The sequence below is a fragment of the Lutibacter sp. genome (genome assembly GCF_030692605.1).
Taxonomy (GTDB): domain Bacteria; phylum Bacteroidota; class Bacteroidia; order Flavobacteriales; family Flavobacteriaceae; genus Lutibacter.
Window position 1 is genome coordinate 1 of the sequence record NZ_JAUYUD010000119.1, and the last position, 45459, is coordinate 45459.

The window sequence follows — 45459 nt, forward strand, 5'->3', positions numbered from 1 at the left end:
TTTCACATAATAGATATTTAGAAAAAATGGAAGATAGATTAACGAAATTCAATGAATTAATGAATACATTCAAGTCTGAAAACCAATTAGGGAAAAATCTATCCAATTTAATTGTAAATATTTAATAGACTTTATATAATGATGCTTGAAACGATTATCAAGCTGTTTATTATGCAAATTGCTTATGCTACAGAAGAAGAAACAGATCCAAGAAGTTGCTTCTCGGAACAAGAAATCGAATGCTTAGAAATTCAAATCAAACAATTAGAAGGAAAAACCGAAAAATTGAAAAACCCATATAAATCGTCTGATTTAAAACGATATATATGGGTTATTGCCAGATTAGGCGGTTGGAAGGGGTATCTTTCTGAAAGAAAACCCGGCATAACAACCTTTTGGATTGGTCTTCAAAAATTTACAGCAATTATGCAAGGTTGGATACTCTTTAAAGATGTGTCCAGACGGTAGCGCCAATGGCGTGGTTTTTTTTAAATAAAATCAATCTAATTACTCCATTTTATTCTCTAATAATTTAAAAAACTGGTCTAATTTAGGCATTAAAACAATTCTAGTTCTTCTATTTTTAGATCTACCTTCAACAGTTTCATTAGTAGCAAGAGGCTTGTATTCACCCCTTCCTGCAGCAACTAAACGTGCTGGAGCAATTTTGAAATCGTCTTGTAAAACTCTAACAACAGATGTTGAACGTTTAACACTTAAATCCCAATTGTCTTTCATGTCTACAGTACTAATTGGATTATTGTCTGTATAACCTTCAACCATAACTTCTAAATCTGGTTGTGCAGCAATTACATCAGCAACTTTTTTAAGAACTCTTTTCGCTTCCGAAGAAATTACGTGACTTCCACTTTTAAATAATAGTCTGTCTGCAATATTAATAAACACAACTGTTTTTTCAACACTCACTTCAATGTCTTCATCGTTAAATCCATCTTTTAACACTTTTTTCAATTGGAAACCAAGCGCTAAATTAATAGAATCCTTTTTATTCATTGCTTTTTGGATGTGTTTAATGTACTCATCCTTTTTACTCATTTGAGCTAACGTTTCTTTAATATTATCTGAAGCAGATCTTGATAGAACCGTTAAATTATCAACGTATTCTAATGTTTTAGATTTATCCTTTTTTAAATCCTCAACTTGTTGAGTTAAAGAAGCTATACGCCCTTCATTCTCAATTTTACATTTCATTAAATCAGCTTTAGCATCTACTAACTCTTGATTTTTTTTGCTAAAATTTCCTTCCAATTCTGTATATTTCTTCTTAGAAACACAAGAACTTAATACTACCGAGGCAGTAATCATCAATACAATGAGTTTTTTCATAATTTAATTGTTATTTATACGCACAAAAATAACTATTGAGTAAGCACGTTGTTAGTAATATAGTTAATTTTAAGAATAATTTATGAGTTTTAATATTTCTTATATTTACCGTATAATAATCTTAATAACTTAGAACTACAAAAGTATGAAAATAATAGGATATTTTATAATCTTTCTTTTAGCAATCTCCTGTAAATCAGATAAAAGTAATTTAAACGTTATAGAAGGTGCCGCCATTGGCACAACCTACTCAATTAAATACATTTCAAACGACACTATTAACTTTACTTATAAAATAGATAGTATTGTAATGGCAGTTAACAAATCACTTTCAACCTATATTCCAACATCAGATATTTCTAAAATAAATGATGGCGATACCTCCATAGTAGTTGATCATCTATTTGTGGCTGTTTTTAATAAATCGAAGAAAATATTTGATGAAACTTCGGGGGAATTTGATCCAACTGTCGGAATTCTAGTAAACGCTTGGGGATTTGGTCCAGAAAATGAAATTCCAAATTTAGAAGATACCAAAGTGAAGGAATTAATGCAATTTGTTGGTTATAACAAGGTTCAACTAATAAATGGAAAAATTTATAAAGAATCTCCTCAAATTTATTTCGATTTCAACGCCATTGCAAAAGGGTATTTAGTCGATTTAGTTGGTGAACTTCTTGAAAAACATACTATCTCAAATTATTTGGTTGAAATTGGCGGTGAAATTCGTGCACGAGGAACTAATCAAAATGGTGAGGCGTGGAGAATTGCTATTGAAGATCCAAATACAGATGGATCAAGATCTTTTGCTACAACACTACAGCTTAAAAATGAAGCTATGGCAACATCTGGTAATTACCGCAAATTTAAAATTGCTGAAGATGGAAAAAAATATGTGCATACCATAAATGCACTCACAGGTTTTGCAACAGAGAGCAATTTATTAAGTGCCTCTGTAATTACACTTGATGAATGCGCTTTTGCAGATGGTTATGCAACTGCCTTTATGGCAATGGGACTTGAAAAAACAAAAACATTTTTAGAATTGCACCCAGAAATAAAGGTGTATTTGATTTATAGTAATTCTAAAGGAGAAATTGAAACTTTTAAAACAGGAAATTTTAATAATTAATTATTTGGTACAAAACGGTATTATTTCTCCTTTAACCAAACAATATTTTTCTATTTCATTTGTAGAAAGTGTTGCAGAGTAGTTTACCTCTTCAACAATAAAACCAACCGAACGAAGTCGTTCAAAATAATCCTTCCCATAAATTCGAACATGGTCGTATTGCCCAAAATGTTTGGCACGTTCATTTGAAGAAGTTATAGAAAAATCTTCGTAGGTATTTTCTAAAGATAAATCTTGAGGGATTTGAAAAATTCCCATTCCTCCAGGTTTCAGAACTCTGTATAATTCCGACATTGCTTTTGCGTCATCATTAATATGTTCTAAAACATGGTTGCAAAAAATTACATCAAACTCGTTTTCTTTAAACGGTAAATTACATATATCTGCTTTTACATCTGCTAATGGTGAATATAAATCGGCTGTAACATATTTTAAGTTTTTTTGCTTTCGAAATAAGTCTAAAAAACACTGTTCAGGTGCCATATGTAACACGTTTTTGGGTGCAGTAAAAAAATCAGTTTTGTTTTTTAAAAACAACCATAACAATCGGTGACGTTCTAAAGAAAAAGTACCAGGAGCCAATACATTTGACCTTTGATTTTGGTAACCATACGGTAAAAATTTGCTGTAACTTTTCCCATCTATTGGATCTGTAAAAGCTTTTCCTTTTAAAACCCATGCGATTAATGGTCGAATCCAAAAACTAACTTTTAAAAGTATTGGCCTTGGTATGGTGTTTAAAATAAATTTAAATAAGTTCTTCAAAAAGGTAAAATTTAGGCTTTATTTATAATCTTCTCTAACTGGGCAAAATGTATCTGTCAATTTACAATTGGTGATTGCTTTACCACTATGTATAATATTGGGAAGAATATGAGCAATCATTCCTTCTTCTAGTAAAAATGATTCTCCATTGATTGTCATTTCTAAAATCCCTTCAACAACTTGTGTAGTTTGTTCGTGAAAATGTTCATGTTCTGGTAATATAGACCCTTTTTTAATTTCCCAAAAAGCAATTGTATATGATTCAGTATGAAAAAACCTTCCATTAAAACCATCAAATAGTTCCTTTTGAGGAATATCAGTTATTAATTTTTTCATAATCATTACAACTTAAATTTATCTTCCTCATTACTAACAATACCCAATGCTTCATTAATATATTGAAAGGTGGATAAAAGCACTGGTTTTCCATTAATAATAGCCACATTATGTTCAAAATGAGCACTAGGTTTTCCGTCTTTTGTTAAAATAGTCCAACCATCTTCTAATTGTACAATGCTATGTGTTCCCATATTTACCATTGGTTCAATAGCTACTACCATACCGTCCACAAATTTTTTACCCCTGCCTCTTTTTCCATAATTTGGCATTTCGGGATCTTCATGCATTTTTTTCCCAAGTCCGTGACCTACAAGTTCTCTTACTATTCCATACCCATGTTTTTCACAATAATCTTGAATTGCAAAACCAACATCCCCAACTCTATTTCCAACCTTTAATTCTTTTATACCTTCATATAAGCTTTGTTTGGTAACATCAAGCAACTTTTTTGTTTCTTCTTTTACATTTCCAACCTCAAAAGTATAGGCGTGATCTCCATAAAATCCATTTTTCAAAACTCCACAATCTATTGAAATTATATCTCCATCTAGTAGCGGCTTTTTATTAGGAATACCATGTACAATTTGAGCATTTGGGCTCATACACAATGTATTTGGAAAATCATATAAACCTAAAAACCCAGGTATTCCATTATGGTCTCTAATAAAAGTTTCTGCTAATTTATCTAAATACAGGGTTGTAACTCCTGGTTTAACTTCTCTAGCCAACATCCCTAATGTTTTAGAAACAATTAAGGCACTTTCCCTTATTAATTCAATTTCTTCAAGCGTTTTAATTACAATCATGCGCAAAAATTATTTGTGCAAAGGTACTTTAAAAAAGAGAAAAATTCAAAATGATAAAAAGTTACAAAAACCATAATAAAAAGTATAAAAAAATGATTTTAAACAGGTTTTTAAAGTTTTTTTACCCGTAAATTTACATATAATTTATTAATCACTAATTATGTACAAGTCAATATCCGCCGAGGAAGCGGTAAAAGTAATAAAATCGAATGATAGAATTTATGTTCAAGCGGCTGCAGCAGCACCGACAGAATTATTAATAGCAATGACCGCAAGACATGAAGAACTTAGAAATGTTGAAGTATGTCATTTACATACTGAAGGCCCAGCTCCATATGCCGATCCTATCTATAAAGATAGTTTTCATGTAAACTCTTTTTTTATTGGAGCAAATGTTAGACATACTTTAAAGGCCGGAAATGGTTCTTATACTCCTGTATTTTTAAGTGAAGTGCCATTATTATTTAAACGAAATATATTGCCTGTAGATGTCGCCTTAATCCAAGTTTCTACGCCTGACAGACACGGATATTGCTCTTTAGGAGTTTCTGTGGAAGCTTCTTTAGCTGCAATTGCAAATGCTAAACATGTGATTGCATTAATAAATTATCAAATGCCACGTGTACATGGAGAAGGAATTATTCATATTTCAGAATTGAACACTTTTGTTGAAGTTAACAGACCTATTCCTGAAGGACACATGGAACCTCCCACTGAAATAGAAAATAAAATAGGAGATTTTATTGCTGGATTAATTGAAGATAGAAGTACCTTACAAATGGGTATTGGATCTATTCCAAATGCGGTTTTATCTCGCTTAGGAAATCACAAAGATTTAGGGTTACATACCGAAATGTTCTCTGATGGGGTTATCGATTTAATTTTGAAAGATGTTATAAATGGTAATTATAAAGGTGTTGGTCCAGGAAGAGCATTAACTACTTTTTTAATGGGGTCTAAACGTTTGTATGATTATGTAGACGACAATCCATTTGTTGAAATGAGATCTTGCGATTATGTGAACGATGTAAGTAATATTAGCAAAAATCCAAGAATGGTTGCTATAAATTCTGCAATTCAGGTCGATTTATCAGGGCAAGTTTGTGCTGATTCTATAGGAACAAGAATGTACTCTGGTGTTGGCGGTCAAATGGACTTTATTAGAGGTGCATCTTTAAGTGAAGGTGGAAAAGCCATTATTGCCATTCCTTCTACAACGGCAAAAGGAATAAGTAGAATTGTGCCATTTTTAAATACTGGAGCAGGAGTTGTAACTACAAGAGCTCACGTACACTATATTGTAACTGAATATGGCGTTGCAAATTTATTTGGAAAAACCATTAAACAACGTGTTAATGCATTAGCTAAAATTGCACATCCAGATCATAGTGAAGCTATTGTTAAGGAATACTTTGACACAACAAGAAATTAAGAATTTGATTAACTTATTTAGGAGTATTGATTGAACTTCTAAAGAAAAAAATGGGGCATTTGCCTCATTTTTTTTAAAAATCAAAATACCAATTAAAAACATCTGTTTTTAATCCGAAAGTAAGCCAAGTGCTATTTCTTTTATCAAAAGTTGAAGTTGAACTATCTGGTGTAAAATTTCTTACTGTAAGTCCACCAAATAATTTTAAATTAGTTGTAGGGTTTACAAGATAACCTAGCTGAAAATCACCTACAAAAATGCTAGTTTTATTTCCTTGTCCTATTTCATTCCCATATTCAGCCCATCTTTCATCATTATCTCTATACACATTTCCTCCGTAACTAAAAGTGTCTGTTGTATTGAAATCAAATCCTTTTTCACCTAAAACCAATTTCGCATTTGCGAACCATCTGTCTTTTGTATAATTAACAATGGCAATTGCTTCTCTAAAGTTTGAACCCCATAAATGCGCTAATGGCTGGTTGTTATGTCCAAAATTATAATTCAACTCGTCATGTGAATATGTAAATGGCCTAACTGCATTAAACTCCGCTTGTAATGTTAAATTTTCAATATTAAAGGCATTGTGATATTTTAAACCAAACTGAATCCCGTTTTTATTTCCCCACCAACCTTCGTCACTTCCAATTTCTGAAACCCTAAACTCGTCGATTAAAATTTGCGAATACAACGAAATGTTTTTCATTTTATATTTTAAACTCAATCCTAATAATGAATTTCCTGCTCGCGAACCTGTTGAAAACTCAACGGCAGTATAAAAAATTAACGGATTTAAATAATTTACATCGAATCCTCTATTATTAACATCGTCCCAAACAACAGCTTCAAATAATCCTACATTCAGTTTTTTGGTAACATTTAAACTTAAATAATGAATGGCCATAAATTTTTGTTTATAAGCTCCATCTTCTGTTAATTCTGGTCTAACATCTTGCATAGTCATCCATAAATTGGTGTACTTAATTTTCCAAAATGAAGTGTTCATTTTAAAATAAGGATATTGTGACGCAACATCAGATAAAAATAACGAACGATAACCGTCGCCTATAAAGTTTTTTCCATGTCCAAATTGAAAGTTGAAAAACTTATTTGGAGTATAGGAAATATAGCCATCTGCCACTGGATAATCAAATGCATCTGATTTAAACTCTTTGGCAATTCCTCTGCCAGGTATTATTGCCGGATTACCTCCATCGGGCTTTAAGGATCTAGCATAATCATTAAAATATCCTGCAAAACGACCTTGACTTTCATAAAAGCTAGCGGAAAAACTTAATCTGCTTCCTAAACCTCCTTGAAAAATTACAGCTCGTGTATTATTAAAGGTTTTTAAGTCTTCACTATCTTTTCCTATTTGAATATCTACTGCAGGGTCAAGGGTAAACCAGTAATCTTTTCCTTGCACATTAACCATGTGCTCATTGAAGAGTTTTTTGCCAAACCAAGATGATTTAGGAATATGAAGTTTGCCTTTTTCGGCATCTAAATCTACATACTTACTAACTTCTGAAAATAAATAAGGCTTCATTGAAGTATGGGTATTTTCAGCGCTATTCAAGTTTTTTTCAATTGAATTATAATACAAATGGGTAAAAGGAATATTCAGTTCACTTTTATGCTCAGGATACAACGTGTTTTTTGAAACAACATTAACAAAATCTTCCTTAATTTCAATAGGTTTTAACGTTTCTTTCTTAACAATAGATTCTTCAAATGTAGATGAAATTGGAATCTTTAATGGAAATACAAATTGCATTTCAATTGCATGATTATTATAACTAGCAGGTGTAACTTGAGGCAATGCATTAAATACTCTCTCTATTTCACTTTTTAGTACTTTATAGGGCGAATTAACATAAATCACCTTAAATTTTCCATCATTGCTAACGGTTAAAACAACATTTGTAGTTCCTTCAAATTTTTCTTGAACCAGTTGTACTGGGATTTTAAATTCTTCAAAAAACTTTGAATTTAGCTTTGCTTTAAAACAACTAGGAAGTTCTTCAATTGTAAATGATTCACATTCCTTAAAAATAGGAAATTTTTCAATTTGAGCAAAACCTGAAATTGTGGCTAGTGCAAGAAAAAAACTTAAAACTACTTTCTTCATTTCAATTTATTAAGATGTTTTTTTAACGCAATTATGTGCTATTTTGTATTTTTCTTTGCTTTCTGAACAAATTGCAATCCCCTTTTCATCGAAATTTAATCGATGTCCAAATTCACTTATCCAACCAATTTGTTTTGAAGGATTCCCAACCACTAAAGCATAAGGTAAAACTTCTTTTGTAACCACTGCCCCTGCGCCAATAAAGGCATATTCACCAATATTATTACCACAAACAATGGTTGCATTAGCACCAATACTTGCGCCTTTTTTCACGACCGTTTTTAAATATTCATCTTTTCTAATAATTGCACTTCTAGGATTTATAACATTGGTAAAAACCATTGACGGTCCTAAAAAAACATCATCTTCACAAATAACACCGGTATATATTGAAACATTGTTTTGCACTTTTACATTTTTACCCAAAATAACTTGGGGAGAAATCACCACATTCTGACCAATATTACAATTTTCTCCAATTTTTGAATTTGACATAATATGACTAAAATGCCAAATTTTGGTTCCTTTTCCAATAGCACAACCTTCATCTATAAAGGCTGATTCATGTGCAAAATAATTTTTATTATTCATTCCGTAAAAATAAAGTTACTATGTAAACAACGACTTCTTTTTCAAAAAAGTGCATTTATTAAAATAATAATTACACTTCTGTCGGGTGCCAAGTTGTTTTTAATTCTTGCATTTTTTCAATAAAATATGGCGATTCACTGTTACTACTAGTCCAATCTCCTTTTTTATAAAAAATGGTTCTTTTTAGATTGTTACTAGCCAATTCGTTTATATTTTTAATTTGGTTTTCATCCTTTCCACAATATATAATTGCATTTACGTCCATATGTGATGCCATATGACTCAGTAACTCTTCTTTTTTACCCGTTAAGATATTTACTACACCCCCAGGAACATCAGAAGAATTCAACACTTCAGCAAATGAAATAGCTGTTAACGGTTTGGTTTCTGATGCTAAAACAATAACTGTATTTCCTCCTACAATAGCAGGAGCAATTAAAGATACTATACCTAATAAACTCTGATTTTCAGGGGCAATTATAGAAACTACTCCAACAGGCTCTACATTTGAAAAATTAAAATGAGAACTCGCAACAGGATTAACAGAACTAAATATTTGTTGGTATTTATCACTCCACCCTGCGTAATAAACTAACCTATCAATAGCACAATTCACTTCCAATTCAGCATTTTTATTGGTTTCGCCTTGTACCATTAATTCTGCAACAAATTGTTCTTTTCTTCCTTCCAGCATTTCTGCAATTCGGTATAAAACCTGACCTTTATTTAAAGCTGTTGCATTTGCCCAAGAACCCTGAGCTTTTCTAGCAATTACAACTGCATTCCTAAAATCTTTTCTTGAAGATAAACACATATTCGCAATTAAATTTCCTTTGTTATTAGTAACAGCATAATACCTGCCCGATTCAGTTCTTGGAAATTTACCACCAATATATAATTTGTATGTTTTTTGTATATCTAATCTGCTCATAATTTTTAATTAAAAATAATTATTCAAATTTCAAATAGGGTTTCAGTCCATGCAAACCCCCTTCTCTTCCAAAACCACTTTCTTTATAACCTCCAAATGGTGATGCCGGATCAAATTTGTTAAACGTATTTGCCCAAATTACACCTGCTTCTAATTTTTGTGTTAAATGAAATATTTTTGCTCCATTTTGAGTCCACACACCAGCCGATAATCCATAAGGAGTATTGTTCGCTTTTTCAATAACTTCATCAATTGTTCTAAATGTTTGAATTGCTAATACCGGACCAAATATTTCTTCTTGAACAATTCTATGTGATTGTGATACATTTATAAACAATGTTGGAGCGCACCAGTTTCCTTCTTTTGGAAGCTTACATTTAGGTTGATAAATTTCTCCACCTTCGTTAATCCCAATTTTGATATAATTTTCAATAGTTTGCAACTGTTTTTTGGAATTTATAGCTCCAATATCTGTATTCTTATCTAATGGATTCCCAACAATTAAAGTTTCCATTCTGTTTTTTAATTTTTGAATTACCAAATCGGCAACCGACTCCTGAACAAATAAACGTGAACCTGCACAACATACATGACCTTGATTAAAGAAAATAGCATTTACAATACCTTCAACTGCTTGATCTATGGCTGCATCTTCAAATATGATATTAGCTCCTTTTCCTCCTAATTCTAATGTTAATTTCTTATTTGTTCCTGCAATTGCTTTTTGAATGTATTTCCCAACTCCCGTTGAACCTGTAAATGCAATTTTATTGATGTCTGGGTGGTTCACAATACTCGCACCTGTTTCTCCTGCTCCGGTAACAATGTTCACTACTCCTTTCGGCAATCCACTTTCCTGGATAATTTCCGCTAATTTTAATGCAGTTAAAGGGGTCGTTTCAGCAGGTTTTAACACCACCGTATTTCCCGTTGCTAAAGCTGGTGCTATTTTCCAAGCAGCCATTAATAATGGAAAATTCCAAGGGATTATTTGTCCTGCAACACCTAAAGGTTTTGGAGTTCTATTAGGGAAAGCATATTCTAATTTATCGGCCCAACCAGCATAATAAAAAAAGTGATTTGCAGCTAAAGGAATATCAATATCTCTAGATTCTCTTATTGGTTTTCCGCCATCTAAACTTTCAATAACTGCAAATTCACGGGCGCGCTCCTGAATTAAACGAGCTATTCTAAATATATACTTCCCACGTTCCTTGCCTGATAATTTAGACCAACTTCCAAAAGCTTTTCTAGCTGCTTTTACAGCAACATCAACATCTTCAGTTGTTGCTTCCGCAACACTTGCTATTACTTTGTTTGTAGCCGGATTTATAGTGTCGAAATAATTTCCTTTTATAGGTTTGGTAAATTTTCCATCTATGAACAATTCATATATTTTTTTAATTTGAATATGATCTGTACTTTCTGGTGCTTCATCGTACGTCCAGGCAGCTTTAAATATATTAGTATCTTGTTTATTCATAATTAATCTTTTGAAAAATAATTAATTGATTGGTAAATACCTGTTTCGGCTTTGACTAACTGCATTAAAATATCATTTGTCAAACTACTTGCGCCAAATCTAAAATATTTTTTATTCATCCATTTCTCACCTAAAACTTCATTGAGCATTACCAAATATTGTAAGGCAATTTTTGAAGTGGAAATTCCTCCAGCCGGTTTCATCCCAATCATTTTTCCTGTTTTAAGATAATAATCTTTAATGGCATCAAACATCACATAAGTAACTGGTAATGTTGCTGCAGGTTGAATTTTACCTGTTGAAGTTTTTATAAAATCTGCACCGGCATACATCGCAATTTCACTTGCTTTTCTAACATTATCAAGTGTTTCTAACTCTCCAGTTTCTAAAATCACTTTTAAATGTGCTTTTCCGCAAGCTTCCTTAATTGCAGCTATTTCATCGAAAACAAATTGGTAATTTCCTGCTAAAAACTCTCCTCGTGAAATAACCATATCAATTTCATCTGCTCCTTGGTCAACAGCAAATTTTGTGTCGCTTAATTTTACTTCTAACGTTGATTGACCACTTGGAAAAGCTGTAGCAACTGAAGCCACTTGAATATCACTACCTTCCAATGCTTTTTTTGCTATTCCAACATAAGAAGGATATACACAAATTGCAGCAACAGTAGGGATGTTTTTCAACGAATCATGTGGATGCATTGCTTTATAACAAAGTTGTTGAACTTTACCTTTAGTGTCTTTGCCTTCAAGAGTTGTAAGGTCAATCATGCTTAAAGCCATTTTTAAACCTTCATTTTTTGAAGAGGCTTTAATACTACGAGTACAAAATCTGGCAATACGTTCATTCACCCCGGTGGTGTCATAAACTGGTAGATTATTTAAATTTGGAAACATTTATTTTGTTTATATTTTCAAAAATACAAATTAAAATACTTTTTTAAGTAAGGAAATTTGTCGATTTTAATGATTGCAAATTTAAACAAATAAACTAATCGACTCGAACTATTGAACTTTAAAAACAATTGGTAATCCATAATTTACATTTACTGGTTTCCCTCTTTGTTTTCCAGGTGTCATTTTTGGTATAAGGTTTATAACTCTAATTGCTTCTTCTTGTAATTGCTTATGAGGGGCTCTTGCTTGTATATCTGTGACTTCACCAAATTTATTCACTTTAAATGTTACATATATTTTTTGAATGCTGCCCGATGCTAACCCTAAATCTGATGCTAATCCAGAATTAAATTTTTCAGAAACAAATTTTGAAATTTGTTTAGAGAAACACGCTCTTAATTCATCATTATTTCCAAAACAACCAGGGTAAACTGGCACATTTTCGATAACCATAAATGGCACATCCTCAACAACAACTTCCTCTTCGACAACCGCACTTAATTGTTTTTTAATATCTGAAATCACTACTGCTTGATACTGATCGGACTCAGTTGATTCTAAAATAAATTCTTTAATTTCAATTGCATCTTCCACTTTTATAATTCTGTCGGGAACAACAGCTACGGCAGGTGTTTTGATTTCAGGCTCAACAATTTTTATTTCAATTGTTTTATTGGTGTCATCTTTAGAAACAACAGTCCCAATAAGTTCTTTAAATTCACTTGGGTATGATTTCATTTTCATAAATTCATACACAACAAACAACGAAAAGACAAAACCTAATTGCAAAAAAATTAAACTATAATTTTCAAGCATAGCATTGGGATATTTTTTAATTTGCATGACAACTTATTTTAAGTTAAACATCAAACCGGCACTTTAGAAAAATTTATTACTTATATTGTGGTAAGAATTGCAATGGTGTAACTGCAATCTTGCAACATATCCATCACCTTAAATTTACGGAATATCTGATTAATTCACAACCTTTTAACATAAATTTAAAAATATTTTTTTTGTCTTTCTCCAGTTCTAAAATAGGACTAAAATTATTTTTTTTAATTTATATCTAAATCACTTTTAAACTTTGAAGTACTTTTGTTAAATGATACTAACAGACACCCACACTCATTTATATAGTGAGCAATTTAAAGCTGATCGGAACGAAATAATCCAAAGAGCCTTTGACGCAGGTGTTTCTCGATTTTTTATTCCAGCAATTGATTCTACTTATTTTGATGCTATGTTAGATTTAGAAAAAGCATTTCCAACTAATGTCTTTTTAATGATGGGATTGCACCCAACGCACGTTCAAGATAATTTTGAAGAAGAATTAGCCTTTGTAAAAAAACAATTAGATGAACGGAATTTTTATGCTGTAGGTGAAATCGGAATTGATTTGTATTGGGATAAAAGCACGCTAAAAAATCAACAAATAGCGTTTGAAACACAAATTAAATGGGCTAAAGAAAAAAAACTCCCTATCGTTATTCATTGCAGAGATTCTTTTGATGAAATATTTGAAATCTTAGAAGAAGAAAAAGGGGATGATTTATTTGGAATTTTTCATTGTTTTACAGGATCAAAAGAACAGGCTCTTAGAGCAATTTCTTATAATATGAAGTTAGGTATTGGAGGTGTTGTTACATTTAAAAATGGAAGAATTGATCAATTTCTTAATGAAATTCCGTTATCAAATTTGGTGTTAGAAACAGACGCTCCCTATTTAGCCCCTAATCCCTTTCGAGGAAAAAGAAACGAAAGTTCCTATTTGATTCATGTTGCTACTAAATTAGCTTCCATTTATAACACAAACGTTGAAGAAATTGCAGCAATAACAACTCAAAACTCAAAAGAAGTTTTTGGAATTTAATGGATTGTAAAATTATAAAAGAAACCAATATTTATTTTGGAATGTATTCCCGTAAAATAATTTTTATTTACTAAAATAACCACTATTTTATATTTACTTTTGATAAAACAAAACTTGATTATGAAAAAAATTTTATTTATTACTTTTATTATCCTCTGCCTAAAGGTCAACGCACAGGAAACAAACTCTCCTAATAATAATGAACTCAAAATAAATATGTCAAATTTAATTGGCTTTAAATGGGTTGATTTCAGTTATGAAAATCTGTTAAATGAAGAATCTTCTATTGGTGTTGGACTTCTGTTTTCATTAGATTCGGATATTGGTAGTATTGACGAGTATAGAAATTTTTCTTTAACTCCTTATTACCGATTCTTTTTTTCTAACAAATACGCTCAAGGCTTTTTTGTAGAGGCCTTTGGGATGTTGCATACCGGGAAAAATGATTTTTATTATGATGATGACTTTAACAGCACCCGAGTAGATGAAAAATATACTGATTTTGCAGCAGGGATTTCTGTTGGTGCAAAATTTGTGACTAAAAGAGGTTTTGTTGCAGAAATTTATGCTGGTATCGGTAGGGATTTATTGGGGCAAAGTGAAATAGAAGTTGTTGGTAGAGGTGGTGTTTCTATTGGCAAAAGGTTTTAAACAATAATTGATATAACAATAAAAGGACGATTTAACTTAATTAAATCGTCCTTTTAAATTATAATTTAGAGTTTTAGCAACCAATTTCTAATATCTACTTCCTTTGCAATAATCGATCTAAGATCTTCTATTTTAACGCGTTGCTGTTCCATAGAATCTCTAAATCTAATAGTTACCGATTTATCTACCAACGTTTCGTGATCAACCGTAATACAAAGTGGAGTTCCTACAGCATCTTGTCTTCTATAACGTCTACCAACCGCATCTTTTTCATCATATACTACATTAAAATCCCATTTTAATTCATCTACAATTTCTTTTGCAATTTCTGGTAACCCATCCTTTTTAACAAGTGGTAAAACAGCTGCTTTGGTTGGTGCCAACACTGCTGGCAATTTTAAAACTGTTCGAGTGGTTCCATTCTCCAATTCTTCTTCAACCAAAGAATTTGAAAAAACTGCTAAAAACATTCTGTCTAAACCAATACTTGTTTCAACCACGAAAGGCACATAATGTTCGTTAATTTCAGGGTCAAAATAATTTAATTTTTTACCCGAAAATTTTTCGTGACTTTTTAAATCAAAATCAGTTCTAGAATGAATTCCTTCCAATTCTTTAAATCCAAACGGAAATTTAAATTCAATATCAGCAGCAGCATCAGCATAATGTGCTAATTTTTCATGGTCATGAAAACGATAATTTTCTGCTCCCATCCCCAAAGAAAGATGCCAGTTCAAACGTGTTTTTTTCCACGATTCATACCATTCTTTTTGAGTTCCAGGCCTTACAAAAAATTGCATTTCCATTTGTTCAAACTCGCGCATTCTAAAAATAAATTGCCTTGCAACAATTTCATTTCTAAATGCTTTTCCTGTTTGGGCTATACCAAAAGGAATTTTCATTCTTCCTGATTTTTGAACATTTGAAAAGTTTACAAATATACCTTGTGCAGTTTCTGGACGTAAATATAAGTCCATCGCATTTTCAGCAGAGGCACCTAATTTTGTTCCAAACATTAAATTAAATTGTTTTACTTCTGTCCAATTTTTCGAACCGGAAATCGGACAAACAATTTCTAATTCTTCTATCAATGCTTTTACATCTGCTAAATCTTCTTTTTCTAAAGATTTTGCCATTCTGTGTAAAATTGCTGCACCTTTTTGATTGTATTCTAAAACACGTGGATTGGTAGTTAAAAATTGCTCTTTATCAAACGAATCTCCAAACCTTTTAGCCGCTTTTTCAACTTCCTTTTCTACTTTGGCTTCTAATTTTGCAACATGTTCTTCTATTAACACATCGGCTCTATAGCGTTTTTTTGAATCTTTATTATCTATTAAAGGATCGTTAAAGGCATCTACATGCCCTGAAGCTTTCCACGTAGTTGGATGCATTAAAATTGCAGCATCTAAACCAACTATGTTTTCGTTCATTTGTACCATTGAACGCCACCAATAATCTCTAATATTCTTTTTTAATTCTACTCCGTTTTGCGCATAGTCGTATACTGCGCTTAAACCATCGTAAATTTCACTAGATTGAAATACAAAACCGTATTCTTTTGCATGTGAAACTACTTTTTTAAATTGATCTTCTTGATTTGCCATGGTGCAAAAATAGTAAAGGTTTTAATTTTAAAAAATAAAAAAGTGGAAATAGCTTTCAACTATTTCCACTTTAAAGTTTATTGATCTTTTGTTAAATTTTTTATTTCAAAATAATTTGTGTTGTTCCTGCCAATCTTTTCTCAACAAAAACATTAACCACATACAGTCCAGCATTAAGAGACCCTTCTGCAACTTCTACTAAAGAAATAACGTCTATGGCTTCATTTAAATAATTTACTGAGGTTTTATCACTATAACCAACAGTTTTAGAATCAAATAATGAAATTTCTCCTTTATTTGCAATTGTTTTTCCAGAAGCATCAACTACTTGAATGTAAATTTGACGCTCACCTTTCTCAGATATTTCATTTTTTGAAACCGTGAAATTAATTCTAAAAGCATCTGCACTTTTAGCTCTAGAAGTTTCGACCATTTTACCACTACTACGTTCTTTCATTGCCAACACCTTAACAGTATTAACTTTGATAATTGAACCAATTGCTACCTTTTCAGAAAGCCCTTGATTTTGAACGGTTAAATTTTCATTTTTAGAAACTTCTTTCGAAATTTTAACATTTGCACTATCTAAATTTGTGGTTAATGTTTTATTTTTTTGCGTTAAATTTTCAGTTTCTGCAACTAAATTTTTATTAGTTAACTCCATTTGAGCTAACTGCTTTCTAAACTTACTGATTAAACCAGAATTAATTGATTTTAAACCTCTTACAGAATCTCTTAATGCAATAATTTTATCTCTTTCAATTGCTAACTCACCAGACATTGATGTTTTTAGTGCAATTGCTTCTTCATATCTCACAATCATACTATCCAAATTTTGCTCAATTTCTAGCTTTTCATTTTGTATAGTTGTTGTTTCTTCTTTATGTTCGCTACTAGAATAAAAAGTATACCCTAATGCCCCAGCTAATAACACAGCTAAACCTATAATTATTGCTTTGCTATTTGATTGTTTATTTTGTTCCATGATTATTTAATTAAAGATTATTATTATTTTGCAAAAATACGTAATATATTAAACATTTGTTTGATTTAAATAATTTAAATAGTTGCATTTCAACAAGTAAACAACGTGATTTTTAACTCTTTATTGAGTTGGCTGTTAAATATTATTTGATTTAAAATTGTATTTTTAAAAAAATATTATGCTATGACGTTTATAAAAAACATAGTAAATCTCTTTTTCCCAGAGGTTTGCGTTGGCTGCAACAGCCATTTAATTGCTGAAGATTTAATTTTATGCTTAAATTGTAGACACGATTTGCCTTTAACAAAGTTTAGCTTTGAACCTAATAATAAGGTAGAAAAAATATTCTATGGAAGAGTTCCTATACAAAATGCTACAGCATTACTTTATTTTTCGAAAAAAGGAATTGTACAAGAAATGATGCATAACCTAAAATATCGAAATCAACAAAAAATTGGAGCATTATTAGGAAATTTATTGGGTGAAGAAATGGTTTTATCTAAAAGATTTTCGAATATTGATTTTATTATTCCGGTTCCACTTCATCAAAAAAAATTAAAAAAAAGAGGTTATAACCAAGTAACATCTTTCGGTCAAAGTGTTGCTAATCAATTTGAAATTCCATTTAAAGAAGATATTTTATATAAAATTTCAAACACCAAAACACAAACTAACAAACTACGTTTAGATCGCTGGATAAATGCAGAAGAATTGTTTATTGTTAAACAGCCAAAAGAACTTGAAAACAAACATATTTTAATAGTAGATGATATTGTTACAACTGGCGCAACACTAGAAGCGTGTGCAAAGGCTTTTGAAAAAATTAACAACTTGCAAATAAGTATTGCTTGCATTTCATATACGCAATAAGCCATTGAAGCATCAATTAAAAATGATTATTTGATAAAATAATTGTTATTTTGTATTTTAAAATTCAATTTATGCAGAATTCAGTCTTTAGGTTGTTGATTTTTTTAATGACCTTAACTTTTTTCTTTAACTGTGCCCGCAGAGGAACTCCTACTGGTGGAGATAAAGACACTATTCCTCCAGTTTTAATTAAAGCAATTCCTTCGGTAGAAACAATTAATTTTAAGGACGATAAAATTAAAATATTTTTTGACGAGTATATAAAATTGAAAGATGTAAAACAGCAACTTGTAATCTCACCTCCACCTAAAAATCCACCAATTATAGGTCCAATGGGAACGGCTAGTAAGTATGTTTCAATTAAAATACTGGATACTTTAAAACCGAATACTACATACCTTTATAGTTTTGGCAAGAGCATTGTTGATAATAATGAAGAAAATGTACTGCCTAACTTTAAATATGTATTTTCTACAGGTACTTACATAGATTCATTAAAACTAGCTGGAGAAATTTCAGAACTGAAGGTTACAAAACCAGTTAAAAATATTGATATTTTATTGTACGAGTATAACACAACCTACACAGATTCAATTATTTTTAAAGAAAAACCCAATTACGTTGCAAATACAATAGATAGCACTCTTTTTGAGTTCACTAATTTAAAAGCGGGTAAATACTTAATGATTGCTTTAAAAGATGCCAATTTTAATAAAATCTACAATCCTGAAATAGATAAAATTGGTTTTGTTTTAGATACCATAATTATCCCAACCGAAAAAAAATATAATTTTCCTCTTTTTAAAGAAATTCCAAAATTAAAATTTATAAGTCCTAAAGAAGTAAATAAAGGTCATTTATTCTTCGGTTTTGAAGGAAAAGCAACAGATGTTTCTATAAAATTATTAACAGAAACAACTCCCGATTTTAAATCGGTTGTTAATATCGAAGAAGGAAAAGACACCCTTAACTATTGGTTTACACCTTTTGAGGTAGACTCATTAAATTTTTCAGTTTCATCAGGAAATTACCAAGAAAATTTTACAGTAAAATTACGAAGCACAAAATTAGACACCCTGAATATTAAAAATACGACTGGAGGGATTCTACATTTAAATGATACGTTAACCATTAAAAGTGTTACACCCATTCTAACTTTAGATCCATCACTATTTCAATTAATTGAAAAGGACAGTATTTCTGTTCCATTCAAAGCTATTTTGGCTCCAACAAAAAACAAAATAAGTATAGATTTTGAGAAGAAACACAATACTGATTATATTTTGAAGTTATTACCTAAAGCAGTTTTAGATATTTTTGAAAATTCGAACGATAGCATTCAATATAAAATTAAAACAAAAAATCCCGAGGACTATGGTATTATTAGTATTGCTATAGAAAGCTCAAAAAAAAATGCTTTTATTGTTGAATTATTAACTGATAAAAATGTTGTGGTTCGAAAAGAGGCTGTAAAGGAACCTAAAATTATAAGTTTTCAATTTTTAGATTCCGGTAACTACTTGGTTCGGGTAACTATAGATGATAATGGAAATGGAATTTGGGATACTGGTAATTTTTTGGAAAAACGACAACCAGAAACTATAAAATATTTTGATAAAACAATTGAGTTGCGTGCTAATTGGGATATTAATGAAGTTTTTAACCTCGATTAAAAATATATGTTTTTGTTAAGTGCTATTTTTTTTAATACTTTTGATAATACCTAAAACATCCTCTTTTGAATATTTTTATAAAAATAGCAACCTCAATTTTAATTTTAATTTTCACATCAGACCTTGTCGCACAAGATGAAACCAGTCATGAAGTAGGTTTCATTTCTGGTTCTGCTTCGTTTACTACAGATTATGGACAACGAGACCATTTTATGAGTAATGTGGGTGGAAATGTTGGTATTGGTGTAGGTGTTATTTATTATTTGAATTTTACAGATTATAGATACCGTTGGAATCAAAGAACAGGATATTTCGCAGAACATTTTAGAATTAGAGCCGAATTATCTTATATGGCTGCTGAATTAGATCATTTTGGTAAATGGGTAGAAAAAGAAAGTGTATTAGCAGATAAATTAAAAGCACATCACGGAAAAACATATTTGGTAAATTTAGGAGCTCAATTAGAATTTCATATAGTAGATATTGTTGATTTTGGATCTAGAAGAATCCCTGATTTGCAGTGGTCTCCTTATATAAGTGCAGGTGCTATGGTTGATTTTTATAATCCATCAATAAGTTCTGATGCAGGAGATTGGAGAGACCCCGGTGTTTTATATCCAAAATGGGATATTAACCAAGTTGCAAATTCAGCTCGAGATACAGCAGGTATTACCATGTCAGCCACACTAGGTATTGGAACCAGGTATAAAGTTGGTGAATATGCCGATTTATTAATTGAGTCGCGCTGGCAGTATTTCTTTTCCAACTATGTAGATGGCCTAAATTCAAGACCCGATCCAGCAAATAAATTCAACGATTGGTTGCTGTGGGTTCACGTTGGATATGTGTATTACCTAAATTAATTTTAGAGCATTTTCCAAATCCTCAATTAAATCGTTTATATCTTCAATTCCTACACTTAATCTAATTAAAGAATCAACAACCCCAGTTTTTTCACGTTCAACTTTTGGTATTGATGCATGTGTCATACTAGCTGGATGCCCCGATAAAGATTCTACTCCACCCAAGGATTCTGCCAATGTGAATATTTTTAAATTTTCAACTATTTTAAATGCATCTTCAATTTTGTTCCCTTTGGTAACAAAAGAAACCATGCCACCAAAATCTTTCATTTGTTTTTTGGCAATCTCATGATTTGGATGAGATTCAAACCCGGGCCAATATACAAGTGCTATTTTAGGGTGCTTTGCCAAATATTCAGCCACTGCTTTTCCGTTTTCGCAGTGTCGTTGCATACGTACGTGCAATGTTTTTATTCCCCTTAACACTAAAAAACTATCCATTGGCCCACAAACTGCACCACAGGCATTTTGAATAAAATACAATTTATCAGCTAATTCCTTATCATTTACTATTAAAGCTCCCATTACAACATCTGAATGACCTCCAAGGTATTTTGTAGCAGAATGCATCACAATATCGGCTCCTAAATCAAGTGGTGTTTGTAAATATGGTGTTGCAAATGTATTATCTATCGCCAATAATAGTTTATGCTTTTTGGCAACTTTAGAAACGGCTTCAATATCAATAATATTCATCATTGGGTTTGTTGGAGTTTCAACCCAAATTAATTTTGTTTTTTCGGTTACAAACTGTTCAATTCTCTCAGCATTTTCCATTCCAACAAAATGAAATTTAATCCCAAAATTTTCAAACACTTTAGTAAATATTCGGTAAGAGCCTCCATATAAATCGTTGGTAGAAATAACCTCATCTCCCGGGCTTAATAGTTTTATAACACAGTCAATGGCAGCTAATCCTGAACCAAATGCCAATCCAAATTTTCCGTTTTCTATACTTGCAAATGAATTTTCTAAAGCTGTTCTGGTCGGATTTGCAGTTCTAGAATATTCATACCCTTTATGATCACCAGGTGAAGTCTGAGCGTATGTTGAAGTTTGGTATATGGGAGGCATAACCGCACCAGTAGAAGGATCGTGCTTTTGATTTCCGTGGATTGTTTTTGTATTAAATTTCATAAATTATATTATTTACTGTAACTCGGTAGCAAAAATACGTTTTCTTTTTTAATGAAGAATTTAAAAAAATTAAACAAATTTTACCAATTGTAAAATAATTCCTAGATGAATTCCTTCATGATAATTATTAAAAGAAATCCCTTCTTCAATCGAGTTTAGGGTAATATTTACGCTCGTGGTATACTTATTATATTCTTTAAAAATACCCTCAACATAGTCGATTTCCAATTTATCTGGTAAGTTTAAGAATAATTCTTTAATGGTATTAAACTCATCTATAGAAATAGTTTTATTTGGAGCGGTTCCTTTCTGATATTTTTGTATCATTTCATCTGAAATAAGACAAGGCAAACCCGATAATTTATAACATAATAGTTGTTGAGTAACCATTAAATGAGCTATATTCCAAGCAATATTATTTTTAAACCCTGTAGGAATATTATTTAATTGTTCTATTGAAAAATTTTCAATTAATTTTGAAATTAATTTTCGAGATTGCTTTAACGTAATAAACTGATGTTGCATTAAAATATTTTTTAAAATTTAGAAATCAAATTTAGACTAAAAATATTCCATTCTTATAAAACAACTATGAAAAAAATATACTACCTAAAAACTTGTGATACGTGTAGACGCATCTTAAAAGAAATGGACAAAACTGATTTTGTGCTTCAAGAAATTAAGTCAAACCCAATTACTGTAAAGCAATTAGAAGAACTTGCTCAACTAACCAATAATTATGAAGTTTTATTTAGCAAACGTTCCAAAAAATACACACAAATGGACTTAAAAAGTCAGATTTTAACAGAAAGAGACTACAAACAACTAATTTTAGAAGAATATACGTTTTTAAAGCGTCCTATAATTGTGAATGAAAACACTATTTTAGTTGGAAATACTTTAAAAAATGTAACCTTTATTGAATAGTTCCTATTTCAATTCCTCATTATTTCTGGTAAAAACATTGTTTCAAATTAATGTAAATATGAATCTTTTTTTATTCAAAAAATATCGTTTTGAATAAACTTTGGTATCACTTATACTTTTTTAAAAAAGTAACAAGAAGATCTAAAAAAATTAAAATAAAAAAGCGGTTTGAAATATGTATTTCAAACCGTTTTTTTCTCATTATTATAAATTCAATTACTCGTAATTTTAATATTCGATTTCTTTACGATTTTATTAAAATCACTTTCAGAAATATTTGTTTTTAAGCCTAAAACAACAAATTCGTTATCACTTTTTACTTTTAGTAAAATTTCTTTAATTCTATCCTTACTTTCTAAAAAATACAATTGAACTTTATCTCCATTTTGACTTATTTTAAAAATTGAAGAATAATTTTTACGCTTTACAAACCGGTCAAACTTTTTATCTAATGAAATTGAACCTTCTGAAAACACCATCACTTTATAGTGTTTTACTTTTTTAAATATATCTTTATACTCCTCAATATCATCTTTTGGAATAAATAAATTTGCGAAAAATGCTGGAGTACTTATTGAGAATGTACAATCTTCTTTGTTTTCTGAATAAAAAGAATTAAATGAAGCCTTTGACGCACATGAACTGAGCAACAACGAGGTTACTATAATTAAAAATATGTTTTTCATAAAAAAAGGTATTTAACCATTGACGATTAAATACCTTTTTTGTAACCTTTAAAGTGTTTATTTTTTTGAGTACAACATAGGATTTGTATCCTCGTCGTTATACATTTTCATTTGTTTATATACTTTCATAACCTTTTCACCTGAAGAATAGTCACTCAATAAATCGTCAATAGCAGTAGATAAGTCAATACGTTGTTCTAAAAGTACATTTAATTTTTCTTGACATTTTGCTCTATGTTCATCAGAAGCCGATTCGCGAGTTGCTTCTTCATTCATATGATATATTTTTAAGGCTAAAATCGACAATCGATCTATTGCCCATGCAGGAGTTTCCGAATTTAATAAAGCGCCTTGTTTTACAGTAACATCTTTAAATTTATTCAAAAAATAGCTGTCAATAAATTCAACCATATCGGTTCTATCTTGATTAGAAGCATCAATTTTTCGTTTTAAAACAATAGCTTCAATTGGGTCGATATCTGGCAAACGAATAATATCTTCATAATGCCATTGTACAGTATCAATCCAATTTTTTCTATACAACAAATGTTCAAAAGTATTTTTGTCGTAAGGATTTTCGAATGATTGGTCAACATTATCAATAATATGATATTTTGAAATTACTTGGTCAAATAGTTGGTTAAATTGTGCTGCTTTCATCTATGTATATTTATTCGTTTTATGCGTATTTTTCTAGAATATGTAAATATTCAAAAGTGGACGTTGCTTTATGATTCCTGTTTTCCGTTTTATCAGCTTTAAAGCGCTGGTATTTTTTTGTTTTTATACTGTATTTTCCATATTTTTGCATAATGGTTTTTACCTCATTTTCAGTCATTAGGCCTTCATTATTGTAGCTTAAAAAAATGTGCTTAAAGTTAGCATTTTTAATTAATTCTTCGAAAGATTTTGCAACTTCATTTTTTTTACAATAATCCGATTTATAATAATTTCTCAATCCTGTTTTTCCTTTTGGTTCAAAAGAATCATACAAGGCAATCGTATTTAATAAATGGTAATTTGCACCGTATTGCCTTGCGTTATAAGGCGGATCAAGGTATAAAATATCTCCTTCTATTTTTTTTATTAGAGTATTACTATCTTCATTATAAACAACATGTTTATTAGTTGTTGTTTCAAAATAAGCAGGCTTAATAATTAATGTTTTTTGAGCAGATTTTTTTATTTTTTTAAGATAAGCGCCATAAACAGAGGCCGTATTTGCAATTTTATCGGCACTTTCAATCAGGGAGGCTATTAAATGAAAATAAACATCTTTTGAAATTTCATTATTATTTTTCCAATACTCAATTTGCAAACGAATGGCATCAATTTTTTTTCCATTTTCGGCAGAAAAATACATTCTGCCTTCGCTCCCATAATCACTATAATTTTGAAAAATAAATCCTTCAACACCTTCAAGTTCATTTAGTTTTTTAAAAAGCAAATCACAGTAAATTGTTTTATGATTCCCAATATAATTCCTGTTCAATACAAAACTATAAAACTCAATATCGTTGGTTATTACTTGTTTTACAAATGGTTTAAAAGATCTCCCAACAATACCAGTGCCTGCAAATAAATCGCAAAAAACAAAGTTAGACAAATCAGCATCTACCGTTTTTTTAATAGTGGTTTTAATAAAAGAAGATAATTTGTTTTTAGATCCTATATAATTCACCTAATTTTTATTTTATTGCCCAAATTATATCTGCATAAATGTTGTTTCCATTATTTGAAAAACAGCATAATTTAGAGGGGTCAAAATTAATCAAATAAGTGGTAATTTTCTTAAAAATCCAACTTAATTCAGCCTTTAATTTCCAATGCTCATCGTTATTTTCAGAATTATATAGAACTATAAAAAGTCGATTATTATAATGCTCTCTTTGTTCTAAACTTTGGTTTGCATACAACCAATTTATTAGTTCTTGTTTATGCTCAATAGCATAAGGCAACGATTTTTTAAAGCCCTTTGGAAAAATAGTTGTTTTATGATCAAACGGGATGGTATTTATATAAAAATCAATAAATTTATTAAACTTATTTGGATGTATTGTTACTCCATTATGTTCACTAAAATAAGTTTCAATCCCTTTTGCTGACCAAAAATTATACCATCTGTTTAAGGAATAATTTCTTAAAATATCAAATTTTGGGTGTTTACTAAATTGTAAATTAATTATATTTAAAACATCGCTTAATTCAGGTGTTTTATAAATAAAATTAGTTAATGAATCTAATTTATTTTGCTGCTTAACTCCCCAATTATAGGGTATTGAATGTCTATTTTTAAGTTCATTTTCTAGCAACAAATAATCCATATATTCTATAAAAATTTACGCTCAACTAATTCAATGAGTCGTTGCTCGTATTCTGATTGGTTGCTCCAATTATAATCTGGTTTAACTATATATGAAATAAAATGTTTCGATTCTTGCTCTGTTTTAAAGGAATTTAATTGAGACAACACTCGGTTAAAATCTTCCTGACTTCCATTGAATAGATATTTCACAAAAGCAATGCGATCATTTAATCCAACTTGTATATTATTTTTAAATAAGGTATCATTTAAAGAAAGTTTTTTCATTTCTTTTTTAACTTCTATTTCATCTTCATAAATAATTTCAATTTTAGATGCGTTTTCAAAAAAAAGAGTTGCCTCATCAGCTGAAATAGCGTCTTTAAACTCATTTTCTAACGACGATTGTAGCGAGAATAAATCAGACGGATCATCCTTAATTATTTCATCTTCTAAACTAAAAAGCGCATCAAACGAATCTTCAATAATTTCTCCTAATGTAATTTTTTCTTCAACAATTTCTTCTTTTTCAGAAGTTGCATCCTCAAGTATTTTCTCATCTATTGCAACCTTCATTTCGAATTTTTGTACTAATTCTTCCTTTGTTTCTGTAGCTGTTGGAGTAGAATTAATATAGTCTTCAACAAACTTTAAAATAGAGAGTTTTTCGTAAATTTCATGAGCCTTTTTATGCAGCGTCAAAACATCTTCCCTGTTCTTCATTTGTAAAATGCTATGCGCTAGGCTAACTAAATCTGCTTCTAATTTTTTGTGCATAAGTTGATACGTTAAATGGTTTTTAATCTATTATTTTTAATAAATTTGCAAGAATAGAATCAGTTTTACCTGTTTTTATACAATTAAAAATAATTGTAAAAATATAAACAAAATAATTTGCAATTGTTATTTAATTCTAAAAAATATTACAATAACCTTTCAACTGTGAAATTACAACATGTTTCTTGAAAATACAGTAAATCATAACGAACAATTTGGTTGGATTGAAGTAATTTGCGGATCCATGTTTTCAGGAAAAACTGAAGAGTTAATTCGTAGACTTAAAAGAGCACAGTTTGCAAAGCAAAAAGTTGAAATTTTTAAACCTGCTTTAGACACTCGTTATGATGATCAAATGGTTGTTTCACACGATTCAAATCAAATTCGGTCAACTCCAGTTCCTTCTTCGTCAAACATAAGAATTTTAGCCGATGATGTTGATGTGGTTGGTATCGACGAAGCTCAGTTTTTTGATGATGAAATTGTTGCTGTTTGCAACGATTTGGCAAACAGAGGTATCCGTGTAATAGTTGCTGGTTTAGACATGGATTTTAAAGGAAACCCTTTTGGTCCAATGCCAGCCCTTATGGCTACAGCAGAATATGTTACTAAAGTACATGCTGTTTGTACTAGAACTGGAAATTTAGCCCATTATAGCTACAGAACGGCAGCAAGTGAAGAATTGGTTTTATTAGGTGAAACGCAAGAATATGAACCCTTAAGCAGAGCCGCTTACTATAAAGCAATGCGAACAGAAAAGAATAAAAAAGCATCCCAAAAAGAAAATGGAAAATAGCCATCTCACTACGTTAGAAATAGATTTTAATGCCATTGATTTTAACCTATCTTTTTTTAAAAAAAAACTAAAAAAAAACACAAAAATTTTAGTAGTAGTAAAAGCCTTCGGATATGGTAGTGATGCCATAGAAATTGCCAAACATTTAGTTTCTAAAGTCGATTATTTTGCCGTTGCATATGTAGAAGAAGGTATTGCATTAAGAGTTGCTGGTATAAAAACTCCTATTTTAGTTTTACATCCTCAAAAACAAAATTTAGATAAACTAATTAAATACCAGTTAGAGCCAAATATTTATTCAATTTCTGTTTTAAATGGGATGATAGAATCTGTCGAAAAAGCTGGATTATCTAGCTATCCAATTCATATAAAATTTAATACCGGTTTAAACAGATTGGGGTTTTCTGAAAAAGACATTAATATGCTTCATGCAATTCTAAAACCTCAAAAAAATGTAACTGTTATTTCTGTTTTTTCACATATAGCTGCAAGCGAAGACCTAAACGAGCGAGAATTTACATTGCATCAAATAAACTTATTTAATGTTCTTTATAAAAAACTGATGGATGAACTTGAAGAAATTCCGTTTAAACATATGTTAAATACTTCAGGAATTATAAATTATGCTAAAGAAGCTCAGTTTGATATGGTGCGTTTAGGAATTGGACTATATGGTTTTGGTAATGATTCTATTGTTACACCACTCTTAAAAAACGTAGTAGTGTTAAAATCGATAATTTCTCAAATCCATACTATAAAAAAAGGAGACTCCGTTGGTTATAATAGAGCTTATGTTGCACAAAAAACAACAAAAACTGCTACCATTCCTATTGGACATGCCGATGGTTATTCTCGACAATTTGGAAACGGAATTGGATTTGTTTATATAAACAATAAAAAAGCGCAAATAGTAGGTAATGTTTGTATGGATGTTATTATGGTAGATGTAACTAACATAAATTGCAACGAAGGTGACGAAGTGCTTGTTTATAAAAATCAAAACCATATTGAAGAACTTTCAGAAGCTATAAAAACCATCCCTTATGAGCTGTTAACAACCATTTCTCAACGGGTAAGACGTGTGTTAAAAAATTGTTAACTATTTATTTATTTATTTTATCTTAGCTATCATTAACCTTTAAAATTATATAAAATGGGAATGTTTAAAGAATTCAAAGATTTTGCAATGAAGGGTAGCCTAATTGACATTGCAGTTGGTTTTGTTATGGGGGCAGCTTTTAACAAATTAGTATCGGCTTTTACCGGTGGAATTGTTTCACCACTTATTGGATTACTATTTAATGCAGATTTCAAAGATTTAAGTCTTACACTTAAAGAAGGTGCTGCAGATGAAACTGGTGCAATTGTGGGTAAAGTTACACTTATGTATGGTGAATTTTTAACCTACTTAATCGACTTTTTAATTGTAGCTGCAGTTATGTTTATGATTATTAAAGCAATAAATTCTATGAAGAAAAAAGAAGTGCCTGCTCCTGTAGCACCAAAAGGGCCAACTCAAGAAGAATTATTGGCTCAAATTAGAGATCTATTAGCTAAGAAATAAATTAAAAATATTCACATATTAAAAAGGTTCGATTTTATCGAGCCTTTTTTTGTACATAAAAGTACAAATTAATTGGATTTCTTTGTTTGGTAAGCTACTGCAATTGTTGGTGTATTTATACTCTTTTCAATAAGAATAAGTTCATCATCAACATTTACGAATCCAGTTTTAAGAACTTTAAAATAAATTCCACATTTAGTCGAATTCCAAAATTGTTTTAACACTTTTTGAGTTTCAAATCGTAATCCCAATTTCATGCAAGGTTCGCGTGGTTTTGTTACTTCTAAAATTACTTCACCAATTTTAAAAGTTGAACCAACGGTAATTTCTGTTTCCTCTAAGTTGCTAATTGTTAGGTTTTCGCCAAACATACCAAACTCAAAATTTAATTTTGGATACAACAATTTCCAATAATTATAATGTTCTAAAGAGTATCCATAAATGGCTTGATTAACACCTCCATGATATTTTTTGTCTATAATGGCATCATTTTTAATTCCTTCAAAATCGATAAAAACGGGTTCTAAAACAGGAAATTTAAAAATTCCGGTTTCAATAATTCTTCCTTTGTAGTTTACAGTTGTCTTTTCGGCTATGTTTACTGCTGTTATTTTCATTGAATAAAAATAGTAATAAATTTATAGTCTAAAATTTATTTTAAAAAGAATGTGTCTATTTAAAAGACCATAACTTGTAGTAATTGTACTAATATCATTTATTGAAAAAGACTCAAATTTTTTAATATTAAAAAGATTTTTGCCAGTTAATGAAATAATTACTTTATTCTCTTTTAGCTTATAGCGCGCTTCAAAATCTAAAAAATAATATACCGCTTTATTACGGTCTATATTTCCGAAATAATATCGTTCAGACTGAATAGAAGCATCTAGTTTATCATTAAAATCTAACAATAAATCAAAAAAACTTAAATTATTTGTGTATAAGTTTGTCTTAGTAGATGTTATGGAATTGGTATTCCATTTACTACCAAAATGATAATTTACCTTTCCTCTAAAACCAGAACGAAGATTAAAACCATAATTGTAATTTAAAGTATTGTATCCTGTTAAACCAGAACCATTTACACTGTTTTTAAAATTTGCTTTTCCAATTCCAGATTCGACCTTTAAATTTGTTGCCAATCCTTTTAAATAATAGTTTAGCTCAGAAAAAATTCTAAATGACTCTCTATCCTGAACCAAAAACTTATCAGACTTTATATAATTTTGTGTTATAGTCGAATTTGTAGTAAAAAAATCAAAATTAGAAGTATAGATTAGAAAAATATTAGCAAAAAAACGTTCACTCCAATCACCAACTTGATAATTTATTAATACTGAAGATTCATCTAGCTGATTTAAAGTACCTGTTCCTTTTAAAAATGAATTAAAATTTAACAGAAGATTCTGGTCATAAACATCTAAAATTGAAGCATTTGATTTATTATAACTATATGTTATAATAATTTTATTGGAATTATTTATTTCCCAATCCAAGCTTAAATTTGGATTCACAAAAAAAAGGTTTTGTTTTACAACTGTTTCTTGTTCAAGCGAATTAAATAGTTTGTGAAAATTTAATTTCCCTGTAATTGCAATTTTATCTAATTTATACCTGTATTTTGATTTAAAAAACAAATTCTTGACATTATAAAATGTATTATTCTGAAAATCAAATGGTTTATTAATTAAAGTGTCATCATTTTTAAGTAAAAATTCAGACTTCAAATTGTCTAGTCGTTGTTGATATCCAAGTTGAAATTCTAACAAATCATTTTCGTATTTATGAAAAAAATGCGCTTCAAAACCTCCAAATTGCATCTGGTTTGTAGAAAACTGTTGAACATTATTTGTGGCTGAAAAACTTGGGAATAGCCCAGAAAACAAAAAATTATTTATTTTATAATTATAATCTGTCGTTTCATTTTTATACCTAGCAGTTAACAATAAAACTTTAGTTGGAGTTATTTTATTTGTATAGCTAATTTTTTGATCAAACAAAATATTGTTAGAATTTAAAGACTCTAAACTATTTTCTACATTAAAATCTAAATCACTTCTATCCAAATTATTTTGATTGTTAAATTTGGTAATAGACTCTAAAATTTCAGTTTTCGAAATATCATAGGTTAGATCTAATTTACCAAATCCTACAACTTTTTTATTTTTTAATTTATAATTTTCTGTGGTAAAAAAATTATCATTAAAAATTGAATATTGTTGAGTGCTATTTTTAAAAAAAATTATTTCATCCCAATTTAGAAACCCAAGAACTTTTACTTTTACTTTATCTGTAACAGTATAAATAGCGTTTAATGACACTAATTCTGTATTATTTATATTGGTTCTTTCGGCTTTAAAATACGGCACAAAATCAGCCAAATTGTGTATTAATTGCACATTTTGGTCGTCGCCAATACTCGCTGGCTCATCAAATCTTATTGGCCTAATTAAATGATTTATATCGCCTGTGGCGTCAAAACCAATATTGTTAATGTTTCCCAAAAAAACGTATTTATTCTTTTTGCCAAAGTTCATTAAATTACTTTTAAAACTATAATTGTTTTCTAAAGTTACATCGTATGCCATCTCGAAATTTCCAAACCATTGTCTTTTCGCATCCTCTTTTAACACCAAATTTAAAGCAACACGATCACTAATTTCTATGTCTTTTAATAATTTATTATTGGAATATTTTTGCAGTAATTCTATTTTATCAATTTCATTAGGAGGCATATTCTTAGAAAGAAGTTTGTAACCTTTATCAAAAAAATCGTCGCCATCTATCATTAGTTTTTCAATTTCTTGATTTCCAATTTTAATAGTTCCTTCACTATCTACAGAAACGCCAGGTATTTTTTTTAATAAATCTTCTACTACTGCCTCGTTACCTTGCAAAAATTTAGAAGCTTTAAAAACAATTGTATCTTTTTTTATTCTAATTGCTTTTTCTGTTGGAATAACAACTTCATTTAATGAAACTGTTTTATCAGCTAAAACAACATTGTTGTAAATATCTTTTGATTCAATTTTAACATCAATCAAAATAATTTTAGTCTCAAAACTAAGACCCGAAAAAACTAATTTATGAAAACCTATTTTATTTGTTGTAATACTATAAACTCCAACATCATCTGAATATGTGTATGCACTGACTTGCTCCTCATCTTCAAATTTAATAAAAACGTTTACAAAAGGTATTGGCTCATTATTTTGATTTAGAATTTTACCTTTAAATACTGTTTGACCAGAAACACCAGCCGTAAACAAGATAAATAGAAAACAAAAATTAGCCTTAATCATTAAATTTTTCAATTTCTTCTTTACAGTCGTTACAATTTTCGTCTAACTTTAAGTTTCTATATCCTTTAGGCATTCTACTGGCTAATTTGGCAAAATCTGCTTTAATTAATTCAGTTTTTTTAATATTATATTCTTTAATTGTAAGCGCTTTATTAAAATTACCTTTATCGATAGGAATGTTACATTCTGATGTATTTGTGATTTTTATCTTTGATGCCAAAGTGTGAAAAACCTTATCTTCATCATAAACTTCTAAAATTAATCCTGTTAACCCGTTAAATTTCCTAGGACCAAAAAATGTTGGAATTTCAGTGGTAAACCAAGCAATGTAGTTTCTACCTCTAAAATTTGCGGTTGCTTTTTGACACGTAAATTTGCCTAATTTTTTTGTTTCTTTATGCAATGTCCATTGCCAATTTAATTTATTTTCTTTAACTACTAATTCTTGATCATACCAAATTTCCATAAAATAGAAACTCTTTATATCATTGTAAAAATACTCTGGCGTCAAGTTATTTCTTGCCATATCATTAGTTAATTGCTGCCCTTTGTCTGAATCGGTTTGGCTCAATTGTAGTTTTTTAGTATTAATTTTTGTTTCCTTATAAATTGAGTTGCTTTTATTAAAAAACAATATGTAATTTTTTTCAAAGGTTCTCGAAAAGTTGGTAACTTGGCTGTAGTGTATTTCGCCACAATGTTCTTTTATTTGGGCAATACCGCTAAAGCTACATGCCACAATTACTGTAAAAAGTATTTTTTTTAATGATTTCATAGACTAGCTTTTTTATTAAAGTTATAAGACAATCTAAAAAGTAAACTTTTTAGATTGTCTTAATTTTTATAACTATACCCAAACTACAGGAGCACAATCTGTATATACCCATTCTGTACATCCAACCAACATACCATTTCTATAAGTACATACTCTCCATCTACAAGGAGCATCGTCACCGCCTAAATTTTCAAATTGTATTGAACTTGTTATAACGAGCTCACTTTCAGTATTGTTAGTTGACGAGAAGCTCATCAAACTAAAAGCTAAAACTAATATTATTAATAAATTTTTCATGTTTTTAAATTATTAAATTAATTTTTAAGGCAATTTAATGCCTTTTTATTTTTTAATCCGACAAGGAGCATTACTTTTGCAACACTTTCCTCTATTTGTTTTTTTGTTTAGATCATAGACAATTATTTTAAGTTATACATTTTTGGTAAATTGTTCTTAAATATATTCGGATAGAGGATTCTTTACTGTCAAAAATGTCAGTAACTAAAAATGGCGATTTATTACGGAGAAAAAATATTAGCAATTTTTCATAGTAAACAATTTTTTTAGATAATCTTCTTCATTTCAAATCTAAAAAAAAAAAAAATGAAATATCCTAATAAATTAATATTTTTTTAATATTAATTTTCAAGTTAAAAAATTAGTGCAGTTTGAAATTGTTATTCTTCCAAAAACTTAGAAAGCTCATCAGCAATTTTTCTGTCATTAGCTAAACGAGGCACTTTATTTTGACCACCAAGTTTGCCAATAGATTTCATGTATTCATTAAATCCACCAGTCTTTACGCATGAAATAACTAATGGTTTTAACACTTTTCCTTTGATTAAATCTAAATAATATGAATTTTGAATTTGTAATTGTTCATCCAAAAATTTAGCAAAATCGTTTAAATCTTCAGGTTTATTATCGAATTCTATAAACCATTCGTGGTAAGGCGGACCCAAAGAAGGATTTATTTGTGGGCCAACGGTAAACTCGTTCACTCGAACATTCGTTTTAATCATTGCGTTATTTAGAGCTTGCTCAACTTCGCTACCAATCACGTGCTCACCAAACCCAGATATAAAATGTTTTATTCTCCCAGTTACAATTATTCGATACGGTTTTAAGGAAACAAATTCAACAGTATCTCCAATATTATAACCCCAAAGGCCCGCATTTGTATTTAATATAATAACATAATTTACTCCCAATTGAACATCTTTTAATGAAATTCTAATAGGTTCTTCATTAAAAAAATCAGATGCAGGTATAAATTCATAAAAAATACCATTGTTTGTAAGCAAGAGCATCCCTTTCTCTATTTGTGAATCTTGATAGGCAATAAACCCTTCTGATGCAGGGTATAATTCGATGGCATCAACTTTTCTTCCAATTAAATTTTCAAACTTACTTCTATAAGGCTCATAATTTACACCTCCATACACAAACAAATTAAAATTAGGGAATACTTCCCCAACCTTCTTACCTGTTCGCTGAACAATACGTTCAAAATACATTTGCACCCATGAAGGAATTCCACCGATAAGTGTCATATCCTCATTTAAAGTTTCATCAATAACAGCTTCAACTTTAGTTTCCCAATCTTCAATACAGTTAGTTTTCCAACTTGGCAGTCTATTTTTAGTTAAATAACTTGGAATATAATGAGCAGAAATACCTGAAAGGCGCCCAATTTTAATCCCATTTTTTTCATTTAACACTGGACTCCCCTGCAAAAAAATCATTTTACCCTCTAAAAAATCTGTTTTCCCAGTTTCATTAATATAATGAAGTAATGCGTTTTTAGCACTATTAATTTGATAAGGAATTGACTCTTTAGTAATGGGAATATATTTTGTTCCTGAAGTTGTACCTGATGTTTTTGCAAAATAAAGTGGTTTACCTTTCCAAAGAACATTTTTTTCACCATCTTTAACTTGTTCTACAAACGGTTTTAGCAATTCATAATCTCCAATTGGAACTTGTTTTTTAAAATCGTTGTAATTACTAATATTTTTAAAATCATGTGCTTTTCCAAAAACAGTGTTTTTTGCATCTGAAACAAGGTTTTTTAATATAGAAAACTGAATTTTAACAGCATTCTTATCTTCCTTATACACCTTTTGGGTTATGAGTTTTGCGAAAGGTTTAGCTAAAATTGATTTCAGTGTCATTTTAATTAAAGTCTATAAAATTTATTGGGTTTACAGGGTTTCCATCACTCCACAATTCAAAATGTAAATGAGGACCGGTAGTATACTCACCAGAATTGCCAGCAGAAGCAATTACTTCACCTGTTTGTACCACGTCTCCTTGATTTTTATGTAATGCCTTATTATGCTTGTAAATTGAGATAAACCCACGGGAATGCTCCACAATAATAACATATCCAGTTCCAGCAGTCCACTCAGCAAAAATAACAGTCCCGTCTGCCACAGATTTTACGGGTGCTCCCATAGAAGTAGCGATATCTACTGCAAAATGTTTTAGTTTTACATTATAACCATCGCTAATAGTTCCTTTAACGGGAGCAAAAAATACAATATCCGCTTCTCTAGTTGCTTCGTTAAACAAACTAAACCTATCTGCTCTCTCAATTTCCTGTCTAAACTCTAAATCAAATGCCGATGGGTCTAAATTAAACGTGTCCTTGTTATATTGAAAGCTTTTTAAAATGGAATCTTTATCTAATTTTATTTCATCTATTTTTCCGGTCAATAATTGTTGAATTTTTAGAATGTATAAGCTATTTATATCTAATACTTGTTGTAATGAATCTGCTTGATAAATTAAATTTGAAGCATCTCTCTTTAATTTTGTTGAAGAATAACCAGGAATATATTCTCTTAAAGATGTGAAAGCAATGATATAAGTTGTACAAAAAATTAAGATAATTGAAAATACGGTGCCTGCAACAAATACATTTAAGCGAGTTAATTTAAAGGAAAGTTTTTCTTCAAAAGTATCTTCATTCAAAATAACCAATCGGTATTTGGCTATTAATTTTTTTCTGAATTTCCCCTTATTTATTTTTTTTACTGCCATATTTCAAATGCAAACAAATATAAATTAATTTTCAATTAATAATTTTAAAAAAAAAATGCTGTTAACTATTTTATTGTAATTACTTTTTATAAAAATTCATTTCATCAATATATTTCCACACATTGATAGGTAACATTGAGCGAATGTCTTTTTTTTCTTTAATGGAATTTCTGATAAATGTAGATGAAATTTGCACAATTGGAGCATTCGTTTTTTTAATATTTGGATGAATTTTCATCTCATTATCTGCGCTGTTTTCAGAAATTCTTGGATAAACAATCAACTCATACTGCTCCAAAATAGTTTCAAAACTCTTCCATTTATGAAACCCATTCAAATTATCTTCACCAATAATTAAACTAAATTGATGACTCGGATATTTTTCTTCCAAATGAATTAAAGTGTTAATGGTATAATTAGGCAAAGGCAAATTAAATTCAATATCTGTTGCTTTTAGCTTTGGAAAATCTTCGACAGCTATATTGACCATCGCCAATCTATGATGATTATTTAAAATTGTTTTTTTCTGTTTAAATGGACTTAAGGGTGTAATTACAAACCAAACCTCATCAATGTTCGAAAATTCAGCTAGATAATTTGCAATAATTAAATGTCCAATATGAATGGGGTTGAACGTTCCAAAAAAAAGTCCAATTTTCATTTATTTTATAAATTTTTCAACTAGTTGGTAGGCTTCTTTTGTTGCATCGTCTAATTCATTATTGTGTAAAATAACATCAAAATCTTTTGCATACTTCAATTCCTTTTCTGCCTTTATAACACGCTCTTTAATTTTAGAATCACTGTCTGTTCCTCTATTTCTAAGCCTCCGCTCCATTTCTTCAACAGAAGGTGATTTTACAAAAATAGCCAACGTTTGCTTAGGAAATTTATTTTTAATGTTCAGTCCACCAATAACATCTATATCAAAAATTACATGTTTACCCAATTTCCAAATTCGTTCAATTTCAGTTTTCAGTGTACCGTAATAATTATTAGCATACACCTCTTCCCATTCAACAAATTCTTCATTTTTAATTAGTCTATTAAACTTTTTCAGAGTTATAAAATAATAGTCTTTACCGTCTATTTCAATTCCTCTTTTTTCACGTGAAGTTGCAGAAATTGAAAATTCTAAATTTAATTCTTTATGCTTCAATAAATATTGAACAATGGTAGTTTTTCCAGATCCAGAAGGTGCCGAAAAAACAATAAGTTTACCATCTTTATTCATAATAATATTATAAAACGTTTAAACTTTGCTCTTTAATTTTTTCTAATTCATCTTTCATTTGAACAACTAATTTTTGCATAGTTGCAAAATTAGCTTTTGACCCTATGGTATTAATTTCTCTTCCAATTTCCTGGGTTATAAATCCTAATTTTTTACCATTAGATACATTATCTTTTAACTCCTTTGAAAAATAGTCTAAGTGGTTTTTTAATCTCACTTTTTCTTCTGTAATATCCAGTTTTTCAATGTAATAAATAAGTTCTTGTTCAAACCTATTTTCATCAATCTTTGCTTCTAAATCCTGAACCGCTTTTACCAATTTTTCCTTCACAAGCAACATTCTTTCTGGATCTAGTTCAATAATTTTATCTAATAATAAATTTATATTTACTATGCGCAATTCAAATTCAGTTAATAGTACCAACCCTTCATCTGCCCTATATTCGTTAATTTTTACAATGCTTTCTTCAATCCCTTCTTCAATCAATGCCCATTCGTCTTCATTTAACTCTTCTCGTTCCGTTTTTAAACTTTCTGGCATTCGAATTGCCATTTTTAATAGTTCTGTTTCATCGGCATCAACAACCGTTTTAAGCTGATTCATATATGCTTTTACAACAGATTCGTTAATTTTTGACAAAACCTCTCCTCCATTATCTTCAATATATATTGAAAAATCAATCTTTCCTCGTTCCAATGCGGTCGCTAATTTTTTTCGAATATCTAATTCCCTTTCTCTATAATAAGAAGGAACTCTAACATTTATATCTAAAGTTTTGCTGTTTAACGATTTTAATTCAATGGTTATTTTTTTGGTTGAAAGTTGTAATACGGTTTTACCGTATCCGGTCATAGATTTTATCATTTATGCTATAAGTTTAAGCAAATTTACATATTTTATATGTAGTTACATCTGTAAAAAGAAGGTTTTCAATTGAAAAATAACAGGTTTTTGCATTTTCTTTTTTATAAAATGAATTCAATCTCCTAATAATGGTATTTTTGTTTATTATTATTATTATTTGAAAATAGAATTTTGAAACAAGCAACACATTTATTAGTTATAAGATTATCTGCAATGGGAGATGTGGCAATGACCATTCCTGTTATAAAAGCACTTACAGAACAGCATCCTAATTTAAAAATTACAGTACTTTCTAAACCCTTTTTGAAACCGTTATTTGAAGGATTAAAAAACGTTTCCTTTTTTGAAGCCGATGTAAAGGGTAATCACCAAGGTTTTTTTGGTTTACTAACTTTATTTAAAGACTTAAAACAACTAAAAATTGATGGAGTTGCCGATTTGCATAACGTACTTCGCTCCATAATTTTACGTACATTATTTAAACTGTTTTTTTTAAAAACTGCTGTTGTTGCTAAAGGCCGAAAAGAAAAGAGAGCGCTAACACGAACTAAAAATAAAGTTTTTAAACAACTGAAAACAACCCATGAACGTTATGCCGATGTGTTTAGAAAATTAGGCTTTTCGGTAGACTTAAAAAATCCTTCAAAAGTTAATAAATTGGCTTTAAACCAAGAAATTATAAATATTTCTGGCGAAAAACAGTCAAAATGGATAGGGATTGCTCCTTTTGCTCAATATCAATCCAAAATGTACCCTTTAGATTTAATGACAGTTGTTATTTCAGCCCTTTCAAAACATAAAAATATAAAAATATTTCTATTTGGTGGTGGTTCTAAAGAAGTTGAAATTTTAAATAAAATAGCCCAAAAATTCGATAATACTATAAATATTGCAGGGCAATTAAAGCTTGATAACGAACTTGTTTTAATATCAAATCTAGATTGCATGTTAAGTATGGATTCTGGAAATGCTCATTTTGCTGCAATGCTGCACATCCCTACAATTACCATTTGGGGAGTAACACACCCCTACACTGGTTTTGCACCTTTTAATCAACCTTTGGAAAATTGTTTGTTACCCGATTTAAAAAAGTACCCCAATATTCCTTGCTCCATTTATGGCAATAAGGTTTGTGATGGATATGATAATGTGATGAGAACCATTAACCCAGAAGTTATAATCACTAAAATATTAAAAATATTAAAACTATAATTTACGATTAAATAGAGGTTTCAAATAAAGCCTTAATCGTTGTATTTTATGCTGTATTTATCTTATTTTTGTTAAAATATTATTTTATGAATCTTCACATCCTCGACTCCAAAAACACACTTCTAAATAAATTTATTTCTGAAATTAGAGACGAGTTCATACAAAAAGATTCGATGCGTTTTAGACGAAATATTGAACGTATTGGCGAAGTAATGGCTTATGAATTAAGCAAAACACTTGTTTATGAAATAAAAACGATTACAACTCCATTAGGCACAAAAGACATAGCACTTCCAAAAAAAGACATTGTTATTTGTTCCATTTTAAGAGCAGGATTGCCATTGCACAACGGATTCTTAAATTATTTTGATGATGCGGGCAGTGCTTTTATTTCTGCATATAGAAAACATATTAGTCCAACAGAATTTGAAATAAAAGTCGAATATTTCGCCTCACCTAATTTAGATGGAAAAACGCTCATTTTGGTCGATCCAATGCTCGCAACTGGGCGTTCTTTGGTAAGTGTTTTTGAAGGGTTAAAAAAACATGGAACCCCAAAAGAAATTCATGTTGCCTGTGTTATAGCCTCTACCCAAGGAGTTAACTATGTAACTTCTCATTTACCTCAAAATACTAAATTATGGATAGCTACAGTAGACGACCAATTGAATGATAAAGATTATATTGTTCCTGGTTTAGGCGATGCTGGAGATTTAGCTTTTGGCGATAAACTATAAAAAAAAGTGAACTCCAATTACAATTACTACAAACAAATAAAGTAATACATTTTTAAAGTTTTTCGATTTCCCTTTTTGAAAAAAATTGGCAATAATAATTGAAGCTGGAAATATAATAAAAAATAATTCCGATCCATTTTTCTCAGGTGTCAAACTAGCTATTATTATTGAAATAAGTAAGTGACTTATTAGCAAATGCCACAAAAATTTCAACTTATTACTTATTAAAACAATTTTTTGGGTTACATTAAAAAAAGACCACAATAATAAAGTTAGGAGAAAACTAATAGGTACCAAATATTTAAAAGAATTATAATTAGAATAATCAAAACTAGTCTGAAAATTAAAATAATCATAAAATCCAATCTGATTATCAATAATTAAAAAATAGGAATAAAAAATTACAATTGGTGTTGCAACCCCGAACAATGGTATAAAAAGACTTTTAAAACTTAATTTTTCGAAAATAAAAAGACCAATATAAATTAATAATAAAAATAAAACACTCCACGAAAAAAAGATAGTAGCTACTCCTATCCAAAAAGCAGCGTCATAAATCTTAAGTTCGGTTTCTAACCCAGAATGTAAACTGTACATTTTTCTGAATGATAAAAGCAACATAAAATTGGAAAGCAATAATTTATAAGAAAGAACAGTTTCATAAAAAGCACCCAAAAACAGCACAACTATTAATATTCCAAAGGAATTATCGAGTGTTAATTTATTTTTTTTAATTATAAAATTATAAAAAAATAAAAATAGGACAATCACCAGTAACAAACCTATTTTTTCAAGAATATAAAAACTTGTAATCAATTTAATTTCTTCCTTAAAAAGTGCAGAAATATAAATCGTTAGCATTAAAACAACAATCCCAAAAATAGTAGCTGGTTTACTTTTACTAAAAAAATTTGCTATCATTACTATATTTTATACTTTTGCCTGTAAATATAATTAAGATATGATTGCAAACAATATTTTTAAAGCACTAGGCGATTTTTTTACAAATGTTTTATTTGTTCCTTTTCAAGGGATAAGATTTTCCAGCAATTGGTGGCTTCAAAATACTATAAGTTGGCTATTCATTATAATTACTTTGGCTGCTTTTTTATATTGGATGGGGCAATTAAAAAAATTCAAAAAATCTGGTAACCAATAGGCCAATCTTTTTTAATATATATCTTTTCTAAAATAAAACCTTGTGGGTAGTAAAAACAAATTAAAAAGATTTCGTGAAAACGAAACATTTACCAATGTAATACAGCCAACAAGAGCTGAAGTTTTAGAAAACTTTAAATTAAAAGGCAAATGGAATGTTTTTTTTAAAAATGACAACCCAATCATACTTGAATTAGGTTGTGGAAAAGGAGAATACACCATTGCACTTGCCACAAAAAATCCACATATTAATTATATTGGAATAGATTTAAAAGGAGCTCGTTTTTGGCGTGGAGCCAAAACTGCGTTGGAAGAAAACTTGCCAAACGTTGCTTTTATGCGAACTCAAATTGAATTAATTGATTTGCTATTTGCACCCAAAGAAGTATCAGAAATTTGGATAACTTTTCCAGATCCTCAAATAAAATTTACCAGAACTAAACATCGATTAACAAATAGTGAGTTTCTAAAAAAATATAAAACTGTTTTAAAAGATGAAGGAATTGTACACTTAAAAACCGACAGTGAATTTATGCACGGTTACACATTAGGGTTGTTACATGGTGAAGGGCATGAAATTTTGTACGCACATCATGATATTTATAAAAATAGTGAGTCTCCAGAAGATGTTGTGGGAACACAAACCTTTTATGAAAGTCAGTATTTAGAAAAAAACAAAGCCATTACTTACATTAAATTTAAAATTCGTACTTAATTGTTATTGTTTTTTAATACCTATTTAAAATTTTCGTTTTTTTACCAATACTAATTCTGACTTATCCTTTACACTTAAATCTTTTTTTCTATTTTTAATGCATGGAAAATGAAAATTTCTTTCAAAAAGTTTATAGAATTACTAAGTTAATTCCCTACGGAAAAGTAACAAGTTATGGAGCAATTGCCACTTATTTAGGAGCAGGAAAATCGGCCAGAATGGTTGGTTGGGCAATGAACGCTTCACATAATTTGGAAGATGTTCCTGCCCATAGAGTTGTTAATAGAAAAGGTCTTTTAACAGGGAAACATCATTTTGATGGAACTAATTTAATGCAACAATTACTCGAAAACGAAGGTATCGTAATTGTTGATTATCAAATTCAAAATTTGGAAAGAGTGTTTTGGGATCCTTCAAAAGAACTTGAATCTTTTTACTAACTAAATGTAGCAAAAATCACTTTACAACTTCTCACCTTTTTATATTCAACTGAACTATGTATCTTTGTTGTTTAGAATGATTTTAGATAAAAACAAATGACATACATAAAAAAAGATATTTCCAAAGCATTGGAAACTATTACCGCTCCTGGTGAAGGCGTAAATTTAATTGAAAGCGGTGCCGTTAAAAATATTGTAACTTTTGATAAAGAAATTATTATCGATGTTACTATTGGTAATCCAACTTTACAAGCAAAAAAGAAAATTGAAGTCGAAATTATGAAGGTACTTCATCAGTTAATTGATCAAAAAGCTGATGTGAAAGTGAATGTGACTTCAGACACAAAAAATGAACCTTTTAAACCAGAAAAACCAAAAATTCCTGGTATTCAAAATATAATCGCAATAGCATCTGGTAAAGGTGGTGTTGGAAAATCTACCATTACTGCAAATATGGCTGTTTCATTGCAAAAAATGGGATTCAAAGTAGGTATTTTAGATGCCGATGTTTATGGACCTTCCATACATATTATGTTTGATGTTGCAAATGCAAAACCTTTATCTATTGAAATTGATGGGCAAACCAAAATGAACCCAATAGAAAGCTACGGTATAAAAATATTATCACTTGGCTTTTTTACAGATGCTAATCAGGCTGTAATTTGGAGAGGGGCAATGGCTTCAAAAGCCTTGAATCAACTTATTTTTGATTCGTATTGGGGAGAATTGGATTTCTTACTCATAGATTTACCTCCTGGAACTGGAGATATTCATTTATCAATTGTTCAGGCAGTTCCTGTTACCGGTGCTGTAATTGTTAGTACACCTCAAAATATTGCATTGGCTGATGCCAAAAAAGGTATTGCTATGTTTCAACAAGAAAATATTAATGTACCGGTGTTAGGGATTATTGAAAATATGAGCTATTTCACACCTGAAGAACTTCCAAATAACAAATATTATATTTTCGGAAAAAATGGTGCTAAAAATTTAGCTGAAGATTTAAACGCCGCTTTTTTAGGTGAAGTTCCTTTGGTTCAAAGCATTAGAGAATCGGGTGATTTTGGCCATCCTGTAGCATTACAAACAAACACTCCGTTAGAAATTGCTTTTGCAGAAATAACCAAAAATACTTTAACTCAATTGGTTAAAAGAAATACAGATTTACCTCCAACCGAAATTGTAAAAATAACTACAATGAGTGGTTGTAGCCCAAAATAAAATTTTATAATGAACATTGAAGAACTTAAAGTTTGTGTTGAAAAAGCATTAGAAGAAATTAGACCTTTTTTAGTGGCTGATGGTGGGAATATTTCATTGGTTAGTATTACAAAGGATGTAGTAAGTGTTCAATTAGAAGGCGCATGTTTAGGTTGTTCTGTAAATCAAATGACTCTTAAAAATGGTGTAGAAGAAACTATAAAAAGATATGCCCCTCAGATTAAAAGAGTAATTGAAATAAATGGTATTACATTTTAAATATATATAAAGAGCACTTTTAAGTGCTCTTAAATTTTAGTGTTCGTTCAATAAAAAAATTATATTTGTAAGGAATGAAATTAGCTTGGACAAATTTATTACTTCTTCTTAAATTTTTAATTAAGAGAAACCCTGAATAAATTTTTATAAAAAATTTTGTTATTTAATAACTTGTCTTCAAAAAACCTCTTTATAAAAGCTAAAAGAATACCTTAACCTTAAGGATTATTACAACTAAAAAATACTATTATGCCTAGATATCACACCTTAGGTAACATACCACCTAAACGTCATACAACTTTTGAGAAACCTACTGGCGGTTTGTACCAAGAAGAATTATTTGGAACCGCTGGGTTTGTTGGAATGTCTTCATTAATCTATCATTTACATCCTCCAACAGTTGTTTCAGAAATTAAACAACTAAAAAGTGTTGCGCCAAAAATTGCCATTGGTAAAAATATGAAAGCGCTTAGTTTTAAAGGGTTTTCTTTAAAACCTGAAAATGATTATTTAGAAAGTAGAAAAACACTTTTTGTAAATAACGATTTACATATAGGTTTGGCAGCACCAAAAGAATTCTCATCGTCCTATTTTTATAAAAATGCCGATGCCGACGAAATGATTTTTGTTCATATTGGCTCAGGCACTTTAAAAACAATGTATGGTGAAATTGATTTTACTTATGGCGATTATTTAATTATTCCTCGAGGAACAATATATCAAATAAATTTTGCAACAGAAGAAAATAGATTGTTATATGTAGAATCTTTTAGCCCAATTGTAACACCAAAACAATATAGAAATAACTTCGGGCAGTTATTAGAACACTCTCCATTTTGTGAACGAGATTTTCGCTTGCCAAAAAATCTACAAACAATAGAAGCAAAAGGTTCTTTTAGGGTACTTATAAAAAAACAAGATGTACTTTGGGAATATATGTACAACAATCACCCTTTCGATGTTGTTGGCTGGGACGGTTTTAATTATCCATATGCATTTTCAATACATGATTTTGAACCAATAACTGGTCGAATTCATATGCCGCCACCAATTCATCAAACATGGGAAGCAGCAGGTTTTGTAGTTTGTTCGTTTGTACCAAGAATGTACGATTATCATCCTAAATCTATTCCTGCTCCTTATCATCATAGCAATATAGATTCTGAAGAGATTTTATATTATGTAGATGGCGATTTTATGAGCAGAAATAATATAGAAAAAGGGCAGATAACATTACACCCAGGAGGTATCCCTCACGGACCACATCCAGGGGCTTATGAAAGAAGTGTTGGTAAAAAAGCTACCGAAGAATTAGCTGTTATGATTGATCCTTTTAGACCTGTAATGATTACCGAAGAAGCTATGAATTTACAAGTAGATGATTATTACAAATCTTGGATAACTGATTAATTAGATAATTTGAAAATGAGATAATTAGCCAATTAGAGAATGTATGAAATTTACAGATAGTCCAAAATATAAAGACAACATTATTTTGAAACTCACATTCGAGTTTGCAGTGGATATTGTAAATTATTCTGAAATATTAGATAAAAATCAAAAATATGTAATTGCCAAACAAATTTTACGTTCTGGAACTTCAATTGGTGCAAATGTTAAAGAATCTCAAAATGCAGAAAGTAATAGAGATTTTATTCATAAATTAAAAATTGCATTAAAAGAGGCTGATGAATTAGAATATTGGCTTTTTATCTGTAATGAAGTTACATCTTATGAAAATGCAGATTACCTTATTGAAAAGTTAACAACAATTAGAAAAATATTAAATAAACCCGTTGTGCATTTATAAAAACAGGAATAAAAGTTGTTCATTGACTATATAAAGTCGTATATTTATTTGTATATCAAGCAATTAAATATATGAACAACTTTAAATCAAATTACGACAAAATTTTAGAAATATTAAAAA

50 protein-coding genes are annotated in these 45459 nt (G+C 29.8%); 21 read left to right on the plus strand and 29 right to left on the minus strand.

The annotated features are described in order from the left end of the window. The first annotated feature begins 138 nt into the window (after positions 1–138). Positions 139–468, plus strand: coding sequence for a hypothetical protein (locus Q8S45_RS12960; RefSeq protein WP_305605667.1), 330 nt, complete (start codon positions 139–141; stop codon positions 466–468). 39 nt (positions 469–507) lie between these two features. On the opposite strand, the gene Q8S45_RS12965 is transcribed toward Q8S45_RS12960, so the two are convergent. Then, positions 508–1347 carry an OmpA family protein gene (locus tag Q8S45_RS12965; protein WP_305605670.1) on the minus strand — a complete coding sequence of 280 codons (840 nt, stop codon included), beginning with the start codon at positions 1345–1347 and terminating at the stop codon, positions 508–510. A gap of 145 nt (positions 1348–1492) precedes the next feature. On the opposite strand from Q8S45_RS12965, the gene Q8S45_RS12970 reads away from it, so the two are divergent. After that, complete coding sequence (locus Q8S45_RS12970) at positions 1493–2479, plus strand: FAD:protein FMN transferase (protein WP_305605673.1); 987 nt, start codon at positions 1493–1495, stop codon at positions 2477–2479. On the opposite strand, the gene Q8S45_RS12975 is transcribed toward Q8S45_RS12970, so the two are convergent. From Q8S45_RS12975 to map, 3 genes are read right to left on the minus strand one after another with little or no spacing between them, the layout of a single operon-like run. Beyond that, complete coding sequence (locus Q8S45_RS12975) at positions 2480–3244, minus strand: class I SAM-dependent methyltransferase (RefSeq protein ID WP_305605676.1); 765 nt, start codon at positions 3242–3244, stop codon at positions 2480–2482. An 18-nt stretch (positions 3245–3262) separates the two neighbouring features. Further along, on the minus strand, positions 3263–3580 hold the full coding sequence (locus tag Q8S45_RS12980; protein ID WP_305605678.1) for a cupin domain-containing protein: 318 nt from the start codon (positions 3578–3580) through the stop codon (positions 3263–3265). A gap of 5 nt (positions 3581–3585) precedes the next feature. Beyond that, a complete protein-coding gene (gene map, locus Q8S45_RS12985; RefSeq protein WP_305605681.1) occupies positions 3586–4389 on the minus strand; it encodes a type I methionyl aminopeptidase in 804 nt (267 codons plus the stop codon). A gap of 160 nt (positions 4390–4549) precedes the next feature. Here map and Q8S45_RS12990 point away from each other — a divergent pair, with 160 nt between their 5' ends. Next, complete coding sequence (locus Q8S45_RS12990) at positions 4550–5821, plus strand: acetyl-CoA hydrolase/transferase family protein (protein ID WP_305605684.1); 1272 nt, start codon at positions 4550–4552, stop codon at positions 5819–5821. 73 nt (positions 5822–5894) lie between these two features. On the opposite strand, the gene Q8S45_RS12995 is transcribed toward Q8S45_RS12990, so the two are convergent. The 6 genes from Q8S45_RS12995 to Q8S45_RS13020 form a co-directional block, all read right to left on the minus strand. Then, positions 5895–7952: a gliding motility protein RemB gene (locus Q8S45_RS12995; protein ID WP_305605686.1), complete on the minus strand. Its 2058-nt coding sequence runs from the start codon at positions 7950–7952 to the stop codon at positions 5895–5897. 9 nt (positions 7953–7961) lie between these two features. Continuing rightward, the gene (locus tag Q8S45_RS13000) at positions 7962–8543 is read right to left on the minus strand and encodes an acyltransferase (protein WP_305605688.1); all 582 of its coding nucleotides are present in this window, start codon (positions 8541–8543) and stop codon (positions 7962–7964) included. Positions 8544–8613: 70 nt separating this feature from the next. Further along, positions 8614–9474 (minus strand): aldehyde dehydrogenase family protein, encoded by an 861-nt coding sequence (locus Q8S45_RS13005; RefSeq protein ID WP_305605691.1) that lies wholly within the window; start codon positions 9472–9474, stop codon positions 8614–8616. A gap of 19 nt (positions 9475–9493) precedes the next feature. Beyond that, on the minus strand, positions 9494–10957 hold the full coding sequence (locus Q8S45_RS13010; RefSeq protein ID WP_305605693.1) for an aldehyde dehydrogenase family protein: 1464 nt from the start codon (positions 10955–10957) through the stop codon (positions 9494–9496). 2 nt (positions 10958–10959) lie between these two features. Continuing rightward, positions 10960–11856 carry a deoxyribose-phosphate aldolase gene (gene deoC, locus Q8S45_RS13015; protein WP_305605695.1) on the minus strand — a complete coding sequence of 299 codons (897 nt, stop codon included), beginning with the start codon at positions 11854–11856 and terminating at the stop codon, positions 10960–10962. A gap of 108 nt (positions 11857–11964) precedes the next feature. Beyond that, complete coding sequence (locus tag Q8S45_RS13020) at positions 11965–12699, minus strand: energy transducer TonB (RefSeq protein WP_305605698.1); 735 nt, start codon at positions 12697–12699, stop codon at positions 11965–11967. Between the two features lie 262 nt (positions 12700–12961). On the opposite strand from Q8S45_RS13020, the gene Q8S45_RS13025 reads away from it, so the two are divergent. Next, on the plus strand, positions 12962–13729 hold the full coding sequence (locus Q8S45_RS13025; protein ID WP_305605701.1) for a TatD family hydrolase: 768 nt from the start codon (positions 12962–12964) through the stop codon (positions 13727–13729). A gap of 216 nt (positions 13730–13945) precedes the next feature. Next, positions 13946–14380, plus strand: coding sequence for a DUF3575 domain-containing protein (locus Q8S45_RS13030; protein WP_305605703.1), 435 nt, complete (start codon positions 13946–13948; stop codon positions 14378–14380). A gap of 65 nt (positions 14381–14445) precedes the next feature. Here Q8S45_RS13030 and Q8S45_RS13035 read toward each other — a convergent pair whose 3' ends face one another. Continuing rightward, the gene (locus Q8S45_RS13035) at positions 14446–15987 is read right to left on the minus strand and encodes a glycine--tRNA ligase (protein ID WP_305605706.1); all 1542 of its coding nucleotides are present in this window, start codon (positions 15985–15987) and stop codon (positions 14446–14448) included. Between the two features lie 100 nt (positions 15988–16087). Further along, positions 16088–16972, minus strand: a complete 885-nt coding sequence (locus tag Q8S45_RS13040; RefSeq protein WP_305605714.1) for a hypothetical protein — start codon at positions 16970–16972, stop codon at positions 16088–16090. Between the two features lie 183 nt (positions 16973–17155). Here Q8S45_RS13040 and Q8S45_RS13045 point away from each other — a divergent pair, with 183 nt between their 5' ends. The 3 genes from Q8S45_RS13045 (at position 17156) to Q8S45_RS13055 (ending at position 20378) form a co-directional block, all read left to right on the plus strand. Then, a complete protein-coding gene (locus Q8S45_RS13045) occupies positions 17156–17842 on the plus strand; it encodes a ComF family protein (RefSeq protein WP_305605717.1) in 687 nt (228 codons plus the stop codon). A gap of 71 nt (positions 17843–17913) precedes the next feature. Then, entirely contained in the window at positions 17914–19515 is a 1602-nt protein-coding gene (locus tag Q8S45_RS13050; protein WP_305605720.1) for an Ig-like domain-containing protein, read from the plus strand. 65 nt (positions 19516–19580) lie between these two features. Beyond that, positions 19581–20378 carry a glutamate dehydrogenase gene (locus Q8S45_RS13055; protein WP_305605723.1) on the plus strand — a complete coding sequence of 266 codons (798 nt, stop codon included), beginning with the start codon at positions 19581–19583 and terminating at the stop codon, positions 20376–20378. Here the strand turns inward: Q8S45_RS13055 and Q8S45_RS13060 are convergent. Both Q8S45_RS13060 and Q8S45_RS13065 read right to left on the minus strand, forming a co-directional pair. Beyond that, complete coding sequence (locus Q8S45_RS13060; RefSeq protein ID WP_305605726.1) at positions 20370–21515, minus strand: cystathionine gamma-synthase; 1146 nt, start codon at positions 21513–21515, stop codon at positions 20370–20372. The genes Q8S45_RS13055 and Q8S45_RS13060 overlap by 9 nt on opposite strands. A gap of 69 nt (positions 21516–21584) precedes the next feature. Beyond that, positions 21585–22040 (minus strand): DinB family protein, encoded by a 456-nt coding sequence (locus tag Q8S45_RS13065; RefSeq protein ID WP_305605729.1) that lies wholly within the window; start codon positions 22038–22040, stop codon positions 21585–21587. Positions 22041–22106: 66 nt separating this feature from the next. Here Q8S45_RS13065 and Q8S45_RS13070 point away from each other — a divergent pair, with 66 nt between their 5' ends. Next, the gene (locus Q8S45_RS13070; RefSeq protein WP_305605731.1) at positions 22107–22442 is read left to right on the plus strand and encodes an arsenate reductase family protein; all 336 of its coding nucleotides are present in this window, start codon (positions 22107–22109) and stop codon (positions 22440–22442) included. A gap of 212 nt (positions 22443–22654) precedes the next feature. On the opposite strand, the gene Q8S45_RS13075 is transcribed toward Q8S45_RS13070, so the two are convergent. Genes Q8S45_RS13075 through Q8S45_RS13095 form a run of 5 tightly spaced genes read right to left on the minus strand, consistent with a single transcriptional unit; the run spans position 22655 to position 26207 of the window. Then, positions 22655–23128 (minus strand): DUF4252 domain-containing protein, encoded by a 474-nt coding sequence (locus Q8S45_RS13075; RefSeq protein ID WP_305605734.1) that lies wholly within the window; start codon positions 23126–23128, stop codon positions 22655–22657. Between the two features lie 57 nt (positions 23129–23185). Continuing rightward, positions 23186–23788: a DUF4254 domain-containing protein gene (locus Q8S45_RS13080; protein WP_305605737.1), complete on the minus strand. Its 603-nt coding sequence runs from the start codon at positions 23786–23788 to the stop codon at positions 23186–23188. Between the two features lie 19 nt (positions 23789–23807). Then, on the minus strand, positions 23808–24809 hold the full coding sequence (locus Q8S45_RS13085) for a DNA adenine methylase (RefSeq protein ID WP_305605740.1): 1002 nt from the start codon (positions 24807–24809) through the stop codon (positions 23808–23810). Between the two features lie 7 nt (positions 24810–24816). Continuing rightward, on the minus strand, positions 24817–25452 hold the full coding sequence (locus tag Q8S45_RS13090; RefSeq protein WP_305605742.1) for a hypothetical protein: 636 nt from the start codon (positions 25450–25452) through the stop codon (positions 24817–24819). A gap of 5 nt (positions 25453–25457) precedes the next feature. Beyond that, positions 25458–26207, minus strand: a complete 750-nt coding sequence (locus Q8S45_RS13095; protein ID WP_305605745.1) for a hypothetical protein — start codon at positions 26205–26207, stop codon at positions 25458–25460. Between the two features lie 178 nt (positions 26208–26385). Between Q8S45_RS13095 and Q8S45_RS13100 the strand changes: the two genes are divergently transcribed. Genes Q8S45_RS13100 through mscL form a run of 3 tightly spaced genes read left to right on the plus strand, consistent with a single transcriptional unit; the run spans position 26386 to position 28567 of the window. Beyond that, complete coding sequence (locus Q8S45_RS13100; protein WP_305605748.1) at positions 26386–27003, plus strand: thymidine kinase; 618 nt, start codon at positions 26386–26388, stop codon at positions 27001–27003. Next, on the plus strand, positions 26993–28102 hold the full coding sequence (gene alr / locus Q8S45_RS13105; RefSeq protein ID WP_305605751.1) for an alanine racemase: 1110 nt from the start codon (positions 26993–26995) through the stop codon (positions 28100–28102). The genes Q8S45_RS13100 and alr overlap by 11 nt, the downstream gene beginning before the upstream one ends. 60 nt (positions 28103–28162) lie before the next feature. Continuing rightward, positions 28163–28567, plus strand: a complete 405-nt coding sequence (mscL, locus tag Q8S45_RS13110; RefSeq protein ID WP_305605802.1) for a large conductance mechanosensitive channel protein MscL — start codon at positions 28163–28165, stop codon at positions 28565–28567. Positions 28568–28635: 68 nt separating this feature from the next. Here mscL and Q8S45_RS13115 read toward each other — a convergent pair whose 3' ends face one another. The 9 genes from Q8S45_RS13115 to Q8S45_RS13155 all read right to left on the minus strand — a co-directional run bounded on the left by Q8S45_RS13115 (position 28636) and on the right by Q8S45_RS13155 (position 37788). Further along, on the minus strand, positions 28636–29184 hold the full coding sequence (locus tag Q8S45_RS13115; RefSeq protein ID WP_305605754.1) for an MOSC domain-containing protein: 549 nt from the start codon (positions 29182–29184) through the stop codon (positions 28636–28638). A gap of 21 nt (positions 29185–29205) precedes the next feature. Beyond that, positions 29206–31869 (minus strand): carboxypeptidase-like regulatory domain-containing protein, encoded by a 2664-nt coding sequence (locus Q8S45_RS13120; protein ID WP_305605756.1) that lies wholly within the window; start codon positions 31867–31869, stop codon positions 29206–29208. After that, complete coding sequence (locus Q8S45_RS13125; protein WP_305605759.1) at positions 31862–32644, minus strand: GLPGLI family protein; 783 nt, start codon at positions 32642–32644, stop codon at positions 31862–31864. Before Q8S45_RS13125 ends, Q8S45_RS13120 begins: the two co-directional genes overlap by 8 nt. Before the next feature lie 72 nt (positions 32645–32716). Continuing rightward, positions 32717–32941, minus strand: a complete 225-nt coding sequence (locus Q8S45_RS13130; protein ID WP_305605761.1) for a hypothetical protein — start codon at positions 32939–32941, stop codon at positions 32717–32719. A 380-nt stretch (positions 32942–33321) separates the two neighbouring features. Beyond that, the gene (locus tag Q8S45_RS13135; protein WP_305605764.1) at positions 33322–34818 is read right to left on the minus strand and encodes a GH3 auxin-responsive promoter family protein; all 1497 of its coding nucleotides are present in this window, start codon (positions 34816–34818) and stop codon (positions 33322–33324) included. Between the two features lies 1 nt (position 34819). After that, positions 34820–35689 (minus strand): M23 family metallopeptidase, encoded by an 870-nt coding sequence (locus Q8S45_RS13140; RefSeq protein ID WP_305605767.1) that lies wholly within the window; start codon positions 35687–35689, stop codon positions 34820–34822. 79 nt (positions 35690–35768) lie between these two features. After that, positions 35769–36350 (minus strand): nicotinate (nicotinamide) nucleotide adenylyltransferase, encoded by a 582-nt coding sequence (nadD, locus tag Q8S45_RS13145; RefSeq protein ID WP_305605770.1) that lies wholly within the window; start codon positions 36348–36350, stop codon positions 35769–35771. After that, positions 36351–36923, minus strand: coding sequence for a guanylate kinase (gmk, locus tag Q8S45_RS13150; protein WP_305605773.1), 573 nt, complete (start codon positions 36921–36923; stop codon positions 36351–36353). A 7-nt stretch (positions 36924–36930) separates the two neighbouring features. Further along, positions 36931–37788, minus strand: coding sequence for a YicC family protein (locus Q8S45_RS13155; protein ID WP_305605776.1), 858 nt, complete (start codon positions 37786–37788; stop codon positions 36931–36933). A 171-nt stretch (positions 37789–37959) separates the two neighbouring features. Between Q8S45_RS13155 and Q8S45_RS13160 the strand changes: the two genes are divergently transcribed. Beyond that, a complete protein-coding gene (locus Q8S45_RS13160) occupies positions 37960–39000 on the plus strand; it encodes a glycosyltransferase family 9 protein (protein ID WP_305605778.1) in 1041 nt (346 codons plus the stop codon). An 86-nt stretch (positions 39001–39086) separates the two neighbouring features. Next, complete coding sequence (gene upp, locus Q8S45_RS13165) at positions 39087–39737, plus strand: uracil phosphoribosyltransferase (RefSeq protein ID WP_305605781.1); 651 nt, start codon at positions 39087–39089, stop codon at positions 39735–39737. Here the strand turns inward: upp and Q8S45_RS13170 are convergent. Continuing rightward, entirely contained in the window at positions 39732–40658 is a 927-nt protein-coding gene (locus tag Q8S45_RS13170; RefSeq protein WP_305605783.1) for a DUF6427 family protein, read from the minus strand. The two genes, upp and Q8S45_RS13170, sit on opposite strands and share 6 nt — an antisense overlap. A gap of 40 nt (positions 40659–40698) precedes the next feature. Between Q8S45_RS13170 and Q8S45_RS13175 the strand changes: the two genes are divergently transcribed. The 7 genes from Q8S45_RS13175 (at position 40699) to Q8S45_RS13205 (ending at position 45339) form a co-directional block, all read left to right on the plus strand. Next, positions 40699–40896 (plus strand): hypothetical protein, encoded by a 198-nt coding sequence (locus Q8S45_RS13175; RefSeq protein ID WP_305605786.1) that lies wholly within the window; start codon positions 40699–40701, stop codon positions 40894–40896. A 42-nt stretch (positions 40897–40938) separates the two neighbouring features. Continuing rightward, a complete protein-coding gene (gene trmB, locus Q8S45_RS13180; RefSeq protein ID WP_305605788.1) occupies positions 40939–41610 on the plus strand; it encodes a tRNA (guanosine(46)-N7)-methyltransferase TrmB in 672 nt (223 codons plus the stop codon). Positions 41611–41711: 101 nt separating this feature from the next. After that, positions 41712–42050, plus strand: a complete 339-nt coding sequence (locus Q8S45_RS13185) for an MGMT family protein (RefSeq protein WP_305605790.1) — start codon at positions 41712–41714, stop codon at positions 42048–42050. 96 nt (positions 42051–42146) lie between these two features. Next, a complete protein-coding gene (locus Q8S45_RS13190) occupies positions 42147–43271 on the plus strand; it encodes an Mrp/NBP35 family ATP-binding protein (RefSeq protein ID WP_305605793.1) in 1125 nt (374 codons plus the stop codon). 9 nt (positions 43272–43280) lie between these two features. Then, entirely contained in the window at positions 43281–43529 is a 249-nt protein-coding gene (locus Q8S45_RS13195; protein ID WP_305605794.1) for a NifU family protein, read from the plus strand. Positions 43530–43778: 249 nt separating this feature from the next. Next, positions 43779–44939 carry a homogentisate 1,2-dioxygenase gene (locus Q8S45_RS13200; protein ID WP_305605797.1) on the plus strand — a complete coding sequence of 387 codons (1161 nt, stop codon included), beginning with the start codon at positions 43779–43781 and terminating at the stop codon, positions 44937–44939. A gap of 43 nt (positions 44940–44982) precedes the next feature. Continuing rightward, the gene (locus tag Q8S45_RS13205) at positions 44983–45339 is read left to right on the plus strand and encodes a four helix bundle protein (RefSeq protein ID WP_305605800.1); all 357 of its coding nucleotides are present in this window, start codon (positions 44983–44985) and stop codon (positions 45337–45339) included. Positions 45340–45459 lie beyond the last annotated feature (120 nt).

What these genes read in the sequence shown, in the direction of transcription:
- Q8S45_RS13185 (WP_305605790.1), top strand. Translation starts at nt 41,712, where the DNA reads ATGGAAAATGAAAATTTCTTTCAAAAAGTTTATAGAATTACTAAGTTA.
- mscL (WP_305605802.1), top strand. Translation starts at nt 28,163, where the DNA reads ATGTTTAAAGAATTCAAAGATTTTGCAATGAAGGGTAGCCTAATTGAC.
- Q8S45_RS13095 (WP_305605745.1), bottom strand. Translation starts at nt 26,207, where the DNA reads ATGCACAAAAAATTAGAAGCAGATTTAGTTAGCCTAGCGCATAGCATT.
- Q8S45_RS13005 (WP_305605691.1), bottom strand. Translation starts at nt 9,474, where the DNA reads ATGAGCAGATTAGATATACAAAAAACATACAAATTATATATTGGTGGT.
- Q8S45_RS13135 (WP_305605764.1), bottom strand. Translation starts at nt 34,818, where the DNA reads ATGACACTGAAATCAATTTTAGCTAAACCTTTCGCAAAACTCATAACC.
- Q8S45_RS12960 (WP_305605667.1), top strand. Translation starts at nt 139, where the DNA reads ATGATGCTTGAAACGATTATCAAGCTGTTTATTATGCAAATTGCTTAT.
- Q8S45_RS13030 (WP_305605703.1), top strand. Translation starts at nt 13,946, where the DNA reads ATGTCAAATTTAATTGGCTTTAAATGGGTTGATTTCAGTTATGAAAAT.
- Q8S45_RS13050 (WP_305605720.1), top strand. Translation starts at nt 17,914, where the DNA reads ATGCAGAATTCAGTCTTTAGGTTGTTGATTTTTTTAATGACCTTAACT.
- Q8S45_RS13070 (WP_305605731.1), top strand. Translation starts at nt 22,107, where the DNA reads ATGAAAAAAATATACTACCTAAAAACTTGTGATACGTGTAGACGCATC.
- Q8S45_RS13130 (WP_305605761.1), bottom strand. Translation starts at nt 32,941, where the DNA reads ATGAAAAATTTATTAATAATATTAGTTTTAGCTTTTAGTTTGATGAGC.
- Q8S45_RS13060 (WP_305605726.1), bottom strand. Translation starts at nt 21,515, where the DNA reads ATGAAATTTAATACAAAAACAATCCACGGAAATCAAAAGCACGATCCT.
- Q8S45_RS12980 (WP_305605678.1), bottom strand. Translation starts at nt 3,580, where the DNA reads ATGAAAAAATTAATAACTGATATTCCTCAAAAGGAACTATTTGATGGT.
- Q8S45_RS13100 (WP_305605748.1), top strand. Translation starts at nt 26,386, where the DNA reads ATGTTTCTTGAAAATACAGTAAATCATAACGAACAATTTGGTTGGATT.
- Q8S45_RS13140 (WP_305605767.1), bottom strand. Translation starts at nt 35,689, where the DNA reads ATGGCAGTAAAAAAAATAAATAAGGGGAAATTCAGAAAAAAATTAATA.
- alr (WP_305605751.1), top strand. Translation starts at nt 26,993, where the DNA reads ATGGAAAATAGCCATCTCACTACGTTAGAAATAGATTTTAATGCCATT.
- Q8S45_RS13190 (WP_305605793.1), top strand. Translation starts at nt 42,147, where the DNA reads ATGACATACATAAAAAAAGATATTTCCAAAGCATTGGAAACTATTACC.
- Q8S45_RS13045 (WP_305605717.1), top strand. Translation starts at nt 17,156, where the DNA reads ATGACGTTTATAAAAAACATAGTAAATCTCTTTTTCCCAGAGGTTTGC.
- map (WP_305605681.1), bottom strand. Translation starts at nt 4,389, where the DNA reads ATGATTGTAATTAAAACGCTTGAAGAAATTGAATTAATAAGGGAAAGT.
- upp (WP_305605781.1), top strand. Translation starts at nt 39,087, where the DNA reads ATGAATCTTCACATCCTCGACTCCAAAAACACACTTCTAAATAAATTT.
- Q8S45_RS13170 (WP_305605783.1), bottom strand. Translation starts at nt 40,658, where the DNA reads ATGATAGCAAATTTTTTTAGTAAAAGTAAACCAGCTACTATTTTTGGG.
- deoC (WP_305605695.1), bottom strand. Translation starts at nt 11,856, where the DNA reads ATGTTTCCAAATTTAAATAATCTACCAGTTTATGACACCACCGGGGTG.
- Q8S45_RS13010 (WP_305605693.1), bottom strand. Translation starts at nt 10,957, where the DNA reads ATGAATAAACAAGATACTAATATATTTAAAGCTGCCTGGACGTACGAT.
- Q8S45_RS13195 (WP_305605794.1), top strand. Translation starts at nt 43,281, where the DNA reads ATGAACATTGAAGAACTTAAAGTTTGTGTTGAAAAAGCATTAGAAGAA.
- Q8S45_RS13125 (WP_305605759.1), bottom strand. Translation starts at nt 32,644, where the DNA reads ATGAAATCATTAAAAAAAATACTTTTTACAGTAATTGTGGCATGTAGC.
- Q8S45_RS13090 (WP_305605742.1), bottom strand. Translation starts at nt 25,452, where the DNA reads ATGGATTATTTGTTGCTAGAAAATGAACTTAAAAATAGACATTCAATA.
- Q8S45_RS13075 (WP_305605734.1), bottom strand. Translation starts at nt 23,128, where the DNA reads ATGAAAAACATATTTTTAATTATAGTAACCTCGTTGTTGCTCAGTTCA.
- Q8S45_RS12970 (WP_305605673.1), top strand. Translation starts at nt 1,493, where the DNA reads ATGAAAATAATAGGATATTTTATAATCTTTCTTTTAGCAATCTCCTGT.
- Q8S45_RS13155 (WP_305605776.1), bottom strand. Translation starts at nt 37,788, where the DNA reads ATGATAAAATCTATGACCGGATACGGTAAAACCGTATTACAACTTTCA.
- Q8S45_RS12995 (WP_305605686.1), bottom strand. Translation starts at nt 7,952, where the DNA reads ATGAAGAAAGTAGTTTTAAGTTTTTTTCTTGCACTAGCCACAATTTCA.
- gmk (WP_305605773.1), bottom strand. Translation starts at nt 36,923, where the DNA reads ATGAATAAAGATGGTAAACTTATTGTTTTTTCGGCACCTTCTGGATCT.
- Q8S45_RS13120 (WP_305605756.1), bottom strand. Translation starts at nt 31,869, where the DNA reads ATGATTAAGGCTAATTTTTGTTTTCTATTTATCTTGTTTACGGCTGGT.
- Q8S45_RS13025 (WP_305605701.1), top strand. Translation starts at nt 12,962, where the DNA reads ATGATACTAACAGACACCCACACTCATTTATATAGTGAGCAATTTAAA.
- Q8S45_RS13020 (WP_305605698.1), bottom strand. Translation starts at nt 12,699, where the DNA reads ATGCAAATTAAAAAATATCCCAATGCTATGCTTGAAAATTATAGTTTA.
- Q8S45_RS13040 (WP_305605714.1), bottom strand. Translation starts at nt 16,972, where the DNA reads ATGGAACAAAATAAACAATCAAATAGCAAAGCAATAATTATAGGTTTA.
- Q8S45_RS13115 (WP_305605754.1), bottom strand. Translation starts at nt 29,184, where the DNA reads ATGAAAATAACAGCAGTAAACATAGCCGAAAAGACAACTGTAAACTAC.
- Q8S45_RS13080 (WP_305605737.1), bottom strand. Translation starts at nt 23,788, where the DNA reads ATGAAAGCAGCACAATTTAACCAACTATTTGACCAAGTAATTTCAAAA.
- Q8S45_RS13000 (WP_305605688.1), bottom strand. Translation starts at nt 8,543, where the DNA reads ATGAATAATAAAAATTATTTTGCACATGAATCAGCCTTTATAGATGAA.
- Q8S45_RS13065 (WP_305605729.1), bottom strand. Translation starts at nt 22,040, where the DNA reads ATGCAACATCAGTTTATTACGTTAAAGCAATCTCGAAAATTAATTTCA.
- Q8S45_RS12990 (WP_305605684.1), top strand. Translation starts at nt 4,550, where the DNA reads ATGTACAAGTCAATATCCGCCGAGGAAGCGGTAAAAGTAATAAAATCG.
- Q8S45_RS13035 (WP_305605706.1), bottom strand. Translation starts at nt 15,987, where the DNA reads ATGGCAAATCAAGAAGATCAATTTAAAAAAGTAGTTTCACATGCAAAA.
- Q8S45_RS13205 (WP_305605800.1), top strand. Translation starts at nt 44,983, where the DNA reads ATGAAATTTACAGATAGTCCAAAATATAAAGACAACATTATTTTGAAA.
- Q8S45_RS13200 (WP_305605797.1), top strand. Translation starts at nt 43,779, where the DNA reads ATGCCTAGATATCACACCTTAGGTAACATACCACCTAAACGTCATACA.
- Q8S45_RS13175 (WP_305605786.1), top strand. Translation starts at nt 40,699, where the DNA reads ATGATTGCAAACAATATTTTTAAAGCACTAGGCGATTTTTTTACAAAT.
- nadD (WP_305605770.1), bottom strand. Translation starts at nt 36,350, where the DNA reads ATGAAAATTGGACTTTTTTTTGGAACGTTCAACCCCATTCATATTGGA.
- Q8S45_RS12965 (WP_305605670.1), bottom strand. Translation starts at nt 1,347, where the DNA reads ATGAAAAAACTCATTGTATTGATGATTACTGCCTCGGTAGTATTAAGT.